The organism is Parabacteroides sp. Marseille-P3160, assembly GCF_900162725.1.
In the GTDB taxonomy this organism is placed as follows: Bacteria; Bacteroidota; Bacteroidia; order Bacteroidales; family Tannerellaceae; genus Marseille-P3160.
In genome coordinates this window covers 2,097,177-2,154,847 of record NZ_LT799418.1, presented here as the reverse complement: position 1 = coordinate 2,154,847, position 57,671 = coordinate 2,097,177, and the positions used below count along the sequence as shown (strand labels likewise).

The window sequence follows — 57,671 nt, the reverse complement described above, 5'->3', positions numbered from 1 at the left end:
ATGTATTCATATATTTTTTTGTGAGCCGAAAAGTCAAGGTGATTGGTCGGTTCATCTAGTAAAACAATATCCGGCTTATGTAGAGCCAATCCGGCCAATAGAACTTTCGTTTTTTCTCCTCCACTTAATAATGAAATAGAAGAATCAAGAGCCATATCCTGCAATCCCCATAGCTTCAAAGCTGAATGACATTTGTTTTCTACCTCCCAATCATCATTTAAGATGTCATAGTAAGCCTGTTCAGAAGCTCCTCCAAAGATTGCGTTGAGAGCATTTAGTTTTTCTGATACACCGAGAGCTTCGGCAATAGTCTGCTCTTTGATATTTATCTGTTGGGGAACGTAGTACGGCTTCGATTCTGTTCGGATGTTGCCGGAAGATGGCGTAAGTTCTTCTGCCAATAACTTTAGCAGGGTTGATTTTCCTACTCCGTTATTACCAATAAGGGATACTTTCTCGCCTTTTGAAACAGAAAAACTTACAGTTTCAAATAATGTATGCTGATTGAAATAGTGATAAGAAACATCACTTATGATAATGCTCATTTGTTACAATTAATAGTGATTCCAAAGAGGAATCGGATTAAACCGAAATATGTAGAACTCTATGGTGTCGGTTTAATTAAACCAACTATTAATTGTTTATTTTCATCGGAGTATTTTTAAATTCGATTGCAAATGTATGAATAATAGTCGAATAAACCTAACCATTTTTTCAAATTGCCACATATGTGATTATCTCAACAGTCTATAACTCAATTTTATAATGCCGGAAGTATAGGCAATATGTTCTGTCAACCCCCAATTAGATTCTTTAGGTTTATTAGGAAACAGTGGAATGCCTGAACCTAAAATTACAGGGATATAACAGATTTGCATCTCGTCAATTAAGCCTGCATTTAAGCACATGGTAATCAATTCTCCACCACCAGTTAACCAACAATCTTTGCTGTTTCTATTTTTTATGTCAGATATTTGTCCGATAATATTGTCAGTTATAAACTCTATATTTTCACTTGTATCTATCGCTTTATGAGATACCACAAAAGTTTTCTTATCCTTGTATGGCCATAAAATATCCATGCATGATAATTCATGATAGGTTCTTCCTCCCATGATGACGGCATCTACAGAAGCAAGCATTTCATTATACCCATAGTCTTGTTTTGTGTGGTTTGGGAATTCGGTTAGCCAATCTAAATCTCCGTCTGGTCGGGCTATGTATCCATCGAGTGAAGCGGCAATGTAAACTTTAATTTTTCCCATGTTTCTTGATTTTGATGTTTATACTATTGCTCGCTGTACCTAAAAAGAAAAAGCGTGGAACTCACGCTGTCTCGACACGAGGTACTGGTATACCCTAAGAACGAAACAGGCAAGTCCACGCCATACTTTCGTATAGCATGAACATTGCACATTCCATCTCGTTCTTAAGTTGAAAATTACCAGTTTCCGTGTCGAGACGTTCAGCGAACGTTATGTTATATATTTATGAAGTATCTAATATACTCCTTAAAATCTTTATTTTACGCATGCAAATATAATACATAAAATTGATTTATTTACTGTCAGCTTCATCCATTCTCTTGTTCAGAGTCTTAATCAGTCGGTTTAGAAATTCTGTCCTGTTAGTTTTTCGACTTCTGATTTCTAAGTATATATGATAAATATCATTTAAATCGACATTGAATATTCTGCCAAAAATAGTTGCCAAAGCTTTTATTTCGATGTTTCCGGAATTAATGCTCTTTTCTTCATAAATGCCGTATATGATTTCAGTGAGAGCCGTTTTTTTATCCGTCCATTGGGCAAAAGGAATTTCAATATCTGTTGAAAAGTCATTCTCTTCCTGATATTTCAATTTGGATAATTGATAATTTAAGTGTGCAGCTAACATATCATTTGCCAGCAATCTCGCTACTTTGAAATCGAAATGTGTGGAAAATCTTGGATCTCGCTCAAAATAAAAACTCTCAAGATTTAATTCCATATCTTTCCTTCCTCTTACAAAATAATATTCGTCAAAATTTGCTTTACCGGAACGGTAATATTGTATAAATTCTGTATTTCTGTTATAAAACAGATTGATTCGTTCATGTTCTCTCTCTAAATATACCCGGATTGTTTTGTAATTTGAGATGGGACGGTTTAACTCCAACTGATATATTTTACGAAAAAAAATCAACTTACTAAACAATTGAGGTTTTATCTCTTTAAAGAACATTATTTCATCGCGTTTCGATGGAAATGTAAAACTTGATACAATATTCTTAAGATCAATAAAGCCGTTTTCCAATAACAATATAGTAGGAGGGACATCCCTTATAATATCAGACATTTCTAACTCTTTTTCTCGAACAATAGAAGTTAGTTCTTCTGAAATCTGGTATATCTTATTCATCATGATTATATTCGAATTTTATCTGTGATCCAAATACATAGCCAAATACTTGCCTGTTAAAGATACTTTGTCTGCAATAATCTTTTGTGGAATCCCTTCGAATATTATATTTCCACCATCTTTTCCAGCACCTGGCCCCATATCTATTATCCAATCGGCTTGACTGATAACATCCATATTGTGTTCAATAATAATAACCGTATTTTTATTATTAACCAACTTGTTGAATAGCTTTATAAGTTTAGATATGTCTGAGCCATGAAGCCCTGTGGTAGGTTCATCAAAGACATATACATTTCCTTTATTATTCAGTTCTGTTGCCAGTTTAAGGCGTTGGCGTTCGCCACCTGAAAATGTATTTAATGATTGTCCCAATGTCAAATAATCCAAACCTACTTCGCAAAGTCGATTGAGTGGTCCAGTTATTTCATGTTCATTGAAAAATGTATTCGCCTCGCTAATCGTCATTGTCATTATGTCTGTGATACTTTTACCATATAACCGATATTTCAAGACTTCCGGTTTAAAACCACTTCCGTTGCAATGCTCGCAACGTACTTCCACTGCATCTAAAAAGGCGATATCAGTTGATATTGTACCCAATCCTTTACATTCGGGACAAGCGCCATCTGAATTATTACTAAACAATGATTGTTTGACGCCGTTTTGTTTTGCAAATAATCCCCGTATTAGATCCAATATCCCTGTATATGTTGCAATATTAGACCTTTTGCTGCCTCGCAAAGCACTTTGATCTATTACAACTATATCTTTATACTGATTGATTAACGACTTTACAATTGAGCTTTTTCCAGAACCGGCTACGCCTGTAATCACTGTCAGTACTTCTTTGGGAATCTGAACTGATATACCTTTCAGATTGTGGAGTGTGCTATTTTGTATGATAAGATAGTCTGATGATTTTCTGTAGTTGCTTTTAAGCAAATTATTGCAATTAAGATAAATACCAGTTGGCGTGTCTGCTTTTTTCAAGCCGTCAAGGTTACCTTCATAAACGATATTACCACCTTTTTTACCAGAACCAATTCCCATATCGACGATATGGTCAGCTATAGCTATTACATCGGGATCATGTTCTATGATCAATACGGTATTACCTTTATCCTTCAATTCGATTAATAATTTATTTAATCGTTGTACATCATTTGGATGTAACCCAATACTTGGTTCATCGAAAATGTATGTAAGGTCTGTCAGACTGCTACCCAAATGCCGGACAAGTTTTATTCGTTGTGATTCTCCGCCAGACAATGAAGATGTTTCCCTGCCTAAAGTCAAATATCCCAACCCAATGGACAATAAGTTTTCAAGATTTTTAATGATTGAATCCAATAATGGAGTGATAGAGTCGTCTTTTAAGGTTTTAATGAATTCCAGTAAATCGTCAATTTGCATATTGCAACAGTCGGCAATACTCCTTCCTTCAATCTTGCAGCTTAATACCCGAGGATTCAAACGAGTTCCATTACATTCGGGACAGAGGCCTTGTTTTACGACTTCCTTATATCTTGATGCACTCTTGCCTGTAATTTCCTTTGATTCTTTCTTGAAGAAACTGCGTTCAAAACGTGGTAAAATCCCTTCATATATTCCAGTTTTAGGAAATCTCGGGTCAGGATTAGTTAACTTCAAATCGTTTGCATAAACAAGATTATACCACTCATTTTCCGTATAATCCTTTATCTTCTTATTATTGTCAAACAGTCCTGAATAGACATACCGAGTCCAACGCCATCCACCAACTTCAAACGTAGGAAATTTTATCGCACCTTCATTTAATGAACGCTCTTTATCTATCAATTCATTTAAATCAACAATACTTGTTTTGCCAAGTCCTTCGCAGCAAGAACACATTCCTTGCGGATTGTTAAACGAAAAAACAGAGGAATGACCAATGAAAGGTTTTCCAATTCTGGAAAAGAGCAACCTTAAAAGAGAATAAATGTCCGTTATAGTACCTACTGTTGAACGAGCGCTTCCTTCTATTCTTTTTTGGTTCACGATAATTGCAACTGCTAAGTTCTGCAAGCTGTCCACATCTGGTTTGCCATATTGTTGCAATCGATGACGAATAAAACTATCATAAGTCTCATTCAAAAGCCTTTGTGATTCAGCTGCTATTGTATCAAATACTAATGAAGTCTTACCAGAACCCGATACTCCAGTAAATACCGTTATCTTCTTTTTGGGTATTTTAACTGAGATGTTTTTTAAATTATTCTCTCTTGCTCCTTTAACTATAATATCATTTTTGCTCATATTTAAAAATATTTTTTGCAAAAATAGAATATGCTAATTACTTGAGCAATAAGCGATAAATCTTTCACCCGGTGATAAATTTAGCCCTATTTGATTAATAAATGACTATCTTTGCAGACGAATAAACAAAAGATGGATATATGTATGTAAAGAAAAACCCAATGGACTATTCCGATTGTTCAGTGAGGATTGCAATTGATATTTTATCGACAAGCTGGAATGCATGGCTAATATCTGAAATTGACAAAGGGGTTATAAGACCTTGTGATTTACATCGGAGTATAAGTGTCGCACCAAAACGTGTATTGACAAAACAATTGGGCGAATTGGAAAAAATGGGTATCCTACAAAAGAAGGTTTATCCTGTGTTGCCATTAAAAGTGGAATACTCACTGACAGAATCTGGTAAAGAACTGATTCTAATCATTGATAATTTATGGCAGTGGGGAGATAAGTACAAAGCTGACTTTTTAAAGAGGACAGAGATTGATAAATAGTTTTAGTGCAAGGTGCAAGCATATCTATATATAGATACTTGCACCTTGCACTAAGTCAAAACATTATGGGATAGATGTTTTGCCAATTCAGAAAAAGCTTGTATCTTTGAACCCAAGATATATGCAGAAAAGCATAGGTCAAAGGTGGACAAATAGGACTCTGAAACTTGTGCCTAATTCGTTACCGACAATAAGTTTGGAAAATATAAAGTGTTGACTTAAAGTTATATGGATGGGAAGGTTCACCGACCTCTCTCTCCGCTGAAAGGTCTGGACAAAAACAGACAACAAACGGACAAAAACCTACAAGTCAACAACTTGTAGGTTTTTTTATTACCTTTTTGTCCGGGATAAAAGTCAGAAAAAAGCCCCCAAAGGACACAGTTTTGTGCCTAAATCGTTACCGATTCCGTTCCGGACAAAATAGGTAACACCATTGTTTCAAATAATTCAGTGCCAATGGTAAATCATATTTTATCTTAATCCAACATAGAATCCTTTTTTTACTCTTAACTTTTCAAAAAATGTGTGTTATATCCAACAAATTATTATTTCTTTTGTTTAAAATAAAAAGAATTAGTTTATCGAATATTGAATGGGCAATCATATTGACATAAAAATATTAAATGCGCTGCAAAATGGAAATCACAAGGCTTTTGAATCTGTTTTTATTGCCTATTACAATAAAATTAGAATATTTATTTTCGGATATATAAAGTCTGAGGTTGATGCCGAAGAATTGACTGAAGAGATATTTGTTAATCTTTGGATAAATAGAGAAAGTATTGATTTATCTAAATCATTTAATTCATATTTACATACCATAGCACGAAATGCCGCTATCAATTTTCTAAAACATAAATATATACATTCTGAATATATTACAGATGTTTCGATCTCCGGATATACTTCAACATCCGAAGAAGATTTGATTGCAAAGGAATTAGGTCTGTTAATAGATGACGTTGTAAATAAAATGCCACCACAACGCAAACAAATCTATATATTGAGTAGAAATAAAGGATTAAACAATACAGAGATTGCAGATCAATTAAATACTACTAAGCATAACGTAGAAAGCCAATTAAGCTTTGCTCTGAAAGAAATTAGAAAGGTTATTTCTACCTTCTTTTTTACTCTGATTTAGAATTTCTCCCAAAAACTTCATTTTTCCTATTGAGCTTTCTAGCACTTTATTGTATATATAGTAAAGGAAAGCATAATAATGAAAAATTCGCTTATGAATACATTAAAGTCTTTTTGTATGATTACCATATTAGCATTTGCGTGGTATTCGTGTAATAATGAAGAGACAGACTTTGTTCCGTCACAAACAATAGTAATAATGGAGGGAGAAGGCGGTACAAAATTGATCACATTCGAGACTAACGACTGGAGGCTAACGAGCGTTGTAAACAAAAACGGAGGTCAAAAAATATTCGGAAATATATTTGACCAAGATGGGAAACTGATAAAAGAAAATTCACTATTGGAACTTAACGAACTGGGAAAAATAGATGCTTCATGGCTTGATAAAGGATTTAATATTACTCGTAATACCCCTAATTCCCTCCAAATAGAATTATATGAAAATGCAACGGAAGAAGAATTCAGTTTCGCCATAATTATAGAAAATGAAGGTCAAATAAACGAAATAACAGTTGTTCAAAAAATATGTGAGGGTTATACTTTTGAAGGTTTAGAATATTTTTTAGCTGAGAACGATGGAGATACTTTCTATGTAACAGAAAGTAACACCTATACCCATAGTATATCTAAACCGATGGAAATTGAAATTTCTCCTTTTGGAGGTATAAATATTATGAACACATCTTACTTTGTAAGTGATAATTATTATGCTTTTGTGTGGTTTAAAGAGGATCTTATAGAAGTAAATGTACCATCATCTATCGTCGACGATAAAATATATCTTTCGAACGAGAAAAAGATTTATGGGAAAATATCAAAAAATTGGGATGAAGAGTACGGTACTGTTAAAGAGAAACTTTTGATACCGGAGGGTGAAAGTAAGTTTCATGTTGAATTGGAATGGCGTAATCGACAAGTGTCTTATAAACTAACAATGAAAAATAAGCGGACAGGTGATTTGAAAATAGTAGAAGGAAAATGGATAGAAACTACTCCCACGGGGATATATACTATTATTAGAGATTATTAAGATGAAAAAAAATAATCGCATATCAGATATTATTAAAAGATATCTTTCTGCACGTTTTTCTTCTAAAACAGAAGAAAAGGTTCAGCAATGGCTTATAAAAGATGAAAACAGAGAAGAAAAAGAATCTGCATCTTTAGAATATTGGGATAGCTTGGAGGAAAGTTCTAATTCCGAAATATATTCTGCTTTGGATAGAGTTAATCAAAGAATCGGATATACACAAAAACAAACAATTAAAGTTCCTTTATATAAGAGACTAAGCCGTGTAGCTGCCGTTCTTATACCCTTACTTATTATTGCAGGAGGTTATTTCTATTATCAATCTACTCAAAGTGATATAATAGAAATTAAGGTTGCTTATGGAGAAGAAAAACATTTATTTTTACCCGACAGTTCCGAGATATGGATTAATTCGGGTTCGATAGTCAAATATCCTAAAGAATTCAGTGAAAACCAACGTCTTGTACAATTAAGCGGAGAAGCTTATTTTTCGGTGCGGAGAGATGAATCAAAACCTTTTATCGTAAAAACAGAAAATTTATCAGTGAATGTACTCGGAACTAAATTTAATGTCAAAGCCTATTCAAATGAAGAGCGAATAATAACAACATTGACAAGTGGTAAGGTTGAAATAATATTAGAAAAACAATCTCAGATATTAAAACCAAATGAGCAGTTAACTTACAATAAAGTAACTGCCACTACCAACATAAAAGAAATTTCTCCTAAAGAAACCAATGTTTGGCTTACAGGTCAGCTAATATTTAACAATTCGTCTTTGAGTGAAATATTACAAACACTGGAAAGACGCTTCAATATTTCTATAACAAACAATACCGAAATTCCTATAACAAAACAATATACAGTCAAGTTTCTGAAAAACGAAAATCTAGAAGAAATATTAGACATCCTGCATGATGTAGTTGGTTTTAATTATCAAATTGACGGAAATCAAATAGTATTAATTGAAAAGCTGTAGTAATGAAACATTTGATTGGTATAATATTATTCGCCTTACCTATCTCGTTAGTTGCTCAAGAACACAAGAATATTAATTATTGGCTTGATAATATGGTTTTACCATCGGCTGAAACTCCTGCTATGCAGTTGAAAAGCTATGGACTTAACGATAGGCTACTAACGCCGTCTCCTATACATATAGAAAAGCAATTGGTTGATTTTCCAAAACTCAAACCATTATCATATACTAACTTTCTTCAACAACATGATATATGGAAACCGACAAAAAATATTTTATTAGAAAACAATCGATTTAAATCTAATTATCCTTTAACATTCTCAGCTAAAGACATAAAAAACGTTGATTTGAGAATAAATTATCAACTTACAAACCGACTATCGGTAGAGCTTTCGGGATATTACATAGCAGATCGTTATAAGAATCCAACAATTTTGGGTGGTCAATTATATCAATCCGAGATTGCTGCAAATCTATCATATAGCATAACAAAGAATTTGAAAATAAAGACTGGTATGCAATACGTGTACAATCTGGCAACCAGACGTTGGGAGTATATCTATATGACAGGTATTGCTTTTAATTTTTAATATAAGAGAGTCGGGAAGCAGCTTGAGACCCTCTTCCCGACTCCGAAATATCAACACTCATTTTAAAAATTAAGAAAACGAAGTATTAACAATACAAATGTAATATAATGAATCGCATAAACGCACTGAGTAGGACTCTTCTTTTGATAATTTCTTGCTTTATTGTATCCATTGCATTTGCTCAGACTAAAGACAATACTATTTCAATAGAGAACAAGAGTATCTCAATCAAAGAAGCTTTTTTAGAAATAGAGAAGCAAACCGAATATAGTATTGCTTACGAACAATTAGGGACAGATCTGGACAAAAGGCTTTTTCTATCTTTTAAAGGCGAAAAAATAGACAAGGTTATCAGCCAAATATTAAAAGGAACGGATTTGACATATAAAATAAGAGGTTATCACATCATTGTCTCAAAGAAGAAAAAAGAAGATAAAAAGGAGGAACGCAAGCCTATTACTCAAACTGTAAAAGGAATAGTAATTGACGAATTTACAGAGCAAAGCATACCGTATGCATCAGTTGAAATATTAGGGCATCCAGAATTTGGCTCTATTTGTGATAGTTTAGGTTATTTCACTATAAGAAATGTACCTGTCAGCAGGTATAACATCCAAGCAAGTAATTTAGGATTCGACTCGAAAGTGGTCAGGGAAGTGCTTGTCACATCTGCCAAAGAAGTTGTATTGAAGATTTCACTCAATGCCAATATGCATATGTTAGACGAAGTGGTTGTATTTCCCCATGTAGATAAAGAGGGTACAATCAATCCAATGGCTTTGGCTGGCGGGCGTACACTTACAGTTGAAGAAGCAAGCCGATTTGCAGGAGGTTTTGACGATCCTGCCCGTTTGGTTTCCTCTTTTGCAGGTGTAACAAGCGGTGTAAATACCAATGCCTTAACTATCAGAGGAAATAGCCCTCAGTTTACACAATGGAGGATGGAAGGTGTTGAGATACCTAATCCTACACATTATGCTGACATGACAGGTTTAGGGGGAGGTTTACTATCAGGACTTAGCAGCAATGTATTAGGCAATTCCGATTTTTACAATGGTGCTTTTCCTGCTGAATACACCAATGCTTTGGCTGGAGTTTTTGATATACAAATGCGAACAGGTAATAGGGATAGCCATGAACATTCCTTTCAGGTTGGATTGTGGGGACTGGATTTAGCATCAGAAGGCCCTATTAGTGAGAAGAACAGAAGTTCGTATTTGTTTAACTATAGATATTCTTTTTCTGGAATCTCTGACGCTATTAATGGAACAGAAGAAGGTTTAGACTATCAAGATTTGGCATTTAAACTCAATTTTCCGACCAAAAAGGCAGGAACTTTCTCCATTTGGGGCTTAGGGCTGCATGACAAGATATTACAAAAAGAAGAGTCTGACTCAACAAAATGGGAATATACATCCGACAAGCAGAGATCCGATAATCGGTTTACCAAAGGGATGTCTGGCATCGGGCATAAAATATATCTGAATAACAATAGTTACTTAAAATCTTCTTTAGCTGTTACCTATTCGAAGGTACACGCACTGGTAGATCAGATAGATGATAAATTAGAATTTCATCGCATGGCTGATATGAAGAATAGCTATACAGATGTGATTCTAAATTCATATATAAATAAGACATTTAGTGAAAGACATACAAATAGGACAGGTTTTTCTTTAACACGATTGTCCTATGATTTAGATTTCAACTTGAGTGATAAGGCCGGTATATACGAACCTATGCGACAGATAGCGAAGGGAGACGGCAGTGTCTATGTCTTCTCTGCTTTTTCAAATTCAGTATTCAAGCTAACCCCAAATGTTGATGCCAGTATTGGCTTGGCGAGCCAATATTTCAGCCTAAACAAGAATTGGACTTTAGAGCCAAGAGCCAGTATAAAGTGGAAGTTACCCCAAAATCAATCTATCGCTTTAGCCTATGGACTGAATGCCACAAGAGAACGACTCGACTATTACTATGTGAAGCTGAATAATCAATATGTGAACAAAAATGTAGACTTTAGTAAAGCTCATCATTTTTCATTAAGTTATAGTAAACGGTTATCAGATAATCTATTTCTTAAAATAGAGCCTTACTATCAAGACCTTTATAATGTTCCTGTTGAGCCAAATACTTCTTTCTCCATCTTGAATTATAACGCCTATGGATTAGATAAAAAATTGGTCAATGATGGAAAAGGGCGAAACTATGGAGTTGATCTTACGATGGAACGTTATCTCAATCAAGGGTGGTATGCTCTACTTACAGGCTCTCTTTTCAAGTCTGAATACAAAGGAGGAGATAATATTTGGCGGAATACTCGTATGGATCAACGTTTTGTTATCACTGGCTTAGTCGGTAAAGAGTGGACTTTCGGGAAGAGCAATCATAAAACCTTTAGTGCCAATATCCGTCTAACTTATCAGGGCGGAAATCGTTATACTCCAATCGACGAAACAGAATCACAAAACAGCCAGGGAGTTGAACAAATAGACACTAAAGCATTTAGTCTAAGACTACCAAATTCATTCACGACCGATTTAACACTTCGTTATCATGTTAATAAAAAGAAAATATCCCATGAATTTTCCTTTATGATACTGAATGCGAATGGATTCAAACAAACTGGATATGTATATAATTTAGAGACAAATTCAGTAGAAAAAAAGAGATTAGCCCCCATTGTACCAAGTATCAGTTGGAAAATCTATTTCTAAAATATCCCTACAAAATAAGTAGCCACCACTAAAATCATTCAGTATATAAGGATTTCTCATAATAGAATCCATTTTATTCACAAAAAAATAAATATTTATGAATGATTTTATTCAAACAGAGCTATTCAATCTATTGATTGATAACTCAACAGTAACGAACAAAGAAATGGAAGACGCCTATGGTAACTTTCTGAAAGAGGTAAAAGTATTAAATCAACCCGAAATCGATTATTAATTTTTCGATCGTTGAGTCTGATTCGTATTGAGTTCATGTCTTTACAATTACTTTTTCTCTGTTATCATTTTTCGATGTTCACGCCCCCATTTTATCATTTCTTTTATGATGTTTCCAAAAGACTTACAATAGTCTGTTGATTCATATTCCACCATTACGGGAGGCCCCGGATGTACGGTTCTTCTGACAAGATTATTTAATTCCATATCTTTCAGTTCTTTTGATAACATTCTCCTTGTGATACCCGGTATGCTACGTTCAATCTCCTTAAAACGTTTATTTCCATTACAAATAGAATTGATGATAGGAATTCTCCATTTTCCACCTATTACATACAATGTATCTTGCAATGCTCTGTATTCTTCTGATTGATTTCTAATCATATACAATATTTAATTGGTATACTAAATTATACTGGTTACAAATGTATACCTTTTAAGCCATACCTTTGCATAAACTTTTTAAAAATTTATATTATGGAACAACTTAAGAATAAAATCGCTCTTATAACAGGAGGAAACAGTGGGATAGGCTATGCAACGGCGAAAGAGTTTATTTCACAAGGTGCTAAAGTAATTATTACCGGCAGACGAAAAGAGGCCATTGAAAAAGCGGCACAGGAAATCGGCGCAATTGCATTTGTCGCTGATCAAGCAAACTTGCAACATACTGATTTGCTTCGTAACGAAGTTGAAAATCAATTTGGTAAAGTTGATATATTATTTATCAATGCTGGTATTATGGGAACATTGGAACTGATTGAAAATCAAACTGCGGAGAATTATGACAATGTAATGAATATCAATGTTAGAGGTGCATATTTCACGCTGAGTAAATTAATTCCACTTTTAAATGATGGAGCTTCAGTTGTTATGTTGTCATCCAATACAGCCATCATGCACAGTCCTAATTCTTCAATCTACCAAGCAAGCAAAGCCGCATTAAATTCAATAGCAAAAACAGCAGCCGCAGAATTAGCACCGAGAAGAATAAGAGTGAACTTAGTCAGTCCGGGGCCGATTAAAACAGACATCATAGCCAAATCTGGTTTTAACGAAGCTACTGTTAAAAGTATTAAAGACCATTTGGTTAATGAAGCAATTCCGTTGAAGAAAATGGGTGAACCAGAAGACGTTGCAAAACTTGTAAGATATTTATGTGAGGAAAGTGCGAATTATATCACGGGCGCAGAAATCATTATAGACGGAGGAATGACCCTTTAAAAAATGGAATTAGATAAACCGAAAAATCAAAAATAATCACTTAAAGAAAGGAATAGATAAAATGAAAGCTATTGTAATGCACAAACCAGGAGAACCTGAAGTATTAGAATTGGTCGAGAGAAAGGATCCCATACCAGGTATCGGTGAAGTACTTGTCAAAGTAACCGCTGCTGGAGTGAATTTCATGGATACGGGCGTCCGGCGTGGTATGTTCTGGACTGAACCTGATCCCAAAATCATCGGTGTTGAGGGGGCTGGAAGTATAGTAGCCATTGGCAAAGGTGTCGATGATTTCCAGATTGGGCAGCGTGTAGCATGGGTCTATGTCCCCGGGAGCTATGCTGAGCTAATTGCAATTCCAACGTCAGCACTCGTGCCCATTCCAGATGAAATAGACGACCGGACAGCAGCATCTATTATGATGCAAGGACTAACGGCAAGTCATTTCACAACGGACTTTTATCCTATTCAAGTGGATGATATTGCACTTGTTCACGCCGCTGCTGGTGGATTAGGAATGCTGATAACACAAATCGTTAAGCTTAGGGGTGGAACCGTGATTGGACGCGTTTCAAACGAAAGCAAAGTGTCGATTGCAAAAGAAGCAGGTGCAGACCATGTCATTGTTGATTCTGGCGGTAACTTCGCTGATGAAGTTCTCCGGTTGACGGCCGGCGAAGGCGTACACGTTGTTTACGATGGCTCCGGCCCAGCGACGTTTCAAGCTTCGCTTTCGTCTCTCCGTCGATCAGGCACTTTCTGCTGGTTCAGTCCTGTACTCGGTGGCCCCGGAGTGTTCGATATCAGCACTCTGCCGAAAAGTGTCAAAATTGGCTATGCCGCTTTCATGGATCACGTCCATACGCCAGAATTGCTACGCTTGCACACTAAGCAGCTTTTTGATTGGGTTATCGAAGGTAAGTTGAAGATCCGAATCGGGGGCATATATCCCTTGGCGGAGGCCAGTCAGGCTCATGCCGATATGGAAAGCCGTGCCACCATCGGAAAGCTTTTGCTAATCCCGTGATATTGAGAACATCCGTTGTTCATGAATAAAGTCACACAACAAACAACGACCGAACAATAACTTTTGATGCAAGGTGCAAGTATCTCTATATAGATAAACTTGCACCTTGCACCAAGGGCAATCGGCAAAAGCCATGTTGCTGTCGAACTCAATAGGGAGATTAATAAAATTAATCTCCTGATACATTCCCATTACAAAGAAATCTTACACCGAACAGGAACGGTTAATGCCATTGAGGTAAAAAATGCTTTTCAGGGAATCGCTACCGTATAGAAAACCCTACTTGTACACTTCAGGGATATGGCAGAAGAATTTCGCCAACGGATAGACATCGACCATCTAAGCACTTAATTCTTACTTATCTACTGCCCGTTTTCATACGAGAGTCTTCTATTAATTTTGTAGTCAAACAATTACCTTCCGACTAACACAAATATAATAAAAAACGACTTTTTGAACATTATCACCCTCTTATTGATAATGTGGAATGATGTTGATTTATAAATCTTTGTTCCTATATCAAAGACCGAGAAAAGTTATTGGATAACCAAGATCAAACTTTTTCTGCTTTTCTGCATGTAGCAGCAACAGATTCTCCTACTTCCTGCAGAGAGAAGCGGATAAAAACAGAGAAAAATCCGTTTGGGTAGATTTTCTGAACATAAGTTATGATAATGGTGTTTAATGTATTAGTGCTGTCAATCATTTAGAGGTCATTAAAAATATTGGAAAAATGGAAAATATTGAAAATATAGTAACCAACCAGAGAGCATATTTTTTGAGTGAAGCTACAAAGCCTATCGATTTCAGGGTGCGGCAGCTCAAAAAGTTGAAAAATGTATTGAAAGCACACGAGCAGGAAATGATAGAAGGTATCGCCTTGGATTTCAAAAAATCCGAATTTGATACCTATGTCAATGAGCTATCTCTTTTATACAGCGATATCGATGAGGCGATTAGTAAAATAAAATGTTGGACAAAAGTCAAACGGGTATCTACCAATCTTGTTAACTTTCCTGCAAAGAGTTACATTATTCCCGAACCGATGGGCGTATCTTTGATTATTGGTGCGTGGAACTATCCTTATCAACTGTCGTTTGCTCCTATGATCCCCGCAATTGCAGCAGGATGTACGGTGGTGCTCAAACCAAGCGAACTACCCGCCAATACCAGTCGCATTATGGCAAAGATTATCAACGAAAATTTTGCCTCTCAATATATTGCAGTCATAGAGGGAGGTATTCCCGAAACAAAAGAATTACTGGAACAGAAATTTGATAAAATCTTTTTTACGGGAAGTGTTCCCGTCGGGCGTATTGTTTATCAGGCTGCCGCAAAACATCTTACTCCGGTTACACTGGAATTGGGTGGCAAAAGTCCGGCTTTCATTACTGAAAAATGCAATATGAAAATGGCGGTCAAACGATTGGTGTGGGCAAAATTCCTCAATTCGGGACAGACCTGTATTGCTCCCGATTATATCCTGGTGCACCGTTCGGTGAAACAGCAATTTTTGGATACATTGCTTGCGGAGATCAAGGCCAATGAATTTAGTTTTGAAGCCGGAACCTATGTACAGATCATAAATGACAGGAATCTGGAACGTATTGCAGGGCTGATCGATCCGGCAAAAGTGTATTACGGTGGAAAAATAGACAGGGAAAACCGTTACATCGAACCTACGATAATGACCAATGTGGATTTTAACGACAAAGTGATGCAGGAAGAGATCTTCGGACCGATATTGCCTGTCATCGAATACGATAATCTTTCCCATGCCATCGGTTGGGTGAAAGAAAGGCCACGCCCGCTATCCTGTTACGTGTATACCGAAGATAAAACGATCAAAAACAGGGTTTTGAAAGAGGTTTCTTTTGGTGGCGGAGCCGTGAATGATAGTGTGATGCACATTACAAACCCTCACCTTCCGTTTGGTGGAGCAGGGGAAAGTGGTATAGGTTCGTATCATGGCGATACCGGATTTAAGGCATTTACACATTATAAAAGCATTTTGGACAAACCGACGTGGATTGAGTTTAACCTGAAATATTATCCGCATACGCCATTTAAACTAAAGTGGATTAAAAAGTTGTTAAGTTAAATTGTAAATTATTATGGCAAGTATCCAAAGTAAAATATTCCAGATCCTGCTTCGACTGGTCAATATGAAAGGCAGTTGGGAAAAAGAGATGCGCTCGGGGAAAATTGATACCAAAAGCTATCGCCCCGAACCACCCAAATGGTTATTTCAAAAGGTAAACATTAAAACGGGACAAATCAACAGATGGAATGTATATACCTTGTCGCCTTTGCAGAATGCGGCAGAGACGGTCGTGCTTTTCCTTCATGGTGGTGGGTATATCCACGCAGCAGCACTTCAGCATTGGCAGTTTGTTTACAGATTGATAAAACACTCTGGTTGCACCGTGGTTTTCCCTGATTACCCTTTAGCCCCGAAGTATACATACAAAGATGCATTCGAAGTTGTTGAACCTCTTTATAAAAAATTGCTTGCAAGACACGGAGCAAAGAATCTTATAGTGATGGGTGACTCTGCCGGAGGAGGTTTCTCGCTAGCTTTATCACAAAAAATGAAAAATGAAGATATTGAACCACCAATACAAACCATCTTGTTGTCACCTTGGTTGGATATCAGTACATCCAATCCGGAAATGAAAACAATTGACCCCAAAGACGCCTTCCTTGGTATAAAAGGTTTGCAGATGGCTGGTAAAGCGTATGCAGGAGATTTAGATATGCAGAATTATCTTGTTAGTCCGATTAATGGTCCGTTGAAAGGATTAGGCAAAATCAGTATATTTACAGGTACTCACGATATTTTTGTTTGCGATGCCCGAAAATTCAAATCCATGTGCCAATCCGAAGGTGTAGACATCAACTATTATGAATACGAGGGAATGCCGCATGTGTGGATGATACTTGGCTTTCCGGAATCTAGAAGGGCGATTGATGAGATTGTAAGATTGATTAATCGGATTTGATATAATCTCGAAATTGATAAAACAATCATGTGAAGGTTTAATCTGATAATAGTAAATAAATATAAGATAGCAAATGGAGCACATAACAGAATCGAAAATGCTGGAATCGTATTTATATCTATGTCCCCTTATTATTGATGGATTTAGGGGTTGAGTAATCTAAAAACCGGTTGAGATTGTTGTATATAATAAAAACATATGATGATGAATGTATATGATTTTACCGTAAAAGACAGCAAAGGCAATGACATCCCTTTATCAAACTATAAAGGGAAAGTATTACTTATTGTGAATACGGCAACGGCATGCGGCTTTACCCCACAATATAAAGATTTACAGGATTTATATATTAAATATCAGGATAAAGGCTTTGAGATATTGGATTTTCCTTGTAATCAGTTTGGGAAACAGGCTCCCGGGACAAATGAAGAAATTGCCGGTTTTTGCGAAATGAAATACAAAACCACATTTACAACTTTTGCCAAAATTGATGTAAATGGAAATCATGCCCATCCTTTATATAAATACCTGAAAGAAAACGGAAAAGGGTTCTTGGGAGATGCCATTAAGTGGAATTTTACCAAATTTCTGATTGACAAAAAAGGTCATATTGTCCGTCGTTATGCTTCGATAACGAATCCGTCGAAAATTGAAGGAGCTATTCAGAAACTTATAGCGGAATAACAAATGCTGGCAAAAAAACCCACGATCATCGACCTGTCGAAGATTTTCGATATAGACCGCAAACAGACATTGGCTATCACGTCTTCCAAAGCAACAAAAAGGTTTGCAAACTTATAATTTAATTATGATACCTGCATTCATAACAAAACCATCCAATGGTGCGTAAATATCCCGAAATTCAGGTTTAGTCATCGACCCCGTATAAATAGTATCGAACCTTGTTTGCCGTCTATCTGTAAAGTTTTCAAAGTTAGCATATATTGAGAATTTTTCCCAAATCCGTTGCATCATTAATCCGCAAATAAGGTAGTCCTGACCTGTTTTGCCGTCATTCAATTTTTGTTTTCCCGTATAATAAGCTTCCAATCCGATTTTCCATTTATCTTCCACCTCATACATTAAGACAGAATTAATTTTATGTTTAGGGGTTAGGACTTTCCGGTAGCTCCTGCCATCTTCCTTAACCTTTGCGTCCGTGTAGGTATATCCGAAAAATAAGCCGAAATCTTTATAATTTATTTTCATATTGGTTTCTGCGCCTTTACTATCTACATGACCGTCTATGTTATTAAACTGCCAACGGTTATCATCCGTCGCTTGTAACTCAAGCGGATTTCTCAGGTAAGTATAAAAGAATAACTGGTTTATGCTCAAGAAGACCTGATCATTAAACAAACTTGTCTTGTAAGTAAAATCCACATTTGCCCCATAACTTTTTTCCAACTTGTTCTTGTCATCATCAATTGGCAAAACATTTTGAAATTGTATGCGTTCGCTATCTTCCGAGAAAATAGAGGGTGCTTTATATCCGAATCCGCCACCTATACGCGATGAAAAATTTTCAGTTATCTTGAAGCGAGACGATAGACGGGGTAATATTGCAAATCCATAATCTGTAATATAGTCAGTCCGCAAGCCGCTCTCAAGATTCATCCAATCTGTTATTTTTGTGTTGTTTTGTACAAACAAGCCCAAAGTGCTCATATTATAATCACGCAAAGGAAAATCAGTCAACCTTTTTTCGGTAAACTTATCCGTCCAAACATTCGCACCTGCTACCCATTCCATCTTCTCTTTTGTATGTATATAAGATATTTCCGAAAAAGACGAGAGTTGTTCTCCATCAAATTTGAAATAGGGAATCTCTATTTTACGGCTGAAATAAGTTATGCTGTTCTTTACATCCAATCTGTTTTGTTTATCAAAGCGATGTTCAAATGTAAGTTGGCTTGAGTGTCTCTGTGTTTTATTTCTTTCAAAATATGAATGTCCTTCGTCCCCTTTATCCTCTACATACTTCATATCACCGCCCAGACGGTTTTCTAACATGGAGTTCATACCGAAATTAAAATTTGTATTTTCAGACAGATATAAGAATAATTTAGGATTCAGAACAAACCGGTCAAATTTTGGTATTGCGGTAAGACCTACATCAGACGGGTCATAAGCCCAATTTCGATTATATGATGCAAATATAGTAGTACCTGCTTTATTGAATTTTTGACCGAAAAAGCTGTTTACATCAAGCCCTTTGCCTGTTGTCCCATTCAAGTGTATCGAAAAATCCCTTTCCGTCTCAGGTGTTTTCGATATAAGGTTTACCAATCCCGCAATTGCGCCGCCACCATATAAAGTAGAAGAAGAACCTTTTATTATTTCGACTTGCTCTAAGTCAAGGGGAGGTGTCTGTAACAAACCTAATCCGCTGGCAGCACCTGAAAATACAGGGAAACCGTCTTTTAATATTTGAGTATATCTGCCATCCAAACCCTGAATACGGATTGACGAATTACCTGATATCGCAGATGTTTGTTGTGTCATAATACCCGTACTTTCATTCAGAAGCATACGAATATCACCGGGTTTCATGACACCTTTTTCACCTAATTCTTCGGCATTTATAAACTCAATCCGGGTAGGGATATCTTTAAACGTACGTGTCCCCCTTGTCGAAGAGACAACTACTTCCTGTAATATCTCCTCATCAGGTTCGATCCCGATAACAATAGGTCCGTCCGAAGCCAACGGGAATACCAACTCCTTTATGATCTTCTCATATCCTATATAAGTAATTTCAAATTTCTGTTTACCGTCCGGAATATTAGAGAGTATCGCCCATCCTTCTATATCGGAAGACGTACCGTTTGTCGTGTTTTGAAGTACAATGCTTGCACCGATTAGAGGTTCTTTTGTCTCATAATCTATTAGTTTTACTATAAGTATGTTTTGTGCAAAAATATTGGAAAAACCGACGGCTAAAAATAGCATCAGTATAAATTTCATTTTCATTATGATAAATATTTTAAATTGTCAATTGGAAATAGCATGAAAGTTACGATACTACAAAGAATGTATTACCGTAAAAATTGCAGGTAATATTTAGTATAACCTGCAAAAGATAAGTTCATTTATGCTTGTGGCGGCTGCCAGATTGAAGAGATAAGATCAGGGAGGTTTCCTTTAAATATATAATCTGATTTGCAATCAGATATTAAGTTTAATACTATTGTTATTGGATTATAGAAACGCGCTTCCGGAAACCCTGTGCAAGTATTACAATGTAGAAATGGGGAACAACAACTATAGCTGTTATCAGGACAATCATCACAAGTATTGCATGTGTCGTCTCCCGTATTCAGAGTTTCTGTATGTATTGACAGACATTTATCCTCAAGACAGCAAGGCATTACTGATAATAGTAATACAGTTACAGCTAATATAAAAGATAAATATTTCATATCATAAAGATATATCAATTCATATTAAAAATCAATCAAGAGTCTATTTATTATAGCTTGTTATCTTATCTGGAGCTGAAGTATGATGGAAGTATAAGTCATCAAGTGACATGGTTGAAAAAGCAAAGCGACGATGATCCTTTAACAATAAAAGAGATGATGATCAATACTTCGAATAAAATATATAAGTTTGAAGCTGAAATGAGAGAATGATGTATTTTTACTCACAATGGAATATCTAAGAAATTAAAATCGAAAAATAAAGATAGTATGAAAAAATTGACTTTCAGTTTTGTCTTCGTGTGTATGTTTCTCTTATCTTATGCGCAGGATATAAAAGAGACGGTATTGTATAAAATAGTAAGTCCCACGGGATTGGTGCTTGATAATAAGTTAGATCCGGCAAATCATTCGCCGCTTTATCTCGAAAAAGAATCAAAAGCAAAAGGTCAATATTGGCGTTTTGTAAAAAACGGAGATGCTTATGTCATCTATAATCCTTTTTCAGGAAAGAGTTTTGATATAGGAGCATCGGGCGAAAGGAATAATACGCTTTCTGTGTGGGACTATAGTAAAACGAACGAGAATCAGCAATGGAATCTTGTAAGTAAAGAGAATAACCTTTTTGAAATAAAATCGAAAAAAAATAATTTATTTATATCTGCAAAAGATGGAAATACGCGAAGAAACACGCTTTTATTGAAAGCCACCGAAGGGATAACATGGAGATTGAAGGCTACCTCAGAAAAGATGCCTGCGGAAAATATGCATGGAAACCATGAATGGGAAAATGAAGAGATCTTTGGCGTAAATAAAGAACCTGGCCATAGCACCTATATTCCTTTTCCTACAATAGAAAGTTTGAAAAAAGACGAATATTTTGATAAACCATGGTTACAGCCGTCTTCTTCATACTATCAGTTGTTAAGCGGTAACTGGAAGTTCAATTGGGTAAAGCAACCATCAGAGCGACCCGTTGATTTTTACAAACAGAGCTATGATGTATCGTCATGGAAAGAAATAGCTGTACCTTCCACGCTGGAAATGTTGGGATACGGCACTCCTATCTATACAAATATAACTTATCCGTTCAAGAATCAACCCTCTTTGATCCTGCCGCAAAAAGGATATACAAATGAAAAAGAACCGAACCCTGTAGGTTCATACAGACGCAATTTTAGTATACCTGCCGATTGGGACGGGAAAGAGATATTCCTTCATTTCAACGGTGTTTACAGTGGTTTTTATGTATGGGTAAACGGACTGAAAGTGGGTTACAGCGAAGGCGCTAATCTGGATGCTGAATTTAATATCACCAAATACGTGAAGCCCGGAGAAAATATGGTGGCTGTAGAGGTTTACAAATGGACGGATGCCAGTTATATAGAAGACCAGGATATGTTTCGTCTGAGCGGTATCCATCGCGACATTTATGTATATGCCACACCCAAAATGCATATCCGTGATTATTTTCTGAAATCGGAATTCGATGGCGATAATTTTAATGCGGCAACATTCTCTATAGATGCAAGTATAAAGAACTATGGCACAAAACAAGCTAAGAATTCGACAGTTGAAGTTCAGTTGATTGACCCTTCAGGTAAATTAATCAATACACTGACGCAAAATGTAGATCCGTTAAAAGGAAATACAGAGCAATCATACCTTATGAAAACGTCGGTTGCAAAACCGTTGCTATGGTCAGCAGAGAAACCTAACTTATACAGTGTGATTGTTTCGCTGAAAGATGAAAACGGGAATGTAACGGAGGCCATGGCATCCAAATTCGGATTCAGAAAAATAGAGATCAAGAATAAAAGGGTATATATCAACAATGAACAGGTCTTCTTTAAAGGAGTAAACCGTCATGATATGCATCCAAAATACGGAAAATCGGTACCCGTAGAATCTATGATGCAGGATATATTAATGATGAAACAGCATAATATCAATACCGTACGTACGAGCCACTATCCTAATGATTCGAGAATGTATGCCATGTATGATTATTATGGGTTGTATATAATGGATGAAAATGATCTGGAGTGCCATGGAAATCATAGCTTGAGCGACAGAGAGTCCTGGCAACCTGCCTATTTGGATAGAATGACACGTACTATTCAGCGAGACAAAAACCATCCGGCTGTCATCTTCTGGTCGTTTGGCAATGAGAGCGGAGCAGGTTCGAACTTTGTTGCCATGCAAGCATTAGTAAAGAAAATAGATCCTTCGCGCCCAACGCATTACGAAGGATATAACGGGGTGCCTGATATAGACTCGCACATGTATCCGTCTTTGCGGTCAATGAGTGATTTTGACCAACGGGAATCAGACAAGCCTTATTTCTTGTGCGAATATGTCCATTCTATGGGTAATGCTCCCGGAAATATCGCCGAATATTGGGATTATATCGAAAACAAATCGCAGCGCATGATCGGTGCTTGTGTTTGGGACTGGGTAGATCAGGCCTTGAACAAAGTAGGCGAACCCGAAGATCACTACTATTATGGCGGTCAGTTCGGAGAGTCTCCCACCGATGGCGATTTTTCATGTGACGGGCTTACGACCCCCGACAGACGGGTCACTGCAAAACTGATTGAATTGAAGAAGGTATATCAGTATATCAAATTCCGAACATTGGCACTCAATAGTGGCAAAGTGGAGATTACCAATAAGTATGATTTTACGAACTTAAACGAGTTCAACCTTATCTGGTCTGTATTAAAAAATGGCGAAGTGATTGAGTCTGGAAAGATAACAGATTTGGATTTGGCTCCAAACGAAAAGGAAACGATAATTATTCCATATAAAACAAAAGTGGAAGGAGACAATGAATATTTCCTGAATATCCGCTTCGAGAAAAAAGAGGCTACCAACGCATTGCCAGCAGGTCATGTTGTGGCAAGTGAGCAATTTGCATTAAACAGTCGTCCACTGGTTCCCGCCGTAGATTTATCATCTTTAGGACAGTTATCAACCCAATCGCAGGGAGATAATTTAACGATAAGCGGAACCGATTTTAAAACCGTATTCGATATGAAAAATGCAGTGATAGTCTCATTGCAGTACAATGGTAAGGAGTTGGTTCAAAACGGAAAAGGCCTGTCCTTAAACTGGTATCGCAATATAAATAACGACCGGTATGCGGATCAGAATTCTTATGCGACGGCTTACGATGTACAGGTGGGCAGTTATAAAGAAGATGTTACGAGAAAATATGTAACCGTTTTGATAGATATGAAAGCCTCCATACAGTCTCCAACGCCGGTCGTTTTAGACTATACGCTGAAATATACAGTTTATGCGGATGGTACAATCGATGTGGATGCAAGTTTTGTGAAACCCAATAAGGCAGATATCATCAGACGTTTAGGCCTGCAACTTGTGTTACCACAAGATTTTGAACAAATTAATTATTACGGATACGGACCATTGGAAAACTATATCGACCGTATGCAATCGGCTTATGTCGGACTATATGCTACCACCGCTACGGCTATGGGCGAAGAAGAACATTATATGCGTTCGCAAAGCATGGGCAATCGCGAAGATGTACGTTGGGTATCGTTTGTGAACAACAATGGACAAGGGCTGAAAATAACGGCCAAAGACAGATTAGGATTCAGTGCCATGCATTACTCTGATGAGGACATCTGGAATGCGCTGAATGATTTTGCCTTGAAAAGTATTCGCAAACCGGAAATCTACGTCAACTTAGATTGTAAACAACAAGGATTAGGAAATGCCTCGTGTGGGCCTATTCCTTTGGATAAGTATATGATTCCGGTAAATACGCCGCAACATTACTCATTCAGGATCCAGCCGCTAAAATAAGTGTTCTTATTATAAGTTGTAGCCAATTTGTATAACTGAGTTAAGAATTAAAACAGCATCGACACAAGTACGGATGCTCTTTGATAGAACTTTTAATAGAAGTGTTTTAACCATGATGTGGATAAAAAAATAAAACCATTGAAATGACACAGATTAAAATGAAAATTATTTATATAGCTGCAGTAATACTTTTGCTGGGGGAGTCAAATTATTCGAATGGGAAAAATAATTTGAAACAAAAAGGTGTAATAGCTATAAATGCTTCAGATTTTTTGAATAGTATAGGTGCCGTATCGTCTGTAACTCGTAGAGGCGAAACGCTTGAAGGAACGATAGACGCTTTAAAGTATACAGGATTGCGGTGGTTGCGGGCAGGCTACGAAGACAATGCGCCGATTTCTGATTTTTTGGAAGTACATAAGCAAACCGGTGTACTTTTTAGTTATGGCTTACTGAGCGGTCATTCGGATATTCAACGACTATTAAACGGTTCCAGGCAACTGTCCGAAAAAGGTGCATTGCTGGCGTTAGAAGGCTCGAACGAGCCAAATAACTGGAGTTTAGAGTATAATGGAGAAGTCGGTGGTCATGATAAATCGTGGATACCGGTTGCAAAATTACACCGGGATTTGTATGCAGCAGCTAAAAACGACCCGGTGCTAAAAAACTATCCCGTCTGGGCAACAACGGAGATGGGAGCAGAGATAGACAATGTCGGACTACAATTCTTAACAATTCCTGAAGGAGTTAATACACTGATGCCGGCAGGAACAAAGTATGCTGACTATGCTAATTGTCACAATTATGTATCGCATCCCAGTTGGCCGGGTTTACATGATAACCAGACATGGCTGAGTTCCAGTCCTGGTAAAGACTGTCCGGTTGACGGGCTGTATGGCAATTTTGGTTTAACATGGAGAAATAAATTTCAGGGATATTCGGAAGACGAACTCCTCACACTGCCAAGAGTTACGACAGAAACAGGCTATGCTGTTAATGAAAAAGATGGAGTAGATGAAGAAATTCAGGCACGTTTATATCTAAATCTGTATCTATCCCAATACAAACGAGGATGGAAATACACGGCAGTGTACCTATTGAAAGGTAGAGCCAACGAACCCGAACATGAAGCATTTGCATTCTATACGCTCGATTACAAACCAAAGCAGGCAGCTCATTACATGCATAACTTCACAACGATACTTGCTGACAATAAGAAAATAGATAGTCCGGAAAAGTTTGATTATTTTATTCCGAATCAACCGAGCACTACCCATGATTTATTGTTGCAGAAAAGCAATGGTCGTTTCTATCTCGTATTGTGGGGCGAGAAATTTGCAAGTAAAATAGCCGATAATATTAAAATTGAATTAGGTAAGAATTATAAAACCGTAAATATTTATGATCCTACCACCGGAACTAATATTGTGAAAGAATTGAAGAATGTTTCTACTGTAGATATTTCGCTTACAGATCATCCTATTGTTTTAGAAATCCAGAAATAAAAACCACATATAAAAAAATTCCTTGCACTATCGAAATCTTTGTTTATCATAGGTAAAGCAATGGGGATTTTCCATTGCTTTACCTGGATTAAAACAATTCAGGATAATACTCCTTAATTAAAGATATATCATTAATGCTAAGTTCTTCAATAAGTTTGGGTTGGTCTTGCGGACGTAGCCCCTTTTGATTCATGACATTTATCAGGCTCCAGTCTTTCTCCGGCCGTTCGGGTGTGGAATCGATAGGCTCTTTTGCTGTCAGATCATACCGGGTAAAATCAATGACATAAGCAGGAGAACCTTTTTTATGCCAGTCGCGAAGCAATGCCAAACGGAATTTCTTATTCATAAACCATTTAATTTCAAGGTTATTATAGGAATCTCCCAATCCTGATCCTCGTTCAACAAACTTATAATTCCAGTCATTTGTTTTATGCTCAGCCCGCCAAATATTCCCAAACTCACCAAAACTGACGAAATGGGTATCCGGCCATCTTTTTTTAGTATCGGTCACCCACATTTCCATCGCCTTGCAAATAAAATCTTTCCCAAACTCATGTACCATTTGGGCCTCCCAAATATTTGTAACCCAGCCGAAGCCATTTAACTCAAATCCTTTATCAAAATGAATTGCTTGCGTATGCATCACTTCACGATGACCGAGATCAAGCCCCCATCCCTTGTAGGTTTCAATAGGGCCAACCCCACGACGGCTATTATATCCCTCAATTCCATGACCGATTTGCCCGCTTTGCCGCCCACAAATAAAGTCTAGCGTCCAGCCGTCCAGATTCACACAATCAATAAAATCATCTTTTCCTTGTGCCGGTTTGCAGAAATGCTCTATTGAAGGATAAAACGGATAAGAGGGAGATCCGTCTGCTCCGCCCCCATCGATATTATGTTGACTCCAAATGACGGCATGGGCTGTATGAATGTGCTCTTTTTCCGCCAGATATTTAAGATTAGCAGCAGAGAGAAAGCCTCCTATTATTGATTGCGGACGATAATTATTACCAACCATTTTAGAGATAATTTGTATGGCCTCCGACATTTCCCGGTTTATTCTTTCGCGAGGAAGGTACATAGCAGGGAAGTATCCCGGAAAATAAGAAACCTCATCTCCATATTTCTTTTGGCAAGCTACGACATATTCCCGTATCTCCCTGAAATTTTTACGCGGATCTTCGAGTGCATTCATGGTGAAACCCCAGGTTAACCTTCCGTCCGGATTGTTTTTGGCAAAGGCCTCCCGCAGCGCACGTACACCCTCCAATGTATGCCAATCCCCTTCATCGCGGGGATGAAGCTTCACATCCCTTGAAACTTCCCACGGAGTGGTACGAATCATTATACAAAGAGTAACAAAACGATTTCCGTTCAACGTAATGGGTATTTGCTCGTTCTTTACTGGTTTTAAGGAATTTGCAATGCCGCATCCAACCCAAAATAGTGCAACGAATAAAATCAATTTCTGTTTCATAATCGGGTTATTTATTAGTGCAATCGATGGACAGCTCATTTTTTGCAGGAATCAAACGGAAAATAGAATCACCTGATCCATTCTCAATCGAACCCTTGAGACAGCTTATTTCATATTTATAATTCTGGAACTCTGCTTTTATTTGTTTATTTCCAATAGATTGAAATGGCAGTTCTTTCCCTTCGGCCGTCTTGAGTTCAAGCATCCATTTTAGACCTTTCTCTTTCGGTTTACATGAAACATCGAACCGGTCTTCCCTGAATACTATTTTGAAAGCATTTCCATTCTCATCTTTGCATTCGACTTGTAATCTGTCTTTCGATGGCTCCGTTACTACCGGAGCATTCAATCGTATTTCCTCTTTCGACCCATCATTCTTTATTTTCATAATCCGCAGACCGGCTCTGTCTCCAGTCGTACTCCACATAAATCCGTCAACAACAGGAAGTGTATAATAAAAAAATTGACTTCCTATCCCCTCTTTTTCATAATATGCTGATTTGAATTTCTCATCAAACAGGTGTATATCCCGAAAACGGAAAGACTTGTTTTCCCATAATAAATTAACCCGGTAATAACGGCTATTGAACCAAACTGTTTTCCGCCCTTCATCCCGGATATCCTGAAGGGCAATAACTGCCGTAGCAGGAGTCACCGTAAAATGTTCTTTAAACCAACGCCCGGAATGTTCCAACGTTTCAATTTGTATTTTATGGTTTCTACTGAGTGAATCAAAGAGATGAAATTGTCTTGCCAAACCCAGCTTCATCGCTTTCCATGTAAACGAGTTTTCCTGTCCGGCCTGTGCGTAATTGAAAGCCAGGGAAGGCTGATTCACGATCGATTCTAAATAATACCTGATCCAACGTTCATCCATCCCGGACTCCTTATAGACCGGTTCCAAAGATATCACTCCTTGCCTGCTGTTCCCGAGACCTGCATCATACTGATAAATAGGATCACTTCCCAGCATACGGAAAATAGGTACGGGTATTTGGCTTTGCGCATTTTGAGCCGGCATATAAGCATTGACTTTGCTGGGATAATAAGCCTGATTCCAATAACCTCCCCATAAGGTATAGCCATCTGTTCCCACCTGATCTTTGCAGTTGCAGGAAGCAACTATTCCGTATTTCTCATACATATATTCCAAGGTGTATGAATCAATAAACCATGAACCAACCGACTTCGGGTAATATCCGTAAATTTCTTTGAACTTAGTCATATATACGTCTACCAGCTTTTTCCGTTCAAGTCGTGTGTATCCGGTAGTAAAAGCAATATTTGCATGCGAAACCCATGAATGCTCTCCACGCCATTTTATCCCGGCATCCTCCACATGTGGCTGTGTAATTTCCCACCAGGCACCGATTTCACATTGTTCGCTTAGTTCGGATTTCATAAGTTCCTGGTATTTGGGATTTATAAGGGCATCGTATTGGAATAAGAATGTGCCAGGAAATCCATACTTATTCAATAGTTTTATCTGTTCATGTACCGTTTCAAACAAAAGACTGTCCGCGTTTTCTACCCGGTAATCCGTCTGCCGGATAAAATTGATAATATTAATTATCCTCGGAGAGGCGGATCGTTCTTTTTCTTGTGCCGGTAAGGGCATCGACAAAATAAAGCAACCCGTGAATAACAATGCAATGAGAACTGTAACCTTCTTTAATTTCATAAGGTAAATATATTAGGTCTTTATATTATTTTAAAATTACGCATTAAAAGGGCTCTATCCTATTAAACGATAGAATCATATCAATAAAAAAAAATGTTTGAACCGGCAAGGATTTGTCTCTAAGAGGTAAAGACCTTGCAAGTTTTGTTTTATTCAAGATCCACTGAAAAGAATTCAAAGCAGAAAGAGCTTTTGCAAAAAACATACGCACTTTCCTCCGAAAACGTAGTTGCTTTTTTCCCAAAAATCAACATTATCCAACGATATAGGCATTCCTTCTCTTCATTAATAAGGGATGCGTCAAAAGTCATCGCTTATCAACTAAAAAATTGATAGCTATGAATGAATTCAGTCATAACTATGAACAAACGCAATCATAACTATGAATGCGTACATTCATAGTTATGAATTTTTGCAGGATTTCCTTTTAACACAGCTTCATCCTGATAATCTTAAGGACTAAACCCACAAGATAAGCTTTTTCCCTGACGAATCACCAGCCCGGATTATTGGGTAATAAATTCGGATTCAGGTAAATCTCATTTAAAGGTAATGAATAATAATAGTTTTTCGGGTTTGTAAAGGAACGGTTTGTCTCGCTTTCAATAATAAGGAAACCATTCGCATCTACAATTCCGGGATTACCACTGTTTAGCACATGTTTTTCTTCATATTCAGTACCTTTATATTTAATACCCTTCAAAGCACTTACCAACTCGGTTTCAGCCGTTTTCCAGCGTCTGAGGTCATCTCTTCTAAAACCTTCGAAAGCAAGTTCAATAGTGCGTTCCCGGCGTATTTCAGTCTGCATATCCAGGCCATTCGCTTGTACAAAAGCATTTGTCAGAGGTGGCATCTCTATGCCTTTACGAGAACGGACGACATTAATTGTTTGTTGTAATACCTGATCTGTAATCGCATCATTTTTTTCAAAAGTAGCCTCAGCCAGGATTAGCAAGACTTCTGCATAACGGATTACATGATAATCGTAGGTTGATTCATTAACTCCCGTTTGCGCTTCTCCCATTAATTTCCAAAGTTTATATCCGGTACGTGTTTCCGGCCGGGTAGTAAACTCAGGTGCACAGACTAAATTACCATCCTGTGGACTGATATAAGCGGTGCCGGGTATAAGAAATGTCTGAAACATACGCGGATCACGATCTTGGAACTCATCCGTCATCTTTTGATAACCATGAAAACCAGAGCCTGCATGTTCGATAGGCAAACCGGTTGTTTTAGAAAGATACATACCTGCCAGTTTTTGGGTCGGCGTACCTCTTTGTCCCCAATAGACGCCATGCGCATTAGAATGCATACGAATATCTTTTGCATAACGGCTCGACAAAATATCCTCCGGAGAGTCATCCCCTTCTTCAATGAACAAACGGCGATAGCTTTCCGATCCAGCCCCTTCAAACAAAGCATATTCGTTACTGGCTCTTACTCTTTCGGCCGCTTGTATCGCCTGATCCAATAATTCTTTATAATCAGAACGGTGCTTGTGATACTTAGCCCACGTACCGGAGAACAGGGCGACTCTGGCTTTTAAAGCAAGAGCGGCTCCCTGTGTGAGGCGTCCTTTTTCATCCGTTCCAAGCTCACTTTGCAGCGGTAGTTTACTATAAATATCTTCCAATTCGGAAAGTATAAAATCTTCTACCTGATTTTGCGGATCTCTCTTCCCATATAATTCCGGAGAGTCGATTGTCAACACTTTCGTGATAATTGGAACATCCGTATACTTCTTCATCATTCGCCAAAGTGCATAGGCTCTAAAAAAGCGGGCTTCCGCAACATAACGTTCTATTTCGGAGAAATCCCCCTTATAAGCCTCGCTTTTTTCAATAATCTTATTGCTGTTACGCAAATCTTCCAAGCGTCCGTTCCAACCATCCGAATCTTCATTCTCAGCAGTCAGCGTACCATTACTGACCCTATCACCTTCCTGTCCGTAAGCAATGTCGCTATCCGTATCTTTTGTTTCGAAAGTTTCCATTCTTTCGTATAAAAGATTAGCAGCTTTCATATAGTCGCTGGGGGTTTTCCAAAATTGTGTATCGGTTAAATCATCTTTTGGATACAAATCGATGTCTTGACAGCTTGTCATAAGAAGTAAGGCTGTCGTAATCGTAGATATGATAAATAATATATATTTTTTCATCTTAATATGCTTAATAATGATTTAGAAAACGACATTAACGCCAAATGAATAATAGCGGGCAAACGGATAACTGACATAACTGCCTCCGTTTTCCGGATCCCAACCGCCGGGAGCATTATGGATTTCAAAAAGATCTTCACCACTAAAATAGACTCTTACCTTTTCCATCTTCCACTTCAGTGTGTGTATTTTGGGGATCGTATACCCAATTTGCAGGTTCTTTAATCTGATATAAGCAACGTTATGCTTAGTATTTGTTGATATGGCATAATTATAGTACTTCTTGTTGTCATTTGTTATTGCAGGATATTTGGCATCCGTTCTTTCAGAAGTCCACGTTTTCCCATACCAATATTCAGCGGATTGATACCAGGGAGCATAAAAAGGCATGCTTGCCTCTCCCTCTAAAAACATAGTTCGTTTACCAACTCCTTGGAAAAAGGCGCCAAAGTCGAAGCCTTTATAATCGGCATTCAGGTTCAATCCAAAATTATATCTCGGATTTGTATTCCCTAAATAGACAACATCACCTGATCCCTCTTTTCCATCTCCCAGCACAGTCAGATTGCCGTCTCCATCCAAATCCTTGTATTTAGCGTCCCCTACCTTCACTTCACTTTGAATGATGCCATATTTAGGAAACAGCGCCTTGTAGGCTGCCAATTCTTCTTCGTTCTGAATAATCCCATCGAACACATAACCAAAATAAGAATCCATTGGATAACCTTCGGGTGTTTGATTATTCCCCAGCACAATAAGACTACTTCCGCCGACATCCGTCACTTTATTTTTGGCATCGCTCAACGTAGCCCTTACAGAGTAATTCAACCCTCCGACCTGATCTCTCCATCCCAAAGAAATTTCCCAGCCCTTTATTTCCAGTTTTCCATCATTTGTCGTTGGAGGAGCAATACCTAATGCTGCAGGATAGGCAATAGAAATCAACATATTTTTGTTTGTCTTCCAGAAATAATCGAATGAACCGTACAGCCTGTTATCCAATACACTAATATCCAAACCGAGGTTTTTAGAAACAATCGTCTCCCAAGTACGTGAAAGAGAAACGAGATTTGACTGTTTCGCCATTTGTCCTTTTTGCCCGGTACTGAAGGGATAATAACTCCTGCTTATATTTATTAACTCTATATAGTCATAAGGACCTATATCCGATTGATTTCCCATTTCACCATATGAACCTCTCAACTTCAAGTCATCAAATAGGTTCAGATTTTTAATGAAAGACTCTTCCCCTACTCGCCACACAAGGTTAGCTCCGGGGAAGTATCCCCATCGTTTGCTTGGATCAAAACGGGAACTTCCATCCGCACGTAGGGTTGCTTCTACAAGATATTTGTTAGCAAAACCATAGTTTAAGCGGGAAAAGAATGAATTGATCGTCCAGGCATTTCCCTCACTTGAAGCTTCCTGATCCTGAGGACTACCTAAACCAACCGGCATCGATTCCTGCTGGTCAAAGTTTATTCGTTTTGCCCAGAACTTATCATAATCATTCGATTCACTAGCCGCTCCGGCCATTGCACCAACATCATGCGGCCCGAATGTTTTCTTGTATTCGGCATATAATGTGAAGTTTTTTGAAAGATTCTTCGCATAATTGCGTTCTGCACTATTTGGTTTTCTGGCTATTCTATGATTCACATTATCCCAGTTATAACTATAAAGCATCTTCATTACGGAATACTTATCTGCATCCTCTTTCCGAACAACAGCACGTCCGATAATATTTAAACCTTCAACAACATTCCATTTTAAAGAAGTATTAAACGTGAAATTCCCGGAAGTCAAATTACTTTCTCCTCCGTTTTCCAATACCTGAGCAGGGTTATCAAATCCTTCGAAGGTATAGAAATTGCCGGCCGGATTATACATGGGAGCCCAACTGCGTGTCTTATAAATCAGTTCCCATATATTTTGTCCTTCGCTGATAGCCGACGAATAATTTCTGCTGCTTGCCTCATAGGATAGATTTAAGTCATAATCCAGGTTCTTCAATAATTGGATATTGGATTTGGCACGCACGAAATAACGTTTATTATTATCCGTACCAAATTTCGGCAATCCTTCTTCACGCTGATAGCCGAGCGATAGCAAATAAGAATATTTTTCTCCACCTCCTGTAAAACTGACATTATAGTTTTGAAGATTTCCATTACCAATTATCATTTTGTTCCAATCCTGGTTTTTATAAAACTTAGGATAACCGGACCATCTCCCCCAATTAGAAACAGGTAATACAAGATCACTCCCTTCAGCTATTAGTTTCAACTCATCCTGGGTATACTCAATAGGAAAAGAACCGTCTGTAATTTCCAAAGCCATTAATGCATGTTGATATAGGTTTGCCGGTTTCTTTATTAGAGCCGGTTTCTTAGTCGAATAATAAGCATCTACAGCTATTTTCAACTTTTGGCTTTTAGAAGGATTCTTAGTAGTTATCAGTATAACGCCATCAGCTGCACGAGCTCCGTAAATTGCAGCCGTTCCATCTTTTAGTACGGAGACATTCTCGATATCTGCCGGATTAATCGTACTAAGATCCCCTTCCGCTCCGTCAATCAAAATCAACGGAGAGCCACCATTTATCGAAGATATATCCCGAACTCGGATAGTCGGCTTTTCACCGGGTGCACCACCGCCACGGATGATTGTTAATCCCGGCACTTCGCCTTGTAGGGCGCTGGTTGCATTCGCAACAGGCCTTGACTCGAAAGTCCGGGCATCTGTCGTCGAAACCGCTCCTCCTAAATTCACCCGCTTCACGGTACCATAACCAATTACGACTACTTCATCAAGCAGTTTATTGACCGTTTGAAGTGTTACATCAATTGAAGATTGTGAACCTACCGGCATTTCTTGCGAAGTATATCCGACATACGAATATACAATCACAGCATCATTATTCGAAACACTCAACGAATAACGCCCGTTGATATCAGTTGAAGTAGCATTCGTGGTTCCTTTTTCTACAATGCTGACTCCAATAAGCGGTTCATTCGTTCCGGCTTCCGTAACTATACCGGTTACAAACTTCTTGCTCTGATTAATTCCTTGTTGATCGTTGGCTTTGAAGATTATGATGGTATTATTCTCCACCTCATAGTCCAAATTTTGGTTTTTCAAGGTGATTTCAAGAACTTTTTCCATCGCTGCTTTCTTGACATTCATTGTCACACGCGTATTTTCATCAAATTCATCGTTATTATAAAGAAAAGCGTAGCCGGTTTGTCTTTGGATTTCGAGAAGAACATCCTTTGCAATCGCATTTCTAACATTCATACTTACTACCGTGTTTTGTGAAAAAATATTGGCAGCAGAGATAAAAAACGTGGACAGAGCAATTAAGAATACGGTTAACTTCATGACTCTTAGCAGTTTTCTATGGTAAAAAAAACACATAAAGAACCTTCTTGTGGAAGAATTTTTCATAACTTTGTAAAATTATTAATTTACTGTAAATAAGAATTTGTTTACTGGAAATTTGGAGTCGGGGAATGTTGCCGCATTTTCCGACTTTTTTTTGAGTTTTATTATGATGTATTTTTCATATACCTCTATTTTTTGAATATGATTATCCCATTCTCTGTTCTCTTATAATCGAAATTTCGATGTTTTTTGAATGCATTTAATATTTGTTCCAGACGATTATTTTTGGGAAAGACTCCTGAGAAAGCAAGTGTCTCCAGCTCAGCAGACCCGATTGTTATTTTAACTCCAAACCCACGTTCCAGCTTCTTTACAATATCTGAGAACTTCTCATTTTCAAAATAATATTGACCATCTTTCCACAAAACATATAGCTCCGAATCAACCTCTTTCATGTTTAAGGAATCATCCTTCCTATTATAAATTAATTGCTGATTAGGCTTCAAAATAATAGCATCTTCCTTATCAGAAGCCGGGTGCGTTTTACGCACACTAATTGAACCCTCCAACAAGGTTGTTATAATATTTTCATCATCATCGTAGGCTATAATATTAAAATGAGTGCCAAGAACTTTAATCGCCAAATCACTCGCCTCGACAATAAAAGGATGCTTTTCGTCTTTTGATACTTCAAAATAAGCCTCTCCGCGAAGAGAAACTTTACGGATATCACCATTGAAATAAGCGGGATAAGTTAACTCCGAGCCGGCATTAAGTTCTACAACGGAACCATCCGGCAAGGTTATGATTGATTTAGCTCCAATAGGTGATAATGTTTGTATTTGTGCTACTGCAACAATAGGCACTTTCTCTTTATGAACCGCTACTCCACCGAATATAATAGCAATAATAACCGATGCAGCAGCTATATACTTCCATAGATTGATGCTCTTTTTAGGAACAGTTGCCGTGATTCGTTCCTGAATATCCAGGTAGATCCGCTCTTTGGAATCCAAGGCTTCTTTGTCTATTGCTTCCGGGACAAAAATATTCATCAGATTATCTAACAACATTTTATTTTGCTTGTCTTTCTCCAACCAGCGAACGACTAAATCCCGTTCCTGAACAGTTGGATTGCCATTCAAGAACGAGGCAATGGCTGCTAATATTTCGGTGTCATTAACCATTCATTCTATTTATAAAGATGTTCTTACTAATAAGAGTGGAAAAATAAAGAATACATCTAAAGCATTTTGATTTATTTTTCACTAAAAACACATTTATTGCAGTAGATGACTGGAAATCAACCTTTTTTTAAATCATAAAAAAGAGAGTAAGTAATTTTCCAAGTTGGGTGGTCAATTTTTTGATGGCTAATACTATCTGGGCATTTACCGTTTTCTCGGAGATTGACAGGAGATCTGCGATTTCTCTATATTTTAACCCTTTTTCCCGCGACATTAAGAATATCAACCGGCATCGCTCCGGCAAACTATCAATGGCCTTTTTTATTGCGACTGACATCTCCTCCCTGATTAAGATATCCTCCGGAGTGTCCGAAGACGATGCCTTTTCGTAAGGAAGTTCAGCGAGTTCCATAATGCCTTCATCCAGATTATTCAAATAAGACAAGGCTGTATTCCTGGCCATCCGATATAAATAACCCTCCAAATTCTCAATATTCGGATTATTCTTCCTATTCTGCCAGAAATGAAAGAAAACATCGGACACAGTTTCCTCCCGCATATTCTTATTTTTAATAAAGGTGGAAACGTATCTGTATATCTTTAAATAGTAGAGATCATAGAAAATCCGAAATGCATCGTGATCATCTTCTGCTATTTTCTTGATAATAGATTTGGTATCTTCCGTTCTTTGGTTCATAATCCTATGGATTATATCTTAAGCTCACTTTTTTCCTCCCTGAAGCCTGACAGTCTGCTTTATTTTGCTGTAAAAGTCAGATTTGATCTGACAATAGGGTGCTTTTTCTATATTCTATACAATGGATTTTCTAAGCCATAATTTCTTGGAATAGAACATGAGAGTGGAATCTTAATCTCCCTTGGTCATTCCAGTCAGGTTATCGTTGGCAAGTTACTTTCCTGCAGAACCTGTTCACTTTTCACCTGATGGAGGCAAAGATACAACATTAGCGCCGGGTACAAATAAGAATACAAATTGATTTTGTCAAATGTTGGACTACCTAAAAATCTTATCCATCTTTTTGCCTTTCGCCAATTCATCCACCAACTTATCCAGAAATCTTACTTGTTTTGTTATTGGATTTTGAATTTCTTCTATCCGATAACCACAAATTACTCCTGTTATCAAATGAGCATTAGAATTCAATTTTGCTTCCTTAAAAAATGTATCAAATGTCACTTGCCTATCGATTAGTTCTTGTAGTTTCTTGTCGTCAAATCCGGTCAGCCACTCTATAACTTGATGCAATTCTTCTTTTGTCCTGCCCTTACTCTCAACTTTTGTAATATAGTGCGGATATACCGATGCAAATGTCATTTTTGCTATTTTCTCGTCATGTTCGTACGTTGTATTCATTCCATTTCAATCTTTCCAAATACCCTGTTCTTTTCGCAATGTTTTTATAGAGTTACATCGTATTTCTCTCTGTCTTTCCAACCGAATTTTTAAGCTTCGGGCTTCAATTTCAGAAACATTGTCTATAACACACAAATATATGTAAGTTTTTTTATTCTTCTTTCTTTCCGGTTTTAAAAGAAAAAGTCATCTTTGGGGAAATATTAAATGACGAGAATATGGGAGATCAATTCACCACAATTCGCTTATTGAGCCATCAACTCATTCAGCCGGGATTCGATAAACCGAAAGAGTTAGTCGATTGGATGGGAGCCATTCAAGCGCAAGATTACACTATGGCGAAATGGGCGGTAGGAATCCGGTTGAAGGCGGCTACCGACTCACTTGTTGAAGAGGCATTCAATCGGGGAGATTTCTTGAGAACCCATGTCTTGCGTCCGACATGGCACTTTGTCTCTGCCGCCGATATCCGTTGGATGCTGAAGCTTTCCGCCCAACGGATCAAGGCCTCTTCCTTTTCGCGCGACAGGGATCTAGGGATTACTGAGGATTTATATACTCATGTGAACAACCTGCTTGAAAAAATACTACGGGACAATAATTACCTGACAAGAGAGGAAATCGGGAACCGATTGGAAAAAACGGGCATACTTGTAAACTCATCACGACTGGTTCATTTCATGATGCGGGCCGAAGTAGAGGCAATCGTCTGTAGTGGGCCGGCTAAAGGGAAAAAACAGACTTATGCCTTATTGGATGAACGAATACCGTCTGCCAAAGATTTAGGAAAAGAAGAGGCGCTGGAAAAACTGGCGCGCAAGTATTTCCAAAGTCATTCTCCTGCCGGGCTGCAAGACTTCGTCTGGTGGTCGGGCTTATCCGTCACGGAAGCGAGAGAGGGCATCAAACTGATCGAAAAGGAACTTATAAAAGGTTTTTTTCCCGATCCGAACCTGCTTATGCATCAATCTTTCGCAACAGAGATGAATCTAACTGAATCTATCCATCTGCTTCCGGCCTTCGACGAATATCTTATCAGCTATAAAGACCGGACCACCGTTCTTGATTTGGAGCATCATCCGAAAGCCTTCACTAAAAACGGTTCGTTTTTCCCTGTCATTGCATATAATGGGAAAGTGATCGGGCGGTGGAATAAAGCAGTCCGGAAAAAGCAAACAATCCTCGCTCCGACCTTCTTTACGGACGTTTCCGCCATCGAACGGGCAAAGATTGAAGAGGTCGGAATGCTTTATAGGTATTTCCTGGACCATTGAGCAATCTCGGATATTTTATTCTCGCCTTCTCTTACATGCTTAATTTGATCTCCACGTCAAAGTTGCCTCAGAACATCTTTCGGCCCCATGAGGCTCGGCCTATAAAGTTCCATCCAGATCGGGATTATACCGGATTTCGTACCCAAAAGACCCGTCGGCAGTGCCAGTCCATTCTTATTATTTACGGGAGATAAGAAAAAAATCATGTACTTTTGAACGCTGCAGGACGATTCCCCAAAATGCAGGGAATTTCTGCCGGCAGAATAATAAAGAAACAGTAACGATGAATAATGCTCAATCCGAAGAAAACAGTAATGCCGTACTTTTTGTCATCTGTATGGCGGCCTTCCTGGTGCCTTTCTCCTCATCCGCTCTAAACCTCGCTTTACCGATGATCAACCGCGATCTGTCGCTGAACGCCGCCGCCTCCGGCTGGGTACCGACGGTTTACCTCCTTTCGACAGCTATTTTCCAAATCCCTTTCGCCCGCATAGCGGATATCTTTGGACGGAGGAAGATCTTTATGCTGGGGATTGCCATCTTTACGGCCTTCTCAGTCATGAGCGGATTTGCGACGCATGGGGCCGAACTGATCGTCTATCGTTTCTTCTGCGGAATAGGAAGCGCAATGGTGTTCAGTACGAACATGGCCTTGCTTACCGCCTCTGTCCCACCCCGGAAAAGAGGATGGGCGTTGGGTATCAATACGGCTGTCGTCTACTTTTCTTTATCTGCCGGACCTTTTCTGGGAGGAATCTTAACGCAATACATCGGATGGGAAAGCATTTTCTTTATTACGGCATTGGTCTCCGCTATCGTATATCTCAGCTCGTTCAAATTCCTGAAAAAGGATAAAGAGAATAAAAAGATTCCGTTCGATTACGTCGGAGCCTCTCTTTATGCGTTCGGCCTATTTGCCCTGATCTACGGATTCTCCGGACTTCCCAAACTATTGAATTTCATCCTTGTCTTCATAGGAATCCTTATCTTATATGTCATGGTGCTCTATGAAAAAAGACAGGACAAACCCGTCTTCGACGTCATACTTTTTATGAAAAACCGGATCTTTACCTATTCCTCCTTTTCAGCCCTGATCAACTATTCGGCGACGACTTCGATCGTGTTTCTTATGAGTTTCTATTTTCAAGAAGTAAGGGGATTAACGCCTCGCGACGCCGGGTTGATCCTGATCATCAGCTCGTTGGTTCAGGCCGTCGTTTCATTGCAATCCGGCCGGCTATCAGACAAAGTGCCGGCTTCGAAGTTGGCGACGTTAGGAATGCTGATCATATCAATCGGCCTCATTCTCCTCTGTTTTATCGGGGAAACTACCTCGTATATTTCCATCCTACTCATTCTCATACTGATAGGTGCCGGATTCGGTACTTTTTCATCACCCAACATGAATGTGATCATGAGTTCGGTAGAAAAAAAGGACTACGGATTAGCTTCGGCAACAACCGGGACAATGCGGCTGACCGGCCAAGCATTCAGCATGGGTATTGCCATGATGGCCATCTCTTTCACCGTCGGTAACGTGCAGATTACGAAAGCGGTGCAGCACGAGTTTATGGCTGGCATGAGAATCTGCTTTATTGTCTGCTCCGCCCTCTGCCTCCTCGGAGTCTACGCCTCTTCCATCAGGAACAAGAAAGGAGAAAAAAATTAAAATCCGGTTTTGTTTTTTAATGCTCACCCTTAGATTTATATTTACACATGAGGATATTTCATTTTTGCTTTTTCCGGCATAGAAAAAAGGTAAGTAAGCCAAGCAAAAGATTACTAAATCCTAACAAACATTCTTTTGTGTTATTGATAAACGCAAATGCAATCATCCAGAGGGAAACGGCAATAAATAATATCTGGAAAAAAGGAAAGAATGGACTCCGGAAGCTATGAGCAGGACTTGCGGCATCCTGTCTTTTCTTACTTCTTAAAATAAAGACACCTATCACCACCAAAAGCGTGGAAATATTGAGCAAAACTCCGCAGTAAATCATAATTTGCTCAAACGTACCCGTAAGTAATAAGATAGCACTTAATAAAAATTGAAGCCATAAGGCTCTTTTAGGAATACCATCGGCATCGGCCCTGAAATACCTCCAGAAAGAATACTCGCCGGCAATGCTGGCTGTTACCCGGGGGCCGACCCATACCATTGCGCTGATACCGGAAATGAGCAATAAGGAAATAGCCGCACTAAAAACGTTAGCCCCTCGGGATCCTAACATATGTGTCATACTGATAGTTCCGACATTCAGTTTCCCGGCAAGATCGACATAAGAGGCATGTTTCAAAAATACGAATTGCAGGAGGGTATATAAAACCGCAACAATAAATGTCCCTCCTATTAAAGCGACCGGCAAAGCCTTTCGCGGATTGCGAAATTCTTCGGTAATATAGGCGGCCGCATTCCAGCCCGAATAGGAATAGCTTACATAAATCAAACTTACAGCAAATGCTGCAGAGCCGATCTCTTTCCAATAAGAGGTATCAAAATGAACGGCATTTTCTTTTTCCGCAGGTAAAACAAGGCCAAGACTGACAACTAACAGAATGAAAAGAATTTTTAGCAGTGTACTGATATTCTGAAATGTTGAACTCATCTTCAAATTATAGCAATGAATAAGCGTAATTATGGCAATCAAGGCAATCCCCGTAATCCTGGGATATCCGATATGGATGGGGAAATATTGCGTAAATGCAATTACGGAGAGAGCGATCGGCGCGGCAAAACCGACGGTCTGGGAGATCCATCCTGATAGATACCCGATCATAGGATGATAAATCCGTGATAAAAAAGTAAATTCTCCTCCCGATTTCTTTATCTGGGTTCCGACCTCAGCGTAACTGAAAGCTCCGGCCAAAGCCACTATCCCCCCCAGAAGCCATAATGAAAGTATAGTCACCGTATTACTTAAGGATTCCAATTGAAAGCCCAAACTGGTAAAGGCCCCTGTGCCGATCATATTGGCAACGACAATCGAAATACCTGTAAATACGGTTATTTTCACATTTTTCTTATTCATTAAATGCAGACCTATAATTTTAACCTGTTAAGCTCCCGGAGCAATTGATGCCCCCTGAGCGTGCTGTTTGCATTTATATAATGATCCCTGATCCCCTTGTATTTCTCCAATACATAAGTCGATCTATAATAAAGGGCCGAATCGACAGCGGAAGTCGGTTTATGCTCTTTCGGATAAGCATAGACAAAATAACCGAAGTCACCGGCATATACTGGTATCTGGAAAAAATTCCGAGGTACGACCTTCTTTGCTTTCTTTGATTCGACCGCCGCATCGACAAAAAAATCGACGGCATAATCGGGATAACCGAATAAATAACCGTATCCTCTGTAACGTTCATAAATATCGGCATTTTCTATCACGCTTGCCACGACGACAGGGTCGGTTCCCGGCACCAATCCAAACTGTCCGAAAAAGCTTTCTTTTGCCCGCAAAAGACTGTCCAACGAGCTGACGCGTACGACACTGAGTTGAATAACCCGGATACTGTCCTGGGCCGATTGATAGGGAACTAATATAAAACGGAGATCCGGTAAATTCAATTTATTGACAGCTTGTTGGACGGAGTATAATTTATCCAAGTAAGCGCCCTGTTTATTCCGGTCGACTACATCCCAACTTGTTTTCTTCGTACTATCTGCATTAGCCAAAGGATAGTAAAAAGTAACCAGGGAACTCATCGGCTTGATATTGGTCAATAAGGTATATAGCGCTTCATGGTCCAATCCGTATTGCAAAATGGAGTCAAGAAGATGTTGTTCATAACCTGTAGTGGCATATGGGGTACTTACCGATGTAGCCGGTTGCCGGCTCTTACATGATAAGGCCATGAATAAAAGCACGAAAGAAATAACGAAAAGCGACTTTTTCATTTTATATCTCTTTATTTAGTCAATAACCTGTTAATTGTTTTCTTTATTTCATTGAGGACGATTTGATCCGTTTCTAACCGCAGCAATTGGTCTAACCGTTCGGTAATAAAGCTTATCCGATAGGAATAGTTATACCACCCCAAAGCCTCGGCCGCACTTAAACGCAATTCCGGTTCATAAGTAGAATCCGCCAATACAGCCAATAAGATTTCAGCATCGTCCGAGGCAGGTTCGTTACGGAACCGGGATATCTCCAAAGCCCTGCTTTTGGCTTTGACTGATTTATCCAATATTGAAGAGAAGTCTTTCTTTTTACTCTCGTTTGTCGATCGAATACTCTTTAAGGTATTGTCCAACATATCCTTCGAATAGAGAGGCAGATCTTTCGCTTGCTTTAATAATTCGGCTTCCAGTTTATCTAAGTTCATCATTCGGAAACCGGAAGAAATTTTAAAGACAATACGTTTTGAGGTATTATCATTTAATATAGCTCTCGCTACGGAAGGTAGTAATTTTTCCGAACCGTTTTTTGCGATAAAGTCAAAAGCATAACGCTTTGTCAACTCATAACTGTCTGAAGTCGCGGCAGCAAGTACCTCCACAAAATCGTCATTGTTTAATTGCGACAGTAAGATCAAGGATTCGAGCCGGACAATCATGCTTCCCGATTCAAAATAGGTTTTTCTCAACAAGCCGGAAATGTCCGGATAATCATTTTCATACAGCATCCGCAATGCGATGGCTTGTATATCGACACTATTGTCGGATAGCGCCTTTTTCCAGAATTTCATATCATGCCGATGAACCGTCAAAGCCCTATTTATATCAGACCCATCTGTATTTTTGGAAGCAAACCGGAAAGTCGGGTCACCAAGAATATGCGTTTCCAGGAAATGAGTGTATTTTCCCCATTGGCCGATACGCAAACCATGATCAAGCAATCCCAGAAACTCATCCGGCCATTTGTCCTGAATCGAATTAACCGTATTACCCTGCGTCACAATTGTTTTCCCATCATTGAACAAATAGGCGCCGGCAATATATTCGTCTTCATAAAAAGAACCGTTATAGCAGGCATCGAACATGACAAATCGCGCATTGGGTGATATACCAAGGAGATCCTTCACATTTATGTCAAGAGATGCATTCATGATCGAGTCTTTCGCGATCAATTCCGGATCAAAAGCTTCCTCGCACCACGAACGGGGAACTCCAAGGGATTTAACATAGGATTCGACCGCTTCCTCCTTTGTCTTTCCCTTTTCCACAGCCGATGCGATCTTGCTACGCAGATAGATCTTTATATTTTCTATCGAGGTATTCACATCACTGCCCTCCTTGTACCCGTTGATATACTGCAGGTCGTTAGAACCGTGATGATGGAAGAGCATGATATCCAAGTCGGGACGAAGAATCTCATTCAGCCAATAAGGTTTCATTGGCCAATATAAATCGAAATCCATAAATTTAACGAAGCTGCCGGTATTGAACAGCATCGGGAATTGCTCCCTGAGAGCTAACTGTTCCCCCGACCAGGCTACTCTTGATTCCGAATTATAGCCATGGCCGCGGGCAACCGTAAGATTGTCTATCTTATTCCCTTTCTCTTGGGATTTTATTTCTACGACTTTCTTCAAATAATTGCGTAGTTGTGTATATTTATCCGTCTTTCCTTTTTCCAAAGGCTTGATACGAGCCGTATAAATATCGGAGTGCAGCGCCTGTTTCGAATCGGCGCGCAAGGAATAATAAAAGAAAAGCGGTTTGACCGAATCTTGTTTCAGAAAATTAAACGTCAGGCCGAAATCGTCATAGAAACGATCCGAAGCAATACTGGATTGTTGCCAATCCCGTTTCTGATTCATTTTGAAGGCCGAAGTCAAATGCTGGGCATCCCTTACCATCACAATAGGTATGTCTCCGACGAACACGGCGCCTTCTATCGGATTCTTTTTCAAAGAATATAACCGTTTTAATTCCTGTTTTATCGAATCCGGATGATGCCAGCGGTCTATGACCAAATAGGTTTTAAACCCGTCGGCCTCTACCGATTCGGCATAACTTTCGACCTCCGTTTTTGCCTGATGATAGCTCAGGCTATCTATCACGATGGCAAAACCCCTCCGACTGTCCACTGCGGAGAGAGTTCCGCAATAGACAAGCAGAAGCACAATAACCAATTTATATTTCATTTTCAATCTTTTTTGTTATAACCCGGTCGATTTCCTTTTTTAAAATGTAAATCCCAAAGAAGTAGCAATATTTATCCTATCGGGTTTGTTAAAGTAATTTGTTTGTTGCGTGGATTTTATATAATCGATCCCTGCCGTTAGATAAATAATAGACGGAAGCTTTCCTATTGATGTCCGTTTACTGAACTTAGCTCGTGCCCCGCCTGAATAAAAATCCGATGTGAGATATTCAAAGAGAGGATATGACCATAGATCCGCCAGCTTTATACCGTCAAAGCCGGCCTTGGAAGTAAGGTTTTTCCGATAAGAAACATCCAGATCCAGGCTTAATTGGGATCTGCCGGGAAGCCAAAAAGTCTTTCCCCCTTTTATAGAAGCCTTGAGGTTGGAATACTTTTGCAAATACATATCGGGAAGGAAGTCGGTTTTGCTTTGTTCATAATCGAAGGATGCTCCGAACGAGTAATCTTTAAAGCCCTGTCTCTCTTTTAATCCGGTATATTCCAATCCCGCTTTCGTTACCTTATTCTTATATTTGACGGATTTATTATAAACTTCCCAGATAATAGATGGGTCATTCGGATTGACCGTTTTCTTCTGATCGTACCAAATTCCTTTTGAGGGAGAGTAATCGGCATATATCTTTAGAATATGGGCCATCGCATCCTTTTTTACCGAGAAAATATCCGACAGAGAATAAACGGTCTCTTTATAATCTCCCGATCTAAAAGGGCTCTCGCTGGATCCATCCTCCGAATTTTCAGTCCTGTTCTCGTATCCGATCCGGAGAATGTTCTCAGCGGCATTATTCTTCCAATTCACATATCCATTTCCGCTAAATGCATTCCCCTTATATCGCCGGCTATAAGAAATGCCGGATTCCATATAATAAAGCCCAATTCCCTGGAACAGGAAGAAATGATGTACGATATTTGTTTCTATTACTGAAATCTTGATATCTTCCCGATAACGTTCGTAACCCAAATCCAATCCAAGCCCCCAGGAAGAAGACGGGATACGGTATAAAATACCCGGACGCACGGAATATCGCATGGCATCAATAAGCGGGCGGGGATCATTCTGATCCGCCGAACTTCCCCCCTTATAGTTCATGGAAACTCCCCATTTAAAGTTTTCATTTGCAGAAGAAGCCATCACTCCTTTTATTTCAAAGAGTTCATTATCGTAATCCCCGCCGATGCTATCCCCTAAGATAAACGGATTTCCGGGGGAAGGAAGCAAAACATCCTTCCATTTCTGCCCTTCCAAGCTTGAAATATTATAAAGGAAACTTCCGTAAAAATGAAGTTTATCCACTTGTTTGAATCCTTCCACCAACACCTTTCCCGAATGGACGGACCGGGGATCCGACACGGGTTTATAATCTCCCGATCCGTACCGGTAACCCAATACGGCATCCATCCGGTCGCCTTCGATATCGGCGTAGGCGACCGGGTTAGTCGTTTGAAGCCAAATGTATTGCAAAGGCAACAGGGAATAGTCGGCCGGACCTATAATGCTGTCATTTGACCGGGCATTACAGGCTATGGCTGCAAGGACGGAGATGAATCCCGTCAGAATGATTTTTCCTGGAATAATCTTCATTTAATAACGTGCGTTTAATTGTCTGCCGATGTAGGATGAACAAACGGAGACGGGGTTTGCTCCCTGAGAAAATCTTCCGTCGAGTTATTGGTATCTTTATAAATCACCTTTCCGTCGATGATTTGTTTCACTTTCCGGCGGACACTTTTCCCTGTATAACTGTCATTCGTAAAAGTATATCCGGCATCCAAATCGGAAGGAATTCTTTTGTAGCGCTTGCTCTCATCACTATTCACACACTCTATTGCATCAATTACATAATCTTTGGGAATCATCAGATATTTGAATGTCGATGAACTTCCGGGTTGTAAGGCCAGATTAGTGTCGTCACTGGCAAAAGCGGCAGGATCGACATCCGCCGGGAACCGGAACAAGACCAGAGCTGGCCCGAAAATAGAATACAAGGCATCGAACATGGAAGTCATCGTCGCATGTAGCAAAGTGAGGTTGGGAACGCTCGGGGCATCCGCATCTTTTCCTCCGTTGATATCGCCGACATAAGTCTCCCATGACGCATTTCCTAAATTCACCGGAGAAAGAGGATTACCCAGCGGATCCGTTTTATGGTTTATACCGTCCTGGGCAATGACAATACTCGTGCGAGGTTCCAACGGATGATCTTTTCCCGAGCCCTTTATATAAAAGCTATAACTTCCTACAGGCAATTTGTCCAACAAGTTTCCCTGCTCGTCAACCCATACGCTTGGAGAATTTGATGTTGTCGGATCCAAAGAACCTATGCCGATATTATCCAGATAGATCGTGTCGTCGGAATTGTTATATATCTCCATGAACTGGTCGGAATAATAAGATCCTCCCGATTCCGTCGGTGAACCGGCATAGTAATATTCTTTGAATACAAGTCCGCCGGAAAGAGTGCTTGCATGAAGATCAATCGTATAGGTCTTATCCTCGGCAACCGTCACATTTTCAAGGATTCCATTAAAAGCGAACTCTTCCGTTTCCTGAGAAACCGTAAAACTATAGATCCCCGAGATCAGGGAAAATTGTGCAACTCCGTTGTCATCCGTAGTAGCGGAAACTTCTGTCCCTGTTGTTGAACTGGCTGCTTTGACTTGAAGGCCGGAAGCCAGATTCTCCGTATACCCGGCGGGATAATTAACCGTTATTTTTACAGCATATTTTTGCGCCTCGTCATCATCGTCACTACAGGATGTAAATGAAAATATGAAGAGCATGGCCGTAAGCAAAGACAAGGTCCCCAAGGAACGCGAAAAAGAACCATTCGATAAAATGTTTCTAAAAGATAATGTTTTCATAAACTATACTATTTAAAATTTATAATTGATTTCTGCTCCAAAGTAAAAGCCGGTATTCCGCCTTACGTATAGCGAAGTCCTATTGCTTCTCTGAGATGGATTCATTTTCAAAAAATTGTTTGTCATAAACGACAAGGTTAAATTCCGCGAAAACTCTTTTGTCAGGCGGAGATTGAACTGTACGGCCGGAGGTAAACTCTCTTCTACAAAATAATAAGAGACATTATAATTCCTTACCATCGCTGCATAGCGGGAATCGCGGGAATAGGCCGGATCCCATTCATATATTTTACCGGTCTTGTCCATAAAGGCTACCGGATCCACATATCGGGTATCCTTCCTGTCTTCCAAGGCGCTGTTCTCGTAAATCCGTTCACCCTCCGAACCGTAATAATAAACCAGCGAGTTTCCGTTCTCGTCTTCCCATTCAACTTTCTCTTTTGTATTCCATATGATCTGGGTCGTTAACGAAACCACCATTTTAAGTTCGGGAACATGCGTGATCATCCGTATATTCGTATTGACCCGCTGGTTAATATCCTTGAATCCTGCAGGCATGATGGCTATATACGGATAAGGCTTTCCCTGGTAAGACTGATTTGTCTGGGAATAACCGGGTAATGTATTGTAGCTTTCTTCATACAGCCATGCACCGTCGATGACGAAGGAGGAGCGTATGGCATCGATCTTACCGATGCTAATAATATACTCCAATCCTTTTTTGATTAAGATCTGGTTGTTGGATGGAGTATAATAGGTATGAATGGTCGTGTCCATCACGTATGGAGCAGGCAGTCGTTCCCCGTTTTCATAATAATAGACTTGCCCATTCTCAAATTCCGGGGTTTTACCGGCGCCCTCTACCGTAAACTTAGGAAAGGAAGAGAAATAGGGTACGCTCTTAAAGGCTAAGCCGTTTTTCAATTTTTCATGAAAACCGGTCAACGAAACGGATACTTTCTGTATATCGAAAGAGAGGCCGATCTCTTTTTTGGTACTGCGCGCCGGCTTTAAATCGGGATTGGACGCATCTTTCACTTTGGTCGATACGACAGCCAGCGAATGATCACCGTCCAGATAATTAAAACTGATATCATCGAAATAGGCATTACCGGGAACGATATAGGACAAGGTAGGCATTTTGGAAAAAAGACCATACCCCAGATTTACGCTCAACCGGTCAAAAAGGGTGTTGTTTTTCCGGTTCAGGATCTCATAGCTTGTATTCAGACGGGGCTCCACAGAAAAATAATTCCCGGGTTGTACATTGGAAAAACGGATTCCCAACTGGGTTATCCATTCGGTTGTTCCGATCGGTTGAATAATTTTATCTTCCATAAAGAAAGCGTAATTCTTTAAAGAGGGAATGTCTTTGTAGGCCCGTGGACGGATACTGGATTCGATGGTAAGCATGGGAGGTTTGGAAAGATCGTATTTCAATCCGTCCCCTCTGTTTCCGCTGAACGAAACGTCTAATCCCGCTTTCAGGGAATTAACGGCATGTCCGAATTGCTTATTCCAATCGCCCTTTAACTTTCCGAAAATATTATAGGGCCTTCCATCGGTCGTATATTCCGTATAAAAAACTCCCGGCAAATATACTTCTTCAAAGATGCCCTCTTCGTATGAGGTCGGATAAGGAACAGCCCCAGTGGAAAGGACTTGCAACTCCTTCGTATAATTTTCAGCAAGGGTATAATCCCCCGAAAAACTATATTCTATATTTGTGATCCACGGCTTGCGCAACATCCACTTGCCGTCGATACCCCATCGGAAGCCCCTTTGAGACGATTTGACCTTTTCATCCCGCTTTAGTTGGGGATCCGATTTTGCTTCATCGATAGAACGGAAATAGGAAAGCCGGACATTGACATCCAAAGGACTTGTTTCATTAAGAAATGTATTCGAATAGGAAGCGGTTCCGGTGAGGCGTTTATATCCGCCCAGATGATAACGGATATCATCATAAGCCTGTGCATAATCCGCTCCTATATTTACAATGCCTGAACGGCCGGATAATTTCAAGCCCTTATATAGGCTCCCCATTTTCGTATTGGGATCTATTTTGGCTTTAGCTGTCCACGGCTGTTCTCCGATCTTGGTTTTGACAATGACGACACCCGACGTAAGGTTCCCATATTCGGAAGAAGGAATCCCTTTGATGACTTCCACCGATTCGATGTTATCTCCCGGAATATCCCTGAGGTCGACGCCTTTTCCCACCGTACCGCTCGGATTCATAGCCGCTCCGGAAGAACTATTGCCAGAACGGGCCGGATAGAAGGTTTGCATATTCGCATCGTTGGAGACCCGGACTCCGTCTACGATGATCAAAGTACCTAACGCACTATTAGCATTTTGGGAAATTTCCCGGATCTTCACTTGTCCGGGTGAAGCCAAACTCGGATTCTCTGTTACCTGACCGGGCAATAACTGAAAAATATCGGTCAGACTCTTGGGTTGGATATGTTCGATCGCTTCATTTTCTATTTTCGAGATGGAACCTAATTTGTTTTCGGTAGCCGTCACATTGACCTCTTTCAGCGACAAACTGAATGGCTGCAACATTTGCGTCCAATCATTGATATCCGAATTGATCTCCTTAACAACTGTAAGTTCCTTATAACCTAATAGATAAAACCGGATAGTATGCCTTCCTCCGGGTATATTATTAAGTACAAACTGCCCGTTTTCATCCGTTCTCGACCAAATATCCAATTCAGCCACGGAGACAAGAGCCATATCAACAGGCTTCCTTTTGATTGAATCCAAAAGAATCCCCTGAATCTGGAAATTCCGATTCTGCGCATTTCCTTTGCTTTGATTGCCAAATATAAAAATAAGCCCAATGAGAAATAGCACTTTATAATAATATACTATCTTTTTTTTCATTCTATAATGATTGTATCTCCCAATAACATAAGGATGGTTCATTAACGACGGTAAAGTTATACGACCTCAATGGCGGATTCAATCCCCATTAGTAGGTATATTCAGAGCAGCGTCTACTCATTTGTTAGTATTAATTAATGTCCATTAGAGATAGCGAATGAGTGCAAGGGAAATTGTGATTCGAACGTTGAATCCGGCAAGTTGATCGAATGTGCTTGGTTTATTGATCCTCAAATAGACGGGGATTGGCCGGAATAAAAAAAGCACCTGACTTCTCAGATGCTTTCCTTTTTTGGTTGCGGAGGCAAGACTCGAACCTGCGACCTTTGGGTTATGAGCCCAACGAGCTACCACTGCTCCACTCCGCGATATTGTTTACGGCTGCAAAGGTAGGGAAAAATGAATACAAAACAAATTTTATACTACTTTTTTTTAATATACTTGGAAGTGATAAAGTTTTTTGAGTACTTTGCGCACAGTTTTAACCAAACTGTGCAAATTTTATGTCGATTACTGTTTCAAGAACACGCAATATGCTTGTCGATGTGGCCAGACAATTGTTTGCCCGCATGGGGGTGGATAATACCACAATGAATGATATTGCTCAAGCCTCTCAGAAAGGCCGGCGTACACTTTACACCTATTTCAAAAGCAAAAACGATATTTATCTGGCTGTGGTTCAGACCGAACTGGATAAATTGCACCAGATGCTGCTCGAAGTTGCCGCCATGACGCTTCCGGCGGACGAGAAGCTGATGACTTTCCTATATACCCGTTTGGATAGTGTAAAATCAATCGTTTTCCGTAATGGAACGCTGCGCGCCAATTTCTTCCGGGATATCTGGCGGGTGGAGAAGGTTAGAAAAAGTTTCGATCTACGGGAGACGGAGATCATTCAGGGAATTTTGGAAGATGGAATAGAACAGGGCATTTTTAATGTACCCGACACAGGAATCACTGCACAGATTCTTCACCACGCCCTCAAAGGATTGGAAGTTCCATACATTCGGGGGCGTCTGGGCGATACGGCCCAACGCAGAAGTGAATACAAGGAAAATGTGATGAATATTATCTTAAACGGAATAAAAATTAAGTAACAACATCTGATGTATATCAATGCAAGCGGATATTATGTACCCGAGAAAAGGGTGCCCAATGATCATTTTTTTGCGTTAAACGGATTAACCGACAAATGGATTGAACAACGCACCGGAATTAAAACACGCTCAAAGGCCAAAGAGGATGAAAATGTGACGACCATGGGACTGGAAGCCGCTCGGCGGGCGATTCCGCATCTTCCTTATGACATTACGGAAGTCGATTTGATTATTTCAGCGACCTATTCCCCTTACGATACTGTCGCGACAGCTGCCCACGTAGCGCAACGCACGTTCGGAATAAAGGAGGCCAAGGCTTTCCAACTCTCTTCCGCCTGCTCGTCTTTCATGAATGCCTTAGAGGCCGTGGAGGGATATTTTGCCATCGGTAAGGCGACAAAGGCGCTGATCCTTTCGGCAGATAAAAACTCAGCCTATTATAATGAAACGGATCCCCAGTCGGGACATCTCTGGGGGGATGCCGCGGCCGCTTTTTTCATTTCCAAGGAGAGATACGCCGACGACGAACCGGAAATCCTCGACATCGTCACCATGGGCCTGGGACCCATCGGAAAGGGGCCGGAAGCCGTCACCCTGCGTCCCAGCAATGGCGGGATCATGATGCCTGAAGGACGGGATGTCTTCATACAGGCCTGCACCTATATGCCACGGAACGTCATGCTACTTCTGAAAAGAAACGGCTTTACGTTGGACGAGCTCTCCTATTTTATCTGCCATCAGGCAAACCGGCGGATCATGGCCAACATTGCAAAGCAGATGGGCTTGCCGGAAGAAAAGATACTACATAATATAGAAGACTACGGAAACACCGGTTCTGTCAGTTCCGCGTTGGTCTATGCCGAGCATGCCTCCCGATTCAAGAGAGGAGACCTCGTTGCGATCACCGTCTTTGGGGGCGGATATTCTGCCGGCGCATGTTTGATACAATTTAAATAATAAAATCATGAAATTATTAGAAGGAAAAGTAGCCGTTATTACCGGCGCTGCACGTGGAATCGGAAAAGCTATTGCACTGAAGTTTGCATCTGAAGGCGCTCAGATCGCATTCACGGATTTAACGATCGATGAAAAGGGATTGGAAACCGAAAAAGAGATAGCCGCCCTGGGCGTCAAAGCGAAGGGATATGCCTCCAATGCGGCCAACTTTGAAGAAGCACATGCCGTGGTTGCTGAAATCGTAAAAGACTTCGGACGGATCGACATCCTTGTGAACAACGCGGGGATTACCCGTGACGGACTGATGATCCGCATGACGGAACAGCAATGGGACATGGTCATCAATGTAAACCTGAAATCCGCATTTAATTTCGTTCATGCCATTACTCCGGTGATGATGAAGCAGAAAGGCGGAAGCATCATTAACATGGCTTCCGTTGTCGGCGTTTCCGGAAACGCCGGGCAGGCTAATTATTCCGCATCGAAAGCCGGAATGATCGGGCTGGCTAAAAGTATCGCCAAGGAACTGGGTTCACGCGGCGTCCGCGCCAATGCCATCGCTCCCGGATTCATCATTACCGACATGACCGCCGCCCTTTCGGACGAGGTGAAAGTCGAATGGGCGAAACAGATCCCGTTGCGTCGCGGAGGTACGCCGGAAGATGTGGCTAACGTAGCGACTTTCCTTGCTTCCGACTTATCCTCTTATGTCACGGGACAGGTGATCCATTGCTGCGGCGGGATGAACATGTAATCCGTATGGAAGTTATCTATGAAGACAATCATCTCGTGGCGGTTAACAAAAACTGCCACGAGATTGTACAAGGTGACAAGAGCGGCGATAAGCCTCTTTCGGAGATGCTGAAGGCATGGCTGAAGGAAAAATACGCCAAGCCGGGTAATGTCTTTATCGGTGTCGTTCATCGCCTGGACCGTCCGGTGACGGGACTGGTCCTTTTTGCCAAAACCAGCAAGGCGCTTCCCCGGCTAAATGAGATGTTCCGCACCGGGGAAATAAAGAAGACCTACTGGGCAATCGTCAGGAATCGTCCGCCGAAGGAGGAAGACACACTCGTCCATTGGCTTGTACGTAATGAAAAGCAAAACAAAAGCTATGCCCATGACACGGAATGTCCCGGCGCCCAACAAGCCATCCTCCACTACAAACTAATTGCCCGATCAACCAATTACTACTTATTGGAAATTGACCTCAAGACCGGCCGCCATCATCAAATCCGTTGCCAACTGGCCCAAATAGGCTGCCCGATCAAAGGAGATCTCAAATACGGAGCCGAGCGTTCCAATCCGGACGGAGGCATCAGCCTCCATGCCCGCAGCGCCGAATTCATCCATCCCGTTTCCAAACTACCGCTACGCATCGAAGCCCCGGTTCCCGACGATACCCTCTGGAGGGAAATCACGGGAAGAAACGATGAATGATGAACAACGAACGGGGGAAGACAGGAAACATAATAGTTGACGAGAACAAATAAAGGGGCTGTCCAAAAAGTCGTGACATGCACGGAAAAAATCCAGTGCACTGAATTTTATAAATGAGTGCACTGGATTACAACATAGAAGTATACTGAATCAATTCATTGAGTGCACTAGATTTTCAAAACGGCGCAGCGCTTCTTAGACAGCCTCTTGATTGTTTTTATATGAGCTTAATTTTAAACGATCAAGGCAATCAACTAGTATGCCGTCTATAATAAGATTGTTTTTATATGAGCAAATCTAAACCCGGTTAGAACTAATGTAGATGCATCACCCCGTAAAATCATAAAGCAAGCTTGTCCACAAAATCACGCTGCGTGTTAAAGTATTCCATGCGTTGCACCTCCCCGCTTTGAGAGATAAGAACCGAATATTTGCGAATAGACTCAATCCATTGCTTTTGCTTTTTGCAAACCAACGGATTACGCGACTCGACACCTTCGACGGTAGAAACCTTCAAATAAGCATACCCGGTGTTGTTATATTCATATAGAGAGAAAGAAGATTCCAGATCCACATTCGATATATACATATGGACTTCTGAGCCGGTATTGGGATATACTCCGGCAACGGCCAAATCTTCCAGATCATTCAACATGGTGATCATTTCCTTTTTCAGGATTTCCACCTCCTCTTTGGTCAGCAATTTCAAGCGATAAAAATAGTCGATCTCATGAAGAAAAGAAATAAACACATTGCGATCCATAATGAAACAGGCTCGGCTCATCGAACGGATATCCGTCGTATATTGCTTTTGTAAGGCAATCACCTCGGGAGACAGTACCAAATCCTTAAATGCGAATGAATTCACCCGCGTTTTATTTTGATAAAGCCAGTGGTATAACCTGAACCGTGCAATATTATCATGAGCCAAAGCAAACACATCAGGTAAGGAATTAATGGCAAAATTAATCATCGATTGCGACGCTTTGCGCATTTTTTTGAGAATTTTCACTTGTCTATCCAGCTTTTCGGCATACCGATCAATCAAATTCTCCGGCTCTACCAAATCTAACTCGTATAATCCGCTTCCTGAATTACTAAGACCCACTATTTCATCAATTGAAAATCCTATTTTTGAAGACAGGGTAGATACTTCATCAAAAGTAAAAGGAACGTCTCCCCGGATTCTCCGATAAATCGCTTCTTTTCCAATACATAAAACATCCATCAAATTCTGGGCTAAATTTTCCCCCTCCGGGAGAGATTCCCTAATAGATGCAATCAATTTTTCATTCAACTTGTTTCTCATTTTTGACATTTTTATAGAGTTTTTTCAATAACCTTAACATTCGTTTCTTATTAAAGCCCAATTTAATATCAAAAGAACTTCCATGGCATACTCAAGCTATTAAGCAAAAAAAGAGCACAAGTATAGGACAATAAATATCATATAAAACAAGCATTAAGATTAATTGCAAAATTATATATTAACTTCTACACTTTGCTTTCTATTTAAATAAGCAAAAAATAAATATTAATACTTGAAAAGACAAATATCTGCATATTTACGCATAAAACAAAATACGAACAACAATATTCCATATATTTTATGAATATAGCGAATAAAATAACCAGTATTATCTATTTACAAAAAACATCAAGAGAAAACATACACGAAAAAAGATAATTTGATTCAGATGAAAGGAGGATGAGATAAAGCCCTGTTAAACGCAAAAAGAATAATTTATTTTGATGAACGCCCCTCCTTTTGAGCCAAATAAGCATCCATATCTGCTTTGGATCGACTTTGGGTAACAATAAAAACACCTAAAAAGACCAATGCAATTGCCAAGCCTTTCATAAGGCCGAAAGTATCCATTCCCCAAAGGACAGCGATAAGGGAGGCAATGATCGGCTGCACATAATTATACATGCATGCAACCGTAGGACGGAGAAGATGCTGCCCGACCGGGATCAGAAGATAAGCCAAAAAGGTACTGCAAAAAACAATGTAACCGACCTGCCAGAAAGCAGACAACGGTACCGTAGCAAAATCGATAGAAGCAATAGATGAATAGGAAAACGGGATATAACAAATGGCGGAATAGGTAAACATCCATTTCATGATAGTTATCGGCGAATAACGGCCGACAAGATCCTTAAAGACGACAATGTAAAAAGAAAAGCTGAATTGGGCGAATAAACAAAGCAAATCCCCCCAAACATTGCTTTGGTTAGCAGACGTTCCACTATGCTGACTTCCCAAAATCAAGAGCAGGGCGCCCGTGGCTCCCACGAAAATTCCCAGGACTTTCTTCCCGGTAATCGGTTCTTTCAAGTAAAGGGCGGCAATCACCATGGCGATGATCGGGGTTGTGGTGGCCACAATGGAGGCATCTATCGGAGAAGTCATGGAGACTCCCCAGATGAATGGCCCCTGATTCAGCACAATACCGAATAGGGCGGCAAAGAACAACTTCATCAAATCCTTATGGTTTACATGCTCCGCCCGCAGGAAAAAGGAAGCAAGCCAAAAAAGAAGCGCAGCCCCCAACATCCGGAAAGTCGTAAGAGAAAGCGCATTGACATTTCCGCTCATCAACACGGATTTCGAAACCGGAGCCATCCCGCCGAACAAGATGTTTGCCGACAACATGGCCCCATGCCCTTTTAAATGTTTAAGATTCATCCTTGTTCCTTAAGCCCTTCTCTTTTCCAGATCATTTTCAACAGATGATCGCCCCAATCCTCAATCGAGTGGATGGCCATCTCCAAAACCGATTTTGCCCCTACTCGCTTGGAATAAAAATTAAACAGATAATAAGGATCGCTGGAATGGTGAAAAACGATTTTCAAATCTAAAGAACCCACATCCCCCCTCAGAATCGATGCTTTTACCAGATAAGCGGTTGTTACCCCGCATATGGAGGCAATCTCCTGCTCTAAAGTCGAATCTTTTCCGGGATAACGGAAAAGCACCTCGTCATCCAGCAACAATTCAAAAGACTCTACCTCTTTGAAATCAAATTCTTTTGTTATAAAACCGGAATCCGTATCAATTAAATACACAATTTTCTGGCGCTCCTCGTCCACACCCAACGTACCGTTCTTTACACGAGTTTTTAAATCCAGGGAAGCGCTCAATTTGTTCCGCCGGTCCAATGCCGCATTTTTTTCTTCAAGCTTGGACTCGGAACGGCTCGAATATTTGATGACAAACACCAGGATTGCCACCATTATGATCACGATAAAAATCCACCAGATCGACATACTCTTTTCGTTTTAGTCATAAACACCTTCTAATCAAAACCTTTCACTGGGAAAAGCCACATTTTATCCTGACTGGCGAACAAGCCGGGATTTTCTCACTCCATCAAGTGCGAAATTAAAAAAAAACCATGGCTCCACAATCATGTACCTCTTTTTTCCTCATTTAATTTAAGAAACCGATCTTCCGGAAAGAAAAAACGCATTGTAAAACTTTTATTTACAATGCGTTTTTAGTATATGCAGTTGTTCTACCAAGGCTCGAACTTGGAATTTCAGGACCAGAATCTGACGTGTTACCATTACACCATAGAACAATTTGTATTAAACAGATCCTCTAAATCGCTGCAAAATTAGAGATTTTTTCTTTTGCAGCAAAATTTTTCCACAAAAAAGGATGCAACAAAAACTACTTTCCATTGTTACATTTTTAGATTGATATAGCTGCCAGGCGCATGCTATAAAAGCATAGAATTTATAAAAGTATAAAAATATTGAAGTATATTTGCAGACTTGAATTATATATCAGCAATATACGAGCAAATTAGAAAGAATGGATCAAACGAGATTATTAGTAGAGACAATTGTTAAGGGATTACAAA

General features: G+C 39.6%; 43 protein-coding genes and 1 tRNA gene (2 of these 44 cut by a window edge). 21 read left to right on the top strand and 23 right to left on the bottom strand.

Annotated elements, in window-relative coordinates:
• From abc-f to BQ8014_RS08470, 4 genes are all read right to left on the bottom strand, one after another.
• On the bottom strand, nucleotides 1-545 hold the start of the coding sequence (abc-f, locus tag BQ8014_RS08485) for a ribosomal protection-like ABC-F family protein (protein WP_080903996.1). The gene continues 1,045 nt to the left of window position 1, outside the view; 545 of the gene's 1,590 nt are visible here — the first part of the coding sequence; its start codon is at nucleotides 543-545; its stop codon lies off the left edge, out of view.
• A 189-nt stretch (nucleotides 546-734) separates the two neighbouring features.
• Nucleotides 735-1,265 carry a dihydrofolate reductase family protein gene (locus BQ8014_RS08480; RefSeq protein WP_080903995.1) on the bottom strand — a complete coding sequence of 177 codons (531 nt, stop codon included), beginning with the start codon at nucleotides 1,263-1,265 and terminating at the stop codon, nucleotides 735-737.
• Nucleotides 1,266-1,557: 292 nt separating this feature from the next.
• Nucleotides 1,558-2,403, bottom strand: a complete 846-nt coding sequence (locus BQ8014_RS08475; protein ID WP_234998016.1) for an RteC domain-containing protein — start codon at nucleotides 2,401-2,403, stop codon at nucleotides 1,558-1,560.
• Nucleotides 2,404-2,418: 15 nt separating this feature from the next.
• On the bottom strand, nucleotides 2,419-4,680 hold the full coding sequence (locus tag BQ8014_RS08470; protein ID WP_080903994.1) for an ATP-binding cassette domain-containing protein: 2,262 nt from the start codon (nucleotides 4,678-4,680) through the stop codon (nucleotides 2,419-2,421).
• Between the two features lie 140 nt (nucleotides 4,681-4,820).
• Between BQ8014_RS08470 and BQ8014_RS08465 the strand changes: the two genes are divergently transcribed.
• From BQ8014_RS08465 to BQ8014_RS19375, 7 genes are all read left to right on the top strand, one after another.
• The gene (locus BQ8014_RS08465) at nucleotides 4,821-5,177 is read left to right on the top strand and encodes a winged helix-turn-helix transcriptional regulator (RefSeq protein ID WP_080903993.1); all 357 of its coding nucleotides are present in this window, start codon (nucleotides 4,821-4,823) and stop codon (nucleotides 5,175-5,177) included.
• A 595-nt stretch (nucleotides 5,178-5,772) separates the two neighbouring features.
• Entirely contained in the window at nucleotides 5,773-6,324 is a 552-nt protein-coding gene (locus BQ8014_RS08460; RefSeq protein WP_080903992.1) for an RNA polymerase sigma-70 factor, read from the top strand.
• A 93-nt stretch (nucleotides 6,325-6,417) separates the two neighbouring features.
• Nucleotides 6,418-7,356 carry a hypothetical protein gene (locus BQ8014_RS08455; protein ID WP_139785104.1) on the top strand — a complete coding sequence of 313 codons (939 nt, stop codon included), beginning with the start codon at nucleotides 6,418-6,420 and terminating at the stop codon, nucleotides 7,354-7,356.
• Nucleotide 7,357: 1 nt separating this feature from the next.
• Nucleotides 7,358-8,335, top strand: coding sequence for a FecR family protein (locus BQ8014_RS08450; RefSeq protein ID WP_080903990.1), 978 nt, complete (start codon nucleotides 7,358-7,360; stop codon nucleotides 8,333-8,335).
• A 2-nt stretch (nucleotides 8,336-8,337) separates the two neighbouring features.
• Nucleotides 8,338-8,925, top strand: a complete 588-nt coding sequence (locus tag BQ8014_RS08445) for a porin family protein (protein ID WP_080903989.1) — start codon at nucleotides 8,338-8,340, stop codon at nucleotides 8,923-8,925.
• A gap of 107 nt (nucleotides 8,926-9,032) precedes the next feature.
• Nucleotides 9,033-11,642: a TonB-dependent receptor gene (locus BQ8014_RS08440; protein ID WP_080903988.1), complete on the top strand. Its 2,610-nt coding sequence runs from the start codon at nucleotides 9,033-9,035 to the stop codon at nucleotides 11,640-11,642.
• 97 nt (nucleotides 11,643-11,739) lie between these two features.
• The gene (locus BQ8014_RS19375) at nucleotides 11,740-11,877 is read left to right on the top strand and encodes a hypothetical protein (protein ID WP_160150060.1); all 138 of its coding nucleotides are present in this window, start codon (nucleotides 11,740-11,742) and stop codon (nucleotides 11,875-11,877) included.
• A gap of 47 nt (nucleotides 11,878-11,924) precedes the next feature.
• Here BQ8014_RS19375 and BQ8014_RS08435 read toward each other — a convergent pair whose 3' ends face one another.
• Complete coding sequence (locus tag BQ8014_RS08435; RefSeq protein ID WP_080905893.1) at nucleotides 11,925-12,260, bottom strand: winged helix-turn-helix transcriptional regulator; 336 nt, start codon at nucleotides 12,258-12,260, stop codon at nucleotides 11,925-11,927.
• Nucleotides 12,261-12,353: 93 nt separating this feature from the next.
• Here BQ8014_RS08435 and BQ8014_RS08430 point away from each other — a divergent pair, with 93 nt between their 5' ends.
• The 5 genes from BQ8014_RS08430 to BQ8014_RS08405 all read left to right on the top strand — a co-directional run bounded on the left by BQ8014_RS08430 (nucleotide 12,354) and on the right by BQ8014_RS08405 (nucleotide 17,813).
• Nucleotides 12,354-13,100, top strand: a complete 747-nt coding sequence (locus BQ8014_RS08430; protein ID WP_080903987.1) for a glucose 1-dehydrogenase — start codon at nucleotides 12,354-12,356, stop codon at nucleotides 13,098-13,100.
• A gap of 61 nt (nucleotides 13,101-13,161) precedes the next feature.
• Nucleotides 13,162-14,127: a quinone oxidoreductase family protein gene (locus BQ8014_RS08425; RefSeq protein WP_080903986.1), complete on the top strand. Its 966-nt coding sequence runs from the start codon at nucleotides 13,162-13,164 to the stop codon at nucleotides 14,125-14,127.
• 733 nt (nucleotides 14,128-14,860) lie between these two features.
• A complete protein-coding gene (locus BQ8014_RS08415; RefSeq protein WP_080903985.1) occupies nucleotides 14,861-16,228 on the top strand; it encodes an aldehyde dehydrogenase in 1,368 nt (455 codons plus the stop codon).
• Nucleotides 16,229-16,241: 13 nt separating this feature from the next.
• Complete coding sequence (locus BQ8014_RS08410) at nucleotides 16,242-17,129, top strand: alpha/beta hydrolase (protein WP_080903984.1); 888 nt, start codon at nucleotides 16,242-16,244, stop codon at nucleotides 17,127-17,129.
• Nucleotides 17,130-17,333: 204 nt separating this feature from the next.
• A complete protein-coding gene (locus BQ8014_RS08405; protein ID WP_200814458.1) occupies nucleotides 17,334-17,813 on the top strand; it encodes a glutathione peroxidase in 480 nt (159 codons plus the stop codon).
• Between the two features lie 111 nt (nucleotides 17,814-17,924).
• Here the strand turns inward: BQ8014_RS08405 and BQ8014_RS08400 are convergent, their stop codons facing one another.
• Nucleotides 17,925-20,102: a TonB-dependent receptor gene (locus BQ8014_RS08400; RefSeq protein WP_080903983.1), complete on the bottom strand. Its 2,178-nt coding sequence runs from the start codon at nucleotides 20,100-20,102 to the stop codon at nucleotides 17,925-17,927.
• Nucleotides 20,103-20,821: 719 nt separating this feature from the next.
• On the opposite strand from BQ8014_RS08400, the gene BQ8014_RS08395 reads away from it, so the two are divergent.
• Nucleotides 20,822-24,385 carry a glycoside hydrolase family 2 TIM barrel-domain containing protein gene (locus BQ8014_RS08395; protein ID WP_080903982.1) on the top strand — a complete coding sequence of 1,188 codons (3,564 nt, stop codon included), beginning with the start codon at nucleotides 20,822-20,824 and terminating at the stop codon, nucleotides 24,383-24,385.
• 143 nt (nucleotides 24,386-24,528) lie between these two features.
• Nucleotides 24,529-25,890, top strand: coding sequence for a glycosyl hydrolase (locus BQ8014_RS08390; protein ID WP_080903981.1), 1,362 nt, complete (start codon nucleotides 24,529-24,531; stop codon nucleotides 25,888-25,890).
• Between the two features lie 88 nt (nucleotides 25,891-25,978).
• Here BQ8014_RS08390 and BQ8014_RS08385 read toward each other — a convergent pair whose 3' ends face one another.
• From BQ8014_RS08385 to BQ8014_RS08355, 7 genes are all read right to left on the bottom strand, one after another.
• Nucleotides 25,979-27,373 (bottom strand): DUF3863 domain-containing protein, encoded by a 1,395-nt coding sequence (locus BQ8014_RS08385; protein ID WP_080903980.1) that lies wholly within the window; start codon nucleotides 27,371-27,373, stop codon nucleotides 25,979-25,981.
• A gap of 7 nt (nucleotides 27,374-27,380) precedes the next feature.
• The gene (locus BQ8014_RS08380; protein ID WP_080903979.1) at nucleotides 27,381-29,054 is read right to left on the bottom strand and encodes a hypothetical protein; all 1,674 of its coding nucleotides are present in this window, start codon (nucleotides 29,052-29,054) and stop codon (nucleotides 27,381-27,383) included.
• 493 nt (nucleotides 29,055-29,547) lie between these two features.
• Complete coding sequence (locus BQ8014_RS08375) at nucleotides 29,548-31,218, bottom strand: RagB/SusD family nutrient uptake outer membrane protein (protein ID WP_080903978.1); 1,671 nt, start codon at nucleotides 31,216-31,218, stop codon at nucleotides 29,548-29,550.
• 21 nt (nucleotides 31,219-31,239) lie between these two features.
• Nucleotides 31,240-34,515: a TonB-dependent receptor gene (locus BQ8014_RS08370; protein WP_234998015.1), complete on the bottom strand. Its 3,276-nt coding sequence runs from the start codon at nucleotides 34,513-34,515 to the stop codon at nucleotides 31,240-31,242.
• Nucleotides 34,516-34,790: 275 nt separating this feature from the next.
• Nucleotides 34,791-35,789: a FecR family protein gene (locus BQ8014_RS08365; protein WP_080903976.1), complete on the bottom strand. Its 999-nt coding sequence runs from the start codon at nucleotides 35,787-35,789 to the stop codon at nucleotides 34,791-34,793.
• 127 nt (nucleotides 35,790-35,916) lie between these two features.
• Nucleotides 35,917-36,486, bottom strand: a complete 570-nt coding sequence (locus BQ8014_RS08360; RefSeq protein ID WP_080903975.1) for an RNA polymerase sigma-70 factor — start codon at nucleotides 36,484-36,486, stop codon at nucleotides 35,917-35,919.
• 318 nt (nucleotides 36,487-36,804) lie between these two features.
• Nucleotides 36,805-37,164, bottom strand: coding sequence for a DUF2200 domain-containing protein (locus BQ8014_RS08355; protein WP_080903974.1), 360 nt, complete (start codon nucleotides 37,162-37,164; stop codon nucleotides 36,805-36,807).
• A gap of 218 nt (nucleotides 37,165-37,382) precedes the next feature.
• Here BQ8014_RS08355 and BQ8014_RS08350 point away from each other — a divergent pair, with 218 nt between their 5' ends.
• Nucleotides 37,383-38,438, top strand: coding sequence for a winged helix DNA-binding domain-containing protein (locus BQ8014_RS08350; protein WP_080903973.1), 1,056 nt, complete (start codon nucleotides 37,383-37,385; stop codon nucleotides 38,436-38,438).
• Between the two features lie 283 nt (nucleotides 38,439-38,721).
• Nucleotides 38,722-40,107, top strand: coding sequence for an MFS transporter (locus BQ8014_RS08345; protein WP_080903972.1), 1,386 nt, complete (start codon nucleotides 38,722-38,724; stop codon nucleotides 40,105-40,107).
• Between the two features lie 58 nt (nucleotides 40,108-40,165).
• On the opposite strand, the gene BQ8014_RS08340 is transcribed toward BQ8014_RS08345, so the two are convergent.
• The 7 genes from BQ8014_RS08340 to BQ8014_RS08310 all read right to left on the bottom strand — a co-directional run bounded on the left by BQ8014_RS08340 (nucleotide 40,166) and on the right by BQ8014_RS08310 (nucleotide 50,676).
• Complete coding sequence (locus BQ8014_RS08340) at nucleotides 40,166-41,467, bottom strand: APC family permease (RefSeq protein ID WP_080903971.1); 1,302 nt, start codon at nucleotides 41,465-41,467, stop codon at nucleotides 40,166-40,168.
• Nucleotides 41,468-41,478: 11 nt separating this feature from the next.
• The gene (locus BQ8014_RS08335) at nucleotides 41,479-42,339 is read right to left on the bottom strand and encodes a hypothetical protein (RefSeq protein ID WP_080903970.1); all 861 of its coding nucleotides are present in this window, start codon (nucleotides 42,337-42,339) and stop codon (nucleotides 41,479-41,481) included.
• Nucleotides 42,340-42,350: 11 nt separating this feature from the next.
• On the bottom strand, nucleotides 42,351-44,531 hold the full coding sequence (locus BQ8014_RS08330) for a HEAT repeat domain-containing protein (RefSeq protein WP_080905891.1): 2,181 nt from the start codon (nucleotides 44,529-44,531) through the stop codon (nucleotides 42,351-42,353).
• Nucleotides 44,532-44,570: 39 nt separating this feature from the next.
• Nucleotides 44,571-46,136, bottom strand: a complete 1,566-nt coding sequence (locus tag BQ8014_RS08325) for a DUF6850 family outer membrane beta-barrel protein (RefSeq protein WP_080903969.1) — start codon at nucleotides 46,134-46,136, stop codon at nucleotides 44,571-44,573.
• Between the two features lie 14 nt (nucleotides 46,137-46,150).
• Entirely contained in the window at nucleotides 46,151-47,416 is a 1,266-nt protein-coding gene (locus BQ8014_RS08320; RefSeq protein ID WP_080903968.1) for a DUF4876 domain-containing protein, read from the bottom strand.
• Nucleotides 47,417-47,428: 12 nt separating this feature from the next.
• Nucleotides 47,429-50,308: a TonB-dependent receptor gene (locus BQ8014_RS08315; RefSeq protein WP_160150059.1), complete on the bottom strand. Its 2,880-nt coding sequence runs from the start codon at nucleotides 50,306-50,308 to the stop codon at nucleotides 47,429-47,431.
• 293 nt (nucleotides 50,309-50,601) lie between these two features.
• A tRNA-Met gene (locus BQ8014_RS08310) sits at nucleotides 50,602-50,676 on the bottom strand.
• Nucleotides 50,677-50,811: 135 nt separating this feature from the next.
• On the opposite strand from BQ8014_RS08310, the gene BQ8014_RS08305 reads away from it, so the two are divergent.
• The 4 genes from BQ8014_RS08305 to BQ8014_RS08290 are packed head-to-tail and all read left to right on the top strand — an operon-like array spanning nucleotide 50,812 to nucleotide 53,802.
• The gene (locus BQ8014_RS08305; RefSeq protein ID WP_080903966.1) at nucleotides 50,812-51,405 is read left to right on the top strand and encodes a TetR/AcrR family transcriptional regulator; all 594 of its coding nucleotides are present in this window, start codon (nucleotides 50,812-50,814) and stop codon (nucleotides 51,403-51,405) included.
• Between the two features lie 9 nt (nucleotides 51,406-51,414).
• Nucleotides 51,415-52,362, top strand: a complete 948-nt coding sequence (locus BQ8014_RS08300) for a 3-oxoacyl-ACP synthase III family protein (RefSeq protein WP_080903965.1) — start codon at nucleotides 51,415-51,417, stop codon at nucleotides 52,360-52,362.
• 7 nt (nucleotides 52,363-52,369) lie between these two features.
• Nucleotides 52,370-53,116: a 3-oxoacyl-[acyl-carrier-protein] reductase gene (fabG, locus tag BQ8014_RS08295; protein ID WP_080903964.1), complete on the top strand. Its 747-nt coding sequence runs from the start codon at nucleotides 52,370-52,372 to the stop codon at nucleotides 53,114-53,116.
• A 5-nt stretch (nucleotides 53,117-53,121) separates the two neighbouring features.
• A complete protein-coding gene (locus BQ8014_RS08290) occupies nucleotides 53,122-53,802 on the top strand; it encodes an RluA family pseudouridine synthase (protein ID WP_080903963.1) in 681 nt (226 codons plus the stop codon).
• A 340-nt stretch (nucleotides 53,803-54,142) separates the two neighbouring features.
• Here BQ8014_RS08290 and BQ8014_RS08285 read toward each other — a convergent pair whose 3' ends face one another.
• The 3 genes from BQ8014_RS08285 to BQ8014_RS08275 all read right to left on the bottom strand — a co-directional run bounded on the left by BQ8014_RS08285 (nucleotide 54,143) and on the right by BQ8014_RS08275 (nucleotide 57,072).
• Nucleotides 54,143-55,111, bottom strand: a complete 969-nt coding sequence (locus BQ8014_RS08285) for a hypothetical protein (protein ID WP_080903962.1) — start codon at nucleotides 55,109-55,111, stop codon at nucleotides 54,143-54,145.
• Nucleotides 55,112-55,546: 435 nt separating this feature from the next.
• A complete protein-coding gene (locus BQ8014_RS08280; RefSeq protein ID WP_080903961.1) occupies nucleotides 55,547-56,491 on the bottom strand; it encodes a DMT family transporter in 945 nt (314 codons plus the stop codon).
• Nucleotides 56,488-57,072, bottom strand: coding sequence for a hypothetical protein (locus BQ8014_RS08275; protein ID WP_080903960.1), 585 nt, complete (start codon nucleotides 57,070-57,072; stop codon nucleotides 56,488-56,490). The genes BQ8014_RS08280 and BQ8014_RS08275 overlap by 4 nt, the downstream gene beginning before the upstream one ends.
• A 550-nt stretch (nucleotides 57,073-57,622) precedes the next feature.
• Between BQ8014_RS08275 and rsfS the strand changes: the two genes are divergently transcribed.
• A protein-coding gene (gene rsfS, locus BQ8014_RS08265) for a ribosome silencing factor (protein WP_080903959.1) crosses the window boundary here: on the top strand, nucleotides 57,623-57,671 show its start. Its footprint extends 311 nt past the window's final position; only the first 49 of its 360 coding nucleotides appear in the window; the start codon lies at nucleotides 57,623-57,625; the stop codon falls past the right edge of the window.

Excerpts from the sequence above, each read along its gene's own strand:
- BQ8014_RS08375 (WP_080903978.1), bottom strand. The coding sequence starts at position 31,218 with ATGAAAAAATATATATTATTTATCATATCTACGATTACGACAGCCTTA.
- BQ8014_RS08415 (WP_080903985.1), top strand. The coding sequence starts at position 14,861 with ATGGAAAATATTGAAAATATAGTAACCAACCAGAGAGCATATTTTTTG.
- BQ8014_RS08425 (WP_080903986.1), top strand. The coding sequence starts at position 13,162 with ATGAAAGCTATTGTAATGCACAAACCAGGAGAACCTGAAGTATTAGAA.
- BQ8014_RS08480 (WP_080903995.1), bottom strand. The coding sequence starts at position 1,265 with ATGGGAAAAATTAAAGTTTACATTGCCGCTTCACTCGATGGATACATA.
- BQ8014_RS08440 (WP_080903988.1), top strand. The coding sequence starts at position 9,033 with ATGAATCGCATAAACGCACTGAGTAGGACTCTTCTTTTGATAATTTCT.
- BQ8014_RS08395 (WP_080903982.1), top strand. The coding sequence starts at position 20,822 with ATGAAAAAATTGACTTTCAGTTTTGTCTTCGTGTGTATGTTTCTCTTA.
- BQ8014_RS08315 (WP_160150059.1), bottom strand. The coding sequence starts at position 50,308 with ATGAAAAAAAAGATAGTATATTATTATAAAGTGCTATTTCTCATTGGG.
- BQ8014_RS08390 (WP_080903981.1), top strand. The coding sequence starts at position 24,529 with ATGACACAGATTAAAATGAAAATTATTTATATAGCTGCAGTAATACTT.
- BQ8014_RS08475 (WP_234998016.1), bottom strand. The coding sequence starts at position 2,403 with ATGATGAATAAGATATACCAGATTTCAGAAGAACTAACTTCTATTGTT.
- BQ8014_RS08465 (WP_080903993.1), top strand. The coding sequence starts at position 4,821 with ATGTATGTAAAGAAAAACCCAATGGACTATTCCGATTGTTCAGTGAGG.
- BQ8014_RS08345 (WP_080903972.1), top strand. The coding sequence starts at position 38,722 with ATGAATAATGCTCAATCCGAAGAAAACAGTAATGCCGTACTTTTTGTC.
- BQ8014_RS08290 (WP_080903963.1), top strand. The coding sequence starts at position 53,122 with ATGGAAGTTATCTATGAAGACAATCATCTCGTGGCGGTTAACAAAAAC.
- BQ8014_RS08460 (WP_080903992.1), top strand. The coding sequence starts at position 5,773 with ATGGGCAATCATATTGACATAAAAATATTAAATGCGCTGCAAAATGGA.
- BQ8014_RS08360 (WP_080903975.1), bottom strand. The coding sequence starts at position 36,486 with ATGAACCAAAGAACGGAAGATACCAAATCTATTATCAAGAAAATAGCA.
- BQ8014_RS08400 (WP_080903983.1), bottom strand. The coding sequence starts at position 20,102 with ATGAAAATGAAATTTATACTGATGCTATTTTTAGCCGTCGGTTTTTCC.
- BQ8014_RS19375 (WP_160150060.1), top strand. The coding sequence starts at position 11,740 with ATGAATGATTTTATTCAAACAGAGCTATTCAATCTATTGATTGATAAC.
- BQ8014_RS08435 (WP_080905893.1), bottom strand. The coding sequence starts at position 12,260 with ATGATTAGAAATCAATCAGAAGAATACAGAGCATTGCAAGATACATTG.
- BQ8014_RS08455 (WP_139785104.1), top strand. The coding sequence starts at position 6,418 with ATGAATACATTAAAGTCTTTTTGTATGATTACCATATTAGCATTTGCG.
- BQ8014_RS08335 (WP_080903970.1), bottom strand. The coding sequence starts at position 42,339 with ATGAAAAAGTCGCTTTTCGTTATTTCTTTCGTGCTTTTATTCATGGCC.
- BQ8014_RS08385 (WP_080903980.1), bottom strand. The coding sequence starts at position 27,373 with ATGAAACAGAAATTGATTTTATTCGTTGCACTATTTTGGGTTGGATGC.
- BQ8014_RS08430 (WP_080903987.1), top strand. The coding sequence starts at position 12,354 with ATGGAACAACTTAAGAATAAAATCGCTCTTATAACAGGAGGAAACAGT.
- BQ8014_RS08305 (WP_080903966.1), top strand. The coding sequence starts at position 50,812 with ATGTCGATTACTGTTTCAAGAACACGCAATATGCTTGTCGATGTGGCC.
- BQ8014_RS08405 (WP_200814458.1), top strand. The coding sequence starts at position 17,334 with ATGAATGTATATGATTTTACCGTAAAAGACAGCAAAGGCAATGACATC.
- BQ8014_RS08355 (WP_080903974.1), bottom strand. The coding sequence starts at position 37,164 with ATGAATACAACGTACGAACATGACGAGAAAATAGCAAAAATGACATTT.
- BQ8014_RS08445 (WP_080903989.1), top strand. The coding sequence starts at position 8,338 with ATGAAACATTTGATTGGTATAATATTATTCGCCTTACCTATCTCGTTA.
- BQ8014_RS08330 (WP_080905891.1), bottom strand. The coding sequence starts at position 44,531 with ATGAAATATAAATTGGTTATTGTGCTTCTGCTTGTCTATTGCGGAACT.
- fabG (WP_080903964.1), top strand. The coding sequence starts at position 52,370 with ATGAAATTATTAGAAGGAAAAGTAGCCGTTATTACCGGCGCTGCACGT.
- BQ8014_RS08325 (WP_080903969.1), bottom strand. The coding sequence starts at position 46,136 with ATGAAGATTATTCCAGGAAAAATCATTCTGACGGGATTCATCTCCGTC.
- BQ8014_RS08365 (WP_080903976.1), bottom strand. The coding sequence starts at position 35,789 with ATGGTTAATGACACCGAAATATTAGCAGCCATTGCCTCGTTCTTGAAT.
- BQ8014_RS08340 (WP_080903971.1), bottom strand. The coding sequence starts at position 41,467 with ATGAATAAGAAAAATGTGAAAATAACCGTATTTACAGGTATTTCGATT.
- BQ8014_RS08320 (WP_080903968.1), bottom strand. The coding sequence starts at position 47,416 with ATGAAAACATTATCTTTTAGAAACATTTTATCGAATGGTTCTTTTTCG.
- BQ8014_RS08370 (WP_234998015.1), bottom strand. The coding sequence starts at position 34,515 with ATGAATGTTAGAAATGCGATTGCAAAGGATGTTCTTCTCGAAATCCAA.
- BQ8014_RS08450 (WP_080903990.1), top strand. The coding sequence starts at position 7,358 with ATGAAAAAAAATAATCGCATATCAGATATTATTAAAAGATATCTTTCT.
- BQ8014_RS08275 (WP_080903960.1), bottom strand. The coding sequence starts at position 57,072 with ATGTCGATCTGGTGGATTTTTATCGTGATCATAATGGTGGCAATCCTG.
- BQ8014_RS08410 (WP_080903984.1), top strand. The coding sequence starts at position 16,242 with ATGGCAAGTATCCAAAGTAAAATATTCCAGATCCTGCTTCGACTGGTC.
- BQ8014_RS08285 (WP_080903962.1), bottom strand. The coding sequence starts at position 55,111 with ATGAGAAACAAGTTGAATGAAAAATTGATTGCATCTATTAGGGAATCT.
- BQ8014_RS08280 (WP_080903961.1), bottom strand. The coding sequence starts at position 56,491 with ATGAATCTTAAACATTTAAAAGGGCATGGGGCCATGTTGTCGGCAAAC.
- BQ8014_RS08380 (WP_080903979.1), bottom strand. The coding sequence starts at position 29,054 with ATGAAATTAAAGAAGGTTACAGTTCTCATTGCATTGTTATTCACGGGT.
- BQ8014_RS08470 (WP_080903994.1), bottom strand. The coding sequence starts at position 4,680 with ATGAGCAAAAATGATATTATAGTTAAAGGAGCAAGAGAGAATAATTTA.
- BQ8014_RS08350 (WP_080903973.1), top strand. The coding sequence starts at position 37,383 with ATGGGAGATCAATTCACCACAATTCGCTTATTGAGCCATCAACTCATT.
- BQ8014_RS08300 (WP_080903965.1), top strand. The coding sequence starts at position 51,415 with ATGTATATCAATGCAAGCGGATATTATGTACCCGAGAAAAGGGTGCCC.